At 50.3% G+C, this 49,053-nt stretch carries 50 protein-coding genes and 1 pseudogene; 39 read left to right on the plus strand and 12 right to left on the minus strand.

The window, feature by feature from the left end; translation table 11 throughout:
• Positions 1 to 166 precede the first annotated feature (166 nt).
• Positions 167 to 850 carry a haloacid dehalogenase type II gene (locus NR121_RS22440; protein WP_074729700.1) on the plus strand — a complete coding sequence of 228 codons (684 nt, stop codon included), beginning with the start codon at positions 167 to 169 and terminating at the stop codon, positions 848 to 850.
• Between the two features lie 20 nt (positions 851 to 870).
• Positions 871 to 1,929: a tartrate dehydrogenase gene (locus tag NR121_RS22445; RefSeq protein ID WP_062408396.1), complete on the plus strand. Its 1,059-nt coding sequence runs from the start codon at positions 871 to 873 to the stop codon at positions 1,927 to 1,929.
• Positions 1,930 to 1,979: 50 nt separating this feature from the next.
• Here NR121_RS22445 and NR121_RS22450 read toward each other — a convergent pair whose 3' ends face one another.
• Positions 1,980 to 2,855 carry a LysR family transcriptional regulator gene (locus tag NR121_RS22450; protein ID WP_174349951.1) on the minus strand — a complete coding sequence of 292 codons (876 nt, stop codon included), beginning with the start codon at positions 2,853 to 2,855 and terminating at the stop codon, positions 1,980 to 1,982.
• 126 nt (positions 2,856 to 2,981) lie between these two features.
• Here NR121_RS22450 and NR121_RS22455 point away from each other — a divergent pair, with 126 nt between their 5' ends.
• The 15 genes from NR121_RS22455 (at position 2,982) to NR121_RS22525 (ending at position 17,971) form a co-directional block, all read left to right on the plus strand.
• The gene (locus tag NR121_RS22455; protein WP_256831961.1) at positions 2,982 to 4,193 is read left to right on the plus strand and encodes an MFS transporter; all 1,212 of its coding nucleotides are present in this window, start codon (positions 2,982 to 2,984) and stop codon (positions 4,191 to 4,193) included.
• A 78-nt stretch (positions 4,194 to 4,271) separates the two neighbouring features.
• On the plus strand, positions 4,272 to 4,700 hold the full coding sequence (locus NR121_RS22460) for a GNAT family N-acetyltransferase (RefSeq protein WP_062408393.1): 429 nt from the start codon (positions 4,272 to 4,274) through the stop codon (positions 4,698 to 4,700).
• Between the two features lie 199 nt (positions 4,701 to 4,899).
• Positions 4,900 to 5,283: a hypothetical protein gene (locus NR121_RS22465; RefSeq protein ID WP_054820206.1), complete on the plus strand. Its 384-nt coding sequence runs from the start codon at positions 4,900 to 4,902 to the stop codon at positions 5,281 to 5,283.
• Between the two features lie 135 nt (positions 5,284 to 5,418).
• Positions 5,419 to 5,658: a YkuS family protein gene (locus tag NR121_RS22470; protein ID WP_054820207.1), complete on the plus strand. Its 240-nt coding sequence runs from the start codon at positions 5,419 to 5,421 to the stop codon at positions 5,656 to 5,658.
• Between the two features lie 256 nt (positions 5,659 to 5,914).
• Positions 5,915 to 6,793 carry a TetR/AcrR family transcriptional regulator gene (locus NR121_RS22475; RefSeq protein ID WP_062408391.1) on the plus strand — a complete coding sequence of 293 codons (879 nt, stop codon included), beginning with the start codon at positions 5,915 to 5,917 and terminating at the stop codon, positions 6,791 to 6,793.
• 49 nt (positions 6,794 to 6,842) lie between these two features.
• Entirely contained in the window at positions 6,843 to 8,420 is a 1,578-nt protein-coding gene (locus NR121_RS22480; RefSeq protein ID WP_062408390.1) for a DHA2 family efflux MFS transporter permease subunit, read from the plus strand.
• Between the two features lie 70 nt (positions 8,421 to 8,490).
• Positions 8,491 to 9,153: an HlyD family secretion protein gene (locus tag NR121_RS22485; protein WP_062408389.1), complete on the plus strand. Its 663-nt coding sequence runs from the start codon at positions 8,491 to 8,493 to the stop codon at positions 9,151 to 9,153.
• A gap of 1 nt (position 9,154) precedes the next feature.
• Positions 9,155 to 10,438: an efflux RND transporter periplasmic adaptor subunit gene (locus NR121_RS22490; RefSeq protein WP_256831962.1), complete on the plus strand. Its 1,284-nt coding sequence runs from the start codon at positions 9,155 to 9,157 to the stop codon at positions 10,436 to 10,438.
• 71 nt (positions 10,439 to 10,509) lie between these two features.
• Positions 10,510 to 10,815, plus strand: coding sequence for a hypothetical protein (locus NR121_RS22495; protein ID WP_256831963.1), 306 nt, complete (start codon positions 10,510 to 10,512; stop codon positions 10,813 to 10,815).
• Between the two features lie 199 nt (positions 10,816 to 11,014).
• Positions 11,015 to 12,601 carry a PucR family transcriptional regulator gene (locus NR121_RS22500; protein WP_256831964.1) on the plus strand — a complete coding sequence of 529 codons (1,587 nt, stop codon included), beginning with the start codon at positions 11,015 to 11,017 and terminating at the stop codon, positions 12,599 to 12,601.
• Between the two features lie 30 nt (positions 12,602 to 12,631).
• Positions 12,632 to 13,963, plus strand: coding sequence for a 5'-deoxyadenosine deaminase (locus NR121_RS22505; protein WP_256831965.1), 1,332 nt, complete (start codon positions 12,632 to 12,634; stop codon positions 13,961 to 13,963).
• Between the two features lie 22 nt (positions 13,964 to 13,985).
• Complete coding sequence (locus NR121_RS22510) at positions 13,986 to 14,192, plus strand: hypothetical protein (RefSeq protein ID WP_054820024.1); 207 nt, start codon at positions 13,986 to 13,988, stop codon at positions 14,190 to 14,192.
• Between the two features lie 40 nt (positions 14,193 to 14,232).
• The gene (locus NR121_RS22515; RefSeq protein WP_054820023.1) at positions 14,233 to 15,138 is read left to right on the plus strand and encodes an FAD binding domain-containing protein; all 906 of its coding nucleotides are present in this window, start codon (positions 14,233 to 14,235) and stop codon (positions 15,136 to 15,138) included.
• 26 nt (positions 15,139 to 15,164) lie between these two features.
• Positions 15,165 to 17,453: a xanthine dehydrogenase subunit D gene (pucD, locus tag NR121_RS22520; protein ID WP_256831966.1), complete on the plus strand. Its 2,289-nt coding sequence runs from the start codon at positions 15,165 to 15,167 to the stop codon at positions 17,451 to 17,453.
• A gap of 5 nt (positions 17,454 to 17,458) precedes the next feature.
• Positions 17,459 to 17,971, plus strand: a complete 513-nt coding sequence (locus NR121_RS22525) for a (2Fe-2S)-binding protein (protein ID WP_054820022.1) — start codon at positions 17,459 to 17,461, stop codon at positions 17,969 to 17,971.
• Positions 17,972 to 18,083: 112 nt separating this feature from the next.
• On the opposite strand, the pseudogene NR121_RS22530 reads toward NR121_RS22525, so the two are convergent.
• The 3 genes and pseudogenes from NR121_RS22530 to modA all read right to left on the minus strand — a co-directional run.
• Positions 18,084 to 18,302 (minus strand): annotated as a pseudogene (locus tag NR121_RS22530) (alcohol dehydrogenase catalytic domain-containing protein); the annotation flags it as partial.
• A gap of 133 nt (positions 18,303 to 18,435) precedes the next feature.
• Complete coding sequence (gene modB / locus NR121_RS22535) at positions 18,436 to 19,104, minus strand: molybdate ABC transporter permease subunit (protein WP_373864992.1); 669 nt, start codon at positions 19,102 to 19,104, stop codon at positions 18,436 to 18,438.
• A gap of 11 nt (positions 19,105 to 19,115) precedes the next feature.
• Positions 19,116 to 19,967, minus strand: a complete 852-nt coding sequence (gene modA, locus NR121_RS22540; protein WP_074729273.1) for a molybdate ABC transporter substrate-binding protein — start codon at positions 19,965 to 19,967, stop codon at positions 19,116 to 19,118.
• Positions 19,968 to 20,131: 164 nt separating this feature from the next.
• On the opposite strand from modA, the gene NR121_RS22545 reads away from it, so the two are divergent.
• From NR121_RS22545 to NR121_RS22605, 13 genes are all read left to right on the plus strand, one after another.
• Positions 20,132 to 21,082: a helix-turn-helix transcriptional regulator gene (locus NR121_RS22545; RefSeq protein WP_054820020.1), complete on the plus strand. Its 951-nt coding sequence runs from the start codon at positions 20,132 to 20,134 to the stop codon at positions 21,080 to 21,082.
• 372 nt (positions 21,083 to 21,454) lie between these two features.
• A complete protein-coding gene (locus NR121_RS22550; RefSeq protein ID WP_137671097.1) occupies positions 21,455 to 22,783 on the plus strand; it encodes an FAD-binding oxidoreductase in 1,329 nt (442 codons plus the stop codon).
• Between the two features lie 49 nt (positions 22,784 to 22,832).
• Positions 22,833 to 24,179 carry an amidohydrolase family protein gene (locus NR121_RS22555; protein WP_054820019.1) on the plus strand — a complete coding sequence of 449 codons (1,347 nt, stop codon included), beginning with the start codon at positions 22,833 to 22,835 and terminating at the stop codon, positions 24,177 to 24,179.
• Positions 24,180 to 24,206: 27 nt separating this feature from the next.
• Positions 24,207 to 25,256 (plus strand): ABC transporter substrate-binding protein, encoded by a 1,050-nt coding sequence (locus tag NR121_RS22560; protein WP_256831968.1) that lies wholly within the window; start codon positions 24,207 to 24,209, stop codon positions 25,254 to 25,256.
• A gap of 92 nt (positions 25,257 to 25,348) precedes the next feature.
• Entirely contained in the window at positions 25,349 to 26,884 is a 1,536-nt protein-coding gene (gene pucL / locus NR121_RS22565) for a factor-independent urate hydroxylase (protein ID WP_256831969.1), read from the plus strand.
• The gene (gene uraH, locus NR121_RS22570) at positions 26,881 to 27,249 is read left to right on the plus strand and encodes a hydroxyisourate hydrolase (protein ID WP_174349939.1); all 369 of its coding nucleotides are present in this window, start codon (positions 26,881 to 26,883) and stop codon (positions 27,247 to 27,249) included. Before pucL ends, uraH begins: the two co-directional genes overlap by 4 nt.
• A gap of 395 nt (positions 27,250 to 27,644) precedes the next feature.
• Positions 27,645 to 28,649 (plus strand): 2-oxoacid:acceptor oxidoreductase family protein, encoded by a 1,005-nt coding sequence (locus NR121_RS22575; RefSeq protein WP_062408374.1) that lies wholly within the window; start codon positions 27,645 to 27,647, stop codon positions 28,647 to 28,649.
• A gap of 34 nt (positions 28,650 to 28,683) precedes the next feature.
• Complete coding sequence (locus NR121_RS22580; protein WP_062408373.1) at positions 28,684 to 30,987, plus strand: thiamine pyrophosphate-dependent enzyme; 2,304 nt, start codon at positions 28,684 to 28,686, stop codon at positions 30,985 to 30,987.
• A gap of 76 nt (positions 30,988 to 31,063) precedes the next feature.
• Positions 31,064 to 31,360, plus strand: coding sequence for a hypothetical protein (locus tag NR121_RS22585; protein ID WP_054819830.1), 297 nt, complete (start codon positions 31,064 to 31,066; stop codon positions 31,358 to 31,360).
• Positions 31,360 to 31,908, plus strand: a complete 549-nt coding sequence (locus NR121_RS22590; RefSeq protein ID WP_254611206.1) for a hypothetical protein — start codon at positions 31,360 to 31,362, stop codon at positions 31,906 to 31,908. The genes NR121_RS22585 and NR121_RS22590 overlap by 1 nt, the downstream gene beginning before the upstream one ends.
• A gap of 100 nt (positions 31,909 to 32,008) precedes the next feature.
• On the plus strand, positions 32,009 to 32,698 hold the full coding sequence (locus tag NR121_RS22595; RefSeq protein ID WP_256831972.1) for a response regulator transcription factor: 690 nt from the start codon (positions 32,009 to 32,011) through the stop codon (positions 32,696 to 32,698).
• Positions 32,695 to 34,056 carry a sensor histidine kinase gene (locus NR121_RS22600; RefSeq protein ID WP_256831970.1) on the plus strand — a complete coding sequence of 454 codons (1,362 nt, stop codon included), beginning with the start codon at positions 32,695 to 32,697 and terminating at the stop codon, positions 34,054 to 34,056. Before NR121_RS22595 ends, NR121_RS22600 begins: the two co-directional genes overlap by 4 nt.
• Positions 34,057 to 34,222: 166 nt before the next feature.
• Positions 34,223 to 34,705 (plus strand): C40 family peptidase, encoded by a 483-nt coding sequence (locus tag NR121_RS22605; RefSeq protein ID WP_062408370.1) that lies wholly within the window; start codon positions 34,223 to 34,225, stop codon positions 34,703 to 34,705.
• Between the two features lie 54 nt (positions 34,706 to 34,759).
• Here the strand turns inward: NR121_RS22605 and NR121_RS22610 are convergent, their stop codons facing one another.
• Together NR121_RS22610 and NR121_RS22615 are read right to left on the minus strand one after the other, a co-directional pair.
• Positions 34,760 to 35,674 carry a DMT family transporter gene (locus NR121_RS22610; protein ID WP_054819833.1) on the minus strand — a complete coding sequence of 305 codons (915 nt, stop codon included), beginning with the start codon at positions 35,672 to 35,674 and terminating at the stop codon, positions 34,760 to 34,762.
• A complete protein-coding gene (locus tag NR121_RS22615) occupies positions 35,674 to 36,600 on the minus strand; it encodes a DMT family transporter (RefSeq protein ID WP_256831971.1) in 927 nt (308 codons plus the stop codon). Before NR121_RS22615 ends, NR121_RS22610 begins: the two co-directional genes overlap by 1 nt.
• A gap of 360 nt (positions 36,601 to 36,960) precedes the next feature.
• On the opposite strand from NR121_RS22615, the gene NR121_RS22620 reads away from it, so the two are divergent.
• From NR121_RS22620 to NR121_RS22630, 4 genes are all read left to right on the plus strand, one after another.
• Positions 36,961 to 37,173: a helix-turn-helix transcriptional regulator gene (locus tag NR121_RS22620; protein ID WP_054819834.1), complete on the plus strand. Its 213-nt coding sequence runs from the start codon at positions 36,961 to 36,963 to the stop codon at positions 37,171 to 37,173.
• Positions 37,174 to 37,186: 13 nt separating this feature from the next.
• Positions 37,187 to 37,321, plus strand: a complete 135-nt coding sequence (locus NR121_RS25410) for a helix-turn-helix domain-containing protein (RefSeq protein ID WP_256846972.1) — start codon at positions 37,187 to 37,189, stop codon at positions 37,319 to 37,321.
• A 207-nt stretch (positions 37,322 to 37,528) separates the two neighbouring features.
• The gene (locus NR121_RS22625) at positions 37,529 to 38,053 is read left to right on the plus strand and encodes a hypothetical protein (protein ID WP_062408366.1); all 525 of its coding nucleotides are present in this window, start codon (positions 37,529 to 37,531) and stop codon (positions 38,051 to 38,053) included.
• Between the two features lie 74 nt (positions 38,054 to 38,127).
• Positions 38,128 to 38,901: a (S)-benzoin forming benzil reductase gene (locus tag NR121_RS22630; protein ID WP_137671092.1), complete on the plus strand. Its 774-nt coding sequence runs from the start codon at positions 38,128 to 38,130 to the stop codon at positions 38,899 to 38,901.
• Here the strand turns inward: NR121_RS22630 and NR121_RS22635 are convergent.
• On the minus strand, positions 38,898 to 39,467 hold the full coding sequence (locus NR121_RS22635) for a hypothetical protein (protein ID WP_054819836.1): 570 nt from the start codon (positions 39,465 to 39,467) through the stop codon (positions 38,898 to 38,900). The genes NR121_RS22630 and NR121_RS22635 overlap by 4 nt on opposite strands.
• 103 nt (positions 39,468 to 39,570) lie before the next feature.
• On the opposite strand from NR121_RS22635, the gene NR121_RS22640 reads away from it, so the two are divergent.
• Positions 39,571 to 40,131 carry a hypothetical protein gene (locus NR121_RS22640; protein WP_054819837.1) on the plus strand — a complete coding sequence of 187 codons (561 nt, stop codon included), beginning with the start codon at positions 39,571 to 39,573 and terminating at the stop codon, positions 40,129 to 40,131.
• 70 nt (positions 40,132 to 40,201) lie between these two features.
• Here the strand turns inward: NR121_RS22640 and NR121_RS22645 are convergent, their stop codons facing one another.
• Entirely contained in the window at positions 40,202 to 40,459 is a 258-nt protein-coding gene (locus tag NR121_RS22645; protein WP_054819838.1) for a DUF2533 family protein, read from the minus strand.
• Positions 40,460 to 40,577: 118 nt separating this feature from the next.
• Here NR121_RS22645 and NR121_RS22650 point away from each other — a divergent pair, with 118 nt between their 5' ends.
• Positions 40,578 to 41,246 carry an NUDIX hydrolase gene (locus tag NR121_RS22650; protein ID WP_054819839.1) on the plus strand — a complete coding sequence of 223 codons (669 nt, stop codon included), beginning with the start codon at positions 40,578 to 40,580 and terminating at the stop codon, positions 41,244 to 41,246.
• Between the two features lie 193 nt (positions 41,247 to 41,439).
• Here the strand turns inward: NR121_RS22650 and NR121_RS22655 are convergent, their stop codons facing one another.
• A complete protein-coding gene (locus tag NR121_RS22655) occupies positions 41,440 to 42,309 on the minus strand; it encodes an aldose epimerase family protein (protein WP_054819840.1) in 870 nt (289 codons plus the stop codon).
• 193 nt (positions 42,310 to 42,502) lie between these two features.
• Here NR121_RS22655 and NR121_RS22660 point away from each other — a divergent pair, with 193 nt between their 5' ends.
• A complete protein-coding gene (locus tag NR121_RS22660; RefSeq protein ID WP_062408362.1) occupies positions 42,503 to 43,183 on the plus strand; it encodes an SOS response-associated peptidase in 681 nt (226 codons plus the stop codon).
• An 80-nt stretch (positions 43,184 to 43,263) separates the two neighbouring features.
• Here NR121_RS22660 and NR121_RS22665 read toward each other — a convergent pair whose 3' ends face one another.
• Positions 43,264 to 44,205: an aldo/keto reductase family protein gene (locus tag NR121_RS22665; RefSeq protein ID WP_074729257.1), complete on the minus strand. Its 942-nt coding sequence runs from the start codon at positions 44,203 to 44,205 to the stop codon at positions 43,264 to 43,266.
• 128 nt (positions 44,206 to 44,333) lie between these two features.
• A complete protein-coding gene (locus tag NR121_RS22670) occupies positions 44,334 to 44,525 on the minus strand; it encodes a hypothetical protein (RefSeq protein ID WP_054819842.1) in 192 nt (63 codons plus the stop codon).
• 187 nt (positions 44,526 to 44,712) lie between these two features.
• Here NR121_RS22670 and NR121_RS22675 point away from each other — a divergent pair, with 187 nt between their 5' ends.
• A complete protein-coding gene (locus tag NR121_RS22675) occupies positions 44,713 to 46,242 on the plus strand; it encodes a bifunctional ADP-dependent NAD(P)H-hydrate dehydratase/NAD(P)H-hydrate epimerase (protein ID WP_062408360.1) in 1,530 nt (509 codons plus the stop codon).
• A 201-nt stretch (positions 46,243 to 46,443) separates the two neighbouring features.
• Entirely contained in the window at positions 46,444 to 47,715 is a 1,272-nt protein-coding gene (locus tag NR121_RS22680) for a Stk1 family PASTA domain-containing Ser/Thr kinase (protein ID WP_174349931.1), read from the plus strand.
• 30 nt (positions 47,716 to 47,745) lie between these two features.
• On the opposite strand, the gene xerS is transcribed toward NR121_RS22680, so the two are convergent.
• Positions 47,746 to 48,831: a tyrosine recombinase XerS gene (gene xerS / locus NR121_RS22685; protein ID WP_054819846.1), complete on the minus strand. Its 1,086-nt coding sequence runs from the start codon at positions 48,829 to 48,831 to the stop codon at positions 47,746 to 47,748.
• Positions 48,832 to 49,053 lie beyond the last annotated feature (222 nt).

A 49,053-nucleotide genomic window follows, 5' to 3' on the forward strand; every position in this document is an offset into this window, starting at 1 on the left:
AAAATTTATAAAACAAATGTCTCAAATAACATGTATGTTATTCATGCCGCCGTAGAAAAAAAACACGATCCGATTCAAAAAAAGATTCATAAATCAAATCGGATCTGTTATACTATAATTGTTTACTGTCGACAGTCTGCATTTTTAGAGAGAGGAGGATAAATCAATGTCCTATCGGTTGATTTCTTTCGATGTATACTCGGCTTTGGCTAATATTGAAGGGAGTCTGATTCCCGAGCTCACAAAGGAAATTGGTTCAAATAAGCTTGATACGACGGCGTTTTTTCGGACGTGGCGTACCCGGCAGTGGGATTATTTATTGCTTAACAATTCGTTGGATACGGGATATTTAAGCTATGATACCATCACCCTCCGCGCATTGGACTACACGGCCAAGCGTTTCGGCATTCAGCTGGCCGATGAAGCGAGAGAACGATTGTTACTGGCTTGGACGAGACTGCGCCTTTGGCCGGAGGCGGCGGAGGTCCTGTCCGAAATCCAAAACAGAGGCTACGCCATCGCCATTTTGTCCAACGGAACGGAAGCGATGCTGCAAGCGCTTCAAGAGGAGATCGGCATTCATTTTGATTACATTTTTTCTTCCGATCAGGCCGAAGCATATAAACCAAGCCCCAAAATTTATCAGCTTCCGTTTACCCGTCTCGGATTGGATAGAAGGGAATTATTGCATGTTGCGGGCTCGTTGTTTGATGTGATGGGAGCCAAATCAGCGGGGCTTACCTGCGCCTGGTCCAACCGGCTGAATGATTATACGCTTGACCCCCGCTACAGCCCGGATTATGAAATGGCTGATTTAACGGGGCTGCTTCAAATGATAAGCCCCAAGTAGGGAACTGGAGGAGATAACACATGAACATATACGATATAGCGGTGATTCCAGGCGACGGCATCGGCAAGGAGGTTGTCCCCGCGTCGTTGGAAGTGTTAAACACGGTAGCGGAAGTTCACGGGGGCTTGAAATTTAATTTTACAAGCTATCCATGGAGCTGCGATTATTACTTGGAACACGGGAAAATGATGCCGGATAACGGGATTCAAATCCTGCAAAATTATACTGCCGTATTTCTCGGAGCGGTGGGGGATCCGCAGAGGGTTCCGGATCACGTGTCCCTTTGGGGGTTGTTGATCAAAATCCGCCGTGAATTCGAGCAGGTCATCAATATCCGCCCCGCCAAATATATAAAGGGAATTCAATCCCCCTTACACTCTCCGAACGATTTCGATCTGATCGTGGTGAGGGAAAACAGCGAGGGAGAATACAGTGAGATCGGCGGACGGATTCATAAAGGAGAGGACGAGGTAGCCATTCAAGGCGCCGTCTTTACCAGAAAAGGAACGGAACGGGCCATTCGGTACGGCTTCAAATTGGCTGAGCAAAGAAAAGGCCGTGTCACCAGCGCAACCAAATCCAATGGCATCGTGCATTCGATGCCGTTCTGGGACGACGTGTTTAACGAAGTAAGGAAGGATTATCCCGGCATCGAGACGTCATCCTGCCATATTGATGCCTTGGCGGCATTCTTTGTCACCCGCCCGCACACGTTCGATGTCATTGTCGCAAGCAATCTGTTCGGGGATATTCTCACCGATCTGGGAGCGGCCATCATGGGCAGCATCGGCATCGCGCCGGCAGCCAATATTAACATCAACGGGAAATATCCATCCATGTTCGAGCCCGTACACGGTTCCGCACCCGATATTGTCGGCAAGGGGATTGCTAACCCCATAGGTCAAATCTGGACGGCGAAGATGATGCTGGATCACTTGGGCGAAGTCGAGGCCGGACGCAAAATGCTTGAAGTTATGGAAAGCGTCATTCAGGATGGCATCAAAACTCCGGATATCGGGGGCACATCGTCGACGACCGAAGTGGTTCAGGAAATTTGCCGCCGGCTTAAGACATTGTAATCCGTAAAAAACAGAGGCACAGCTGGTGCTTCTGTTTTTATTTTTCGCCTTTATAACCACTGCTTGAGAAAGTTCATAAAGGTTTGGCATGCTTTCGATAAGTACGTATCCTTGTTCCATGAAGCCCCCAAATGCAGATATACCGGTGGATCGAGTGAGACGGGAACCAGAGATTGATCGTCGTGCTTAATGACCATACGCAAAAACAAAGTGATTCCAAAGCCCTCGGATACCAGGGATTTGATCAGGGACAATTGATTGGTTGAGAAGGTGATATTCGGTGGGCTCGCGGCATGTCGGCTTGCTTCCATAATCAATTCACGCTGGAGATAACCTTCTTTGAATAAAACCAGGGGCTCGCTCAAAATCTCCTGAAGGCGCAAGGACGAACGCTCCGCCAGAGGATGACCGGCCGGCAGACAAACCACCATTTCCTCTCTTAACAAAGGGATGACCTCGTGATGCTCCTGCTGGTGGTCGCCGAGAACACTAATTCCAATGTCCACCTCTTTACGATCCAACAGCTTTTGAACTTCCAGCGTTCCTGCTTCTACTACGCTGATGGTGAGAGCAGGATACTTCTTTTTAAATTCCTTAATGATCTGGGGAAAATAATAACTTCCAAACATGGAGGGGAGACCGATGCGGATTTCCCCTTTCTCGAGTCCTCTTAATTCCTCCATTTCTTTACGGGCTTCTTCTACACGGCTGAGAATGGCCCGGGCGTGAATAAGCAGCGCGCGGCCTTCCGGGGTTAGAGCCACCGCCTTTTCCGAACGGTCGAACAGGGTGAGCTGCAATTCCTCCTCCAGTTTATGAATCGATTTGCTGATCGCCGGCTGGGCAACCAGCAGCTTCTCGGCAGCTTTGGTAAAACTGCCGGAATTCGCAATCTCTACAAAATACTGCAGTTTTTTAAAATCCATCCATGGCTCTCCTTTGCGGAATACACTATTCCCAATAGTTATGGAAATGATGAAATTAATATATTTTATTAATAGTATGTCATCATGGTATCATCTGTAGACAGTCATGTAAAGGAGTTTTCGTTGATGAATTATGGTACAGGAGAATATTGGAGAGCTACGGCGGCGCTAAGCCTGGGGTCCTTCCTGGTATTTGCGATCGTTTATTTGACGCAGCCGCTGTTGCCCTTATTCGTTGTTGAATTTGGATTAAGCGAATTTATGTCAAGCTTATCGCTTTCGGTGGTGGTATTTTGTATCAGTGTGGCTTTGCTGATTTACGGGCCCGTATCCGATGCGGTTGGAAGAAAACCGATCATGGTCTGGTGCATGGCAGGAGGGGTCGTCTCCACGGTTCTGACGGCCTACGTCAGCGATTACTCGGTTCTCCTCATCCTGCGCGCCGTACAGGGCTTGTTTCTTGCAGGGCTTCCGGCTTTGGCGATGGCCTATATGAGTGAAGAATTTTCACCCAAAGCATTAAGTGTTTCCATGGGTCTTTATATCGCGGCGAACAGCCTTGGAGGAATGAGCGGAAGGATTTTGAGCGGAGTGATCGCAGAGCATTGGGGATGGCGCTCGTCCTTTGCCATGATAGGATTCTTGTCGGTGGCTTTATTTGTCGCGTTTGTGTTCTTGCTTCCCCGTTCCCGCAATTTTAAGCCTTCGCCTCTGCAATGGCGCAGTGCCGCGTTGGCTATGATCAATCATCTGAAAAACCCGACGCTGAGCATCGGAATGCTGATCGGAGGCCTGCATTTTTTGGTGTTTATCGGTTCGTTTAATTATCTTACTTTCCTGCTTAGCGAGGAGCCCTTTCATCTGAGTCCTTCCCAGCTGGGCATGCTCTTTCTGGCCTATGCGGCCGGCAGCCTGGGTTCCGCGGTGTCCGGAAGATTGTCCGACCGCTGGGGCAAAAGCCGCTGTATGATGGCAGGTATCCTGATCTTTGCCTCGGGTCTTCTGCTTACGCTTGTCGGTTGGCTTCCGGTAATCCTGATCGGCCTGGTTCTGCAGTGCTTCGGATTTTTCTTTTCCCATTCCGCCTCGGCAAGCTGGGTAAATTCCCGGGCGGCCTTTGCCAAAGCAAGCGCAGCCAGTCTGTACTTATTCTTTTATTATTTGGGCGGCGGCCTGGGAAGTTTTTATTTGGGCTGGTTTTGGCATCTAAACCGTTGGCCCGGAGTGGTCGGAGGCGGAATGCTGGTCTTTATCTTGACCTTCTTCCTGACCAGAAAGCTCTATGCGGAGGAAAGCCGAAGTCTGGTTCGGGTAAACGGGATGATCACAACGAAATAAAAATTGGACAACGCCGGAAACTATGATTTAATAGAAGAGTGCAATCCTTATTTTGAAACGGTAACGGAGTGACTTTCAATGCTAGTGGATATTAAACATAGGCTCGGCGAAAAAAATATACAGGAACTGCTCTCGTATTCGGTCTTTCCCGACTCCGGTTTGTTGGAAAAGGAACTGAACGCCTATGCGAAAGAGGACAGCCGCGAGCTGTATGGATATGAAGAGGATGGCCAAATGATTGGCCTTGTCGGGTTTATTGCGCATCCGAATGGGCTTCTGGAAGTGAAGCATCTCGCTGTTCATCCGGAATATCGCGGGCAAGGCTATGGCAGAGGACAAATATTGGAGCTGATCGAGCTCAAAAAACCGCGGGAAATTCAAGCGGAAACCGATGAAGAATCGGTGGAGTTCTATAGGAATATAGGTTTTTCCATCAGAAGTCTGGGGGAAAAATTCCCCGGCGTTGAACGATTTCAATGTGTGTATGAAGTGGAATCGGATGAGTGAACAAGATGCCGCTTAGAGTAAAAAATAGGGTTAATTCGCAGCTGCTCATTGCAGCTGTTTTTCTTTGGTCAGGATTGAACCGAATGGCGCTCGGTTACGCCTATATGAATAGAAACATTTAAAGTGAGGCGAAGCATATTGGACTGAGACAACGAACAACACTTCTTCCGGTCCTGGATTGATGATGGAAGACGGAAAGATGCAGCTGCCATTTTCCTCATCCGTGTTCTTTGACACCGAGGTAAAGGAGCTGTACCTGCACATAGGAACGGTACAAGTCTCAGAGAGAGAACCCAGCGGCAGCTTTGAGCTTTCAATGAATGGAACGTTCCCCTTAACGGTTCGATATAAGAATAAGGACATCGTCATTGAGAAGGCTCGATATCATGACGGGTATCTTCACTTGAAAGTGAAAAAAGGAGCCCCTCATCAAGACCGGCTGGAAAGCGTGTATTTCTTCATAAAAGAGTATAACGATCAAATTTCCCAAAACGATCAATTAATGGAGAAAGTGAACAGCAATTACAAGCGAAAGCAGCAGTCCATACCTGGATCTTTACATCCCTGCCTCCAAGCAGGATAAGTACACGATTTCTTTACAGCGCGTAAACGATCCGATTGTCATCAATAAAGATTATCCCATCTCCCTAAAATAGCTGGTATAAAAAAGGAAACTTCCCGGGCAAACTACATCATGGAAAAGGAGGGAAGAAAAGCCATGGCAAAAATTGCGGTTGAGAACAGCTTGGAGGATGTAAAGAATGCCCTGCAGCAAAACGGGCACGAGGTTGTTTCCATAGACAGCGGAAATTTGCAAAATTGCGATTGCTGCGTCATTTCCGGTCAGGATAAGAACGTGATGGGAATCAGTGAAACCGTTACTCAAGCGTCGGTGATTAACGCCCGAGGCATGACAGCCGATGAAATTGTACAAAGAGTAAACCAAAGCTTGAGCTAGATCGCCTATACCATTCCTTACGCCCGCTGCCAGCGGGTTTTTTTGTTTGGATAACTATTCGGGACCTAACGTTATCTATCAATTATTGAAAAATCAATGAACAAAGGCTTTAAACTGTAAACTTATGAGTTCAAAAGAGACTCTTTAGTATTGACGAGGAAAAAATGTCCAATGTATAATCAGTAAAAGATGTTTAAACTTTAGTGTTCACAATGAACTCATTAGTTCTTTGAGTGAATATCCAGGAGGTTGAAGCATGCCAAAGCGCCAAGAAATCATTGATGCAGCGAGCCGGTTATTTTCCGAGAAGGGGCTTGCAGCAACCACGGTAGATGAGATCGCCAAGGAAGCCGGTGTAGCCAAGGGCTCCTTTTATAAAATGTTCGAATCCAAGGATGTACTTCTCAGCGAAGTCTTGACTCAATTTATCGATTCCATGCAGGAAATGGCGGACTATGTCATTCTGCTGGCGGATATGACTGCAAAAGAAAAGATCGAGAAGCATTGTCAGCTCACACTGGAACATATTTTTGAGCAAAGGCATTTCTTCTTATCCGTGATCTCTCCCCATGATGTGAGCTCTGCAAGTCTAGTCAAAACGAATTCCTCCATCGTCATATTTGAAAAACAAATCATGCATTTAACGAAAAAAATGCTGCTGTCTGCCTATGGTGAAGAGATCGATCCCTTCGTTTGGGATATCGTATTAGCCTATCACTCCTTTATGCGGGAATATGCCTTTCAAATCATTCATACTCAACAAAACGCTATTCCAGTTGTATCCAAGCTGATTTCAAATATCCTCGATATCCTCATTCAGTATTTTCATGAAAGCCGTATCGAGCCCGTGATTACTTGTGAACTAAGAAAAAAAATAGAATTTGTTGAGTACAGTCCTGTGGATAAAGAGAACCAAATCTTGGAATTGTATAGGATGATAGAGAGCAAGGCAGCGTCTCTTAACATCGAACCTCAGTCTAAAAAGGAAGTGATAGAAGCGATTGCTTATCTGAAGGAAGAAGCGAATCGTAATCGTCCAAGAACCGTGATCAAGAAGTCATTACTAAATTATTTAAGAGAACATAAACCCTTATCGGAGTTGTGTAACCGTCTCGAAAGACTTCTTTTTGACTAAGAGAGGGCCCACTAACTTTACAAAATATGTAATATAAGAGGGGACATGTATGACTACCAATACATCTGAGCCATCGCCGGATAAGGAAAAGGGTGGCATCAAGCAGTGGATTGCTTTATTCTCCATTATTTTTGCAACGTTTCTCGAAATGTTGGACCATAGCGTAATCAATGTCGCTATACCCAAAATGACCAGCTTATTGAATTCAACAATAGATGATATGGAGTGGGTGGTTACCGGATATACTTTGGCTACAGCCGTGGTCATCCCGCTCGGAGGATTCTTGGCAGACCGCTTCGGTTATAAAAAAATACTTATGATTTCGGTTTCGGCTTTCATAATGACTTCAGCCATGTGCGGGATGGCGTGGAATGATACCAGCCTTATCGTATTTCGAGTCCTTCAGGGCTTAGGCGGAGGAATCATCATGCCGGTAGGCATGGCCATGCTTTATCAGATTATGGATCGCTCCAAGGTGCCTATCGCGATGGGGATTTGGGGGATCTCTGCCATGGCTGCTCCTTCCCTGGGGCCAACGATTGGAGGCTACGTCGTAGAGCATATGCATTGGAGCATCTTGTTTTATATTAATATTCCGATAGGCCTCTTATCCTTATTGATCGCTTTTTTTCTCATTAAAGAAACACCCAAACAATCGCATTTGAAATTTGATTTTCCGGGCATTATTCTCTCGAGTATCTTTTTTTGTTCATTGCTGCTGATCATCAAAAAGGGTGAAGCAGAGGGGTGGACATCCCTATACATCGTTACGCTCATATGGATATCGGTTTCCAGCTTCATGCTGCTGCTGTGGGTTGAGACGGGGAAGAAAGACCCGGTCATCAATTTACGATTATTTAAAAATAAGGATTTTACCGTCAGTATCCTTATCTCTTCCCTGGTGTTTATTGCGATTCAAGGAGGAGCGTATATCCTTCCGATATGGTACCAGAATGTCGGGGGGCTAACGCCGTCTCAAACGGGAGTACAGCTGATGCCTCAAGCCATTGCCACCGCCTTGATGATGCCGCTTGTCGGTGCGCTATCAAACCGGATTGGAGTCATTCCTTTTGGAGTAACTGGTCTGGCGCTATTAACCTTTGGTACTTACAAATTGCATTTTATTACGGGTGACATCTCCAACTATGAATTGAACGTATACCTTGTTATTCGAGGGCTGGGAATCGGTTTATGCATGATGCCCATTATTGCTGCGGGATTAAATACGATGTCTAACGAGCTGATGGGCAGCGCGTCTTCGCTCTCCAACATCCTGCGCAGTGTGTCATCCTCCTTTGGGATTGCTCTTTTGGGGACCTTTATGTCGCATCGGACAACACAATACGGAGCAGCGATAACGGAGCAGATATCAGAAACGTCGCCGGCATTTGCAGTATTCCAAGGCCATATTGTACATAACTATATGATGCTGGGGGCGGATACGGCTGCCTCGCAGGGCGGATTCCTTGGCGTACTGGGTCAAACGATTCAGAAAGAAGCGTTAGTACGGGGCTTCACGGATACGTTTTTTCTTCTTGTGATCTTGGGAGCGATTTGCATCCCTCTCGTATTTCTAATGAAAAACAAATCGTCCCGTGAAGGCGGGGATGACATCATGATTCACTAAGGTTGAGTTCACCCGAGCTTATTGACCATACAGAACCATATCTATCGTTTGAAATCTTGGGGGGAGAAACATGAAAAGAAAACTGATCTTAATATTGATCATTATCGTCATCATAGGTTCAGGGGCAGGCATTGGATCTTATTTTTGGTATCAATCTGTTCATTATGTGAAAACGGAAGATGCGCGATTAGCAGGAGAGATCTATCGTGTCATGCCTAAAATTTCAGGGAAGCTAAACACACTGACGATCAAACAAGGAGATACGGTTGTTGCGGATCAAATCGTAGGTCAGCAGGACATAACGAACTTATCCAGCACGTTACTGGATCAAGCATCACTTCGCTCTCCGGTTAGCGGTACGGTAATTCATACCTCGGCAAAACCGGGCGAGGTCGTCACACCGGGCCAATCCGTAGCGATGATTGTGGATAAAAAAGCACTTTATGTTTCCGCCAATATTGAAGAGACGGAAATCGAAAAGATCAAGCTCGGCCAATATGTTGAATTCTCCATTGATTCATTCCCGAGCCATACGCTTACTGGAAAAGTCTATGAGATCGGGAACGCCACGGCGTCAACGTTCTCTCTTCTTCCTACGACAAGCACAAGCGGTAATTTTACAAAGGTGACCCAGCGGATCGGGGTCAAAATATCGATAGACGATCAGCGAGGGTTGAACCTGTCTCCGGGCATGAGCGCTGAAGTGAAGATACATATTAAGGGGGAGAACTGAGATGAACAAAAGGTTTCGTACGATCACCATATTATCCGTTCTTGCCGCTTCGACGATGGTCTTTACAGGCTGCGGCACCGATCTGCCTGCTAATGCCTCCGAACAGCAGATTCCTTCGGTTAAGACGATTACATTGTCATCTGTCGAACGTGGACTCATCGGTAAGGTTGTTGTGAATGAAACGGTAGAGATCTATTCCAAGCAGCCTGGAAGAATCGCTTCCATTTTGGTAGAGGAAGGGGCAAAAGTGAAAAAAGGCGATTTGCTTGTGCAGCTGGAGACAAGCGAATTAGAAGTGCAGGTGAGAAAAGCCCAGGCCGGTCTCGATGCAGCACAAGCCCAGCTCGCTAATACGCTTGAGGGAGCCAGGCAAGAGGATATCCGTGCAGTCCAAGGTGCACTGGATGCTGCCCATGCTTTGGTTGATCAATCGAAAGCGGCTTTTGACCAAATTCAAATTACGTATAATCAAGCCAGAAACCATTATGATATGGGCAACATCACGAAGGATGAATTGGAGTTAGCGACAACCAACTATAAAACGGCAAAATCAGCCTACGATGCAGCGGTAGCCAATGCGAGGAGTGCCCAGGCGAAGCTGGACTTATTAAAGGCTGGAGCTGCGGCCAGTACGATAGACCAGCTTAGAGCCCAGGTTGCAGCTGCACAAGCGGATCTTGATTCGGCCAATTTAATGCTGAGGAATGCCTCTATTGTTTCTCCGATCGACGGTATTGTGGTGAAGAAATATGCAAAAGCCGGTGAGATGGCTTTCACCGCCATGCCTTCCGGTGCCTCCCTTCTGCAGCTGGTTAGTTTGGATCCTGCCAAAGTCGAGGTGAGTGTTCCGGAGTCAGAGGTGAACCAGATCAAGGAAGGGGACTCCATCGATATTCAAGTCGCGAGCTTACCGGATAAAAAATTTCAAGGAACGGTTTCCTTCGTTAGTCCGGTTTCCGATCCTAACAATAACACGTTTACGGTAAGGTTAACCGTCCCGAATCCGGAAAATCTTCTCCGCGCAGGTAACGTGGTTACAGTGAACTTTACCGCCGATGCTGCTAAACATGTAGAAATACCGAGAGACTCCATTATTGAAAAAGACGGAAAAAAACTTGTGTATAAGCTGGATGGAGATCAGGTCCGGGAGATCGCAGTTACAACTGAGGATAAAAATAAGGATTGGGTTTTTGTTGAAAACAGCTCCTTATTCCATCATGAAGACAAAATTGTGATCTCACCGCCGGCAAGCTTGTCCGATGGCACTAAAGTTGTGGTTGAATAGCAGCAATGAGAGCTATAACGGAAGAAAAAGGCAGAAATAACCGACATCAGACTTGACAGGAGGAAACCCAAGTGAAACACAAGCTGAAGAAAACCGTAGCATCTGTTGTAATTACCGCCTCGATGATAAGCACCGGTTACTCCGCTTTTGCGGCCGAGGCTTCAGAACCCGCCTTCAGCGCACAGACGGCCGTTACACTCGGAACGGCAACCGCTCCTTTCATCGGTTCGAACCGGATTGTAAACGGAGAAAACAACTTTACCTTCAGCGGCAATTCCGAGCAGTTTGGTTACCCGTTATCCGTTCGCATCTACGAAGTGTTTACCACAGAGACAGGTGCAGAAGGTAAACGTCTGCTTGGCGTATTCAAGCAATAATCCGACTTCAATTCCACACGAAATCCGACCTCGCGAGGGGCGGATTTTTTATTTATGTTATATTTAATAACATAAATTTATTGAATTTTGGTGCTTTGCTTAGTATAATGTTATATAATATAACATATATATATTCCGAATTCCGCAATGGATCCAGCCGCACGAATATCCGAGGTCATTTCCTGGGAGGGGAGTACCTATGCATCTTACCGTCGAAGAGGCGTTGTCGATTTTTCCTTTGTCTAAAGGAAGGCTGGTTGCAGGAAAAACCGGTACGTCAAGAATCGTGAAATCCGTCAATGTGATGGACGCCCCGGACATCACTGATTGGATAAAAGACGGCGAAATGTTGTTTACGACCGCATACCTCATTAAAGACGACATTGACGAGGGCATCCAACTGCTGCGCAAGCTGGACCAGCGGGGTTCCGCGGGGCTCGGGATCAAGCTGGGCCGGTTTTGGTCCGATGTTCCCGAACCCATCCTTGACGAGGCGGACCGTCTGGAATTTCCTCTCATAGAGCTTCCTTATCAATTCACGTTCTCCGATCAGATGAAGGGGTTATTTTACGCCGAATTGCAGCGCAATACCAAGGTGCTTCATTCGGTCCTCGAGAAGCAAAAAAAGCTTATGCAGTTCGCCCTCAAACCCGACCATCTCAGCAACTTTTTTCATGCGATTCTGGGGATTATCGGGTATCCGATGGCTGTGGTCGCTTCACGCGGTCATCTGGTCTTTAATTCAACCTCGATGAGTGAAGCGCAGCTTCTGCAGGGTTGGCCTTGGAAAGATCGCAGCCAATGGGTTTACTCGGAGAACGGCAGACATTTCCGTATTCCTTTGACGGATAAAGAAGAAGGTATCGGTTACGTGCTGTTTTATCCTACAGAACCTCAATTGATGAAGGTTGAGGAAGGTCTTTTTCACCAGGCGGCCGAAATCATCTCTTACCAAATGAGTTTCGTGTACAAAGAATTTGTCGATCATTCCGTGCAAAATGACCTCGGGTACTTATTGTCGCGCTATTTAAAAGGGAACGGCACCATTGAGGCGCTTACAGAAGGGGCGGAACGCCTTGGGATCAAGCTTTTCGAAGGATCGTATCAGTGTGTGCTGGCAGCGGTGCCGCCGGAGATCCCGGAAAGCGACCGCTCCAAATGGCTTCGCGACCTTCGCGAAGAGCTTAAATTCCATCCTGAGCTGAAAAACAAACAGGTGATCCATTTTCGCATAGGAGAGGGGGAGTTCTCGATTTTTTCCGCGGATTCATTTTCCGGGAACGGGACGCTCCCGGCCCTTCTTGCCAAAGGATTACAAGGCCTGCTCGGAGCGGCGGACGCCACACGCAGGCCCTGGCTGTCGGTGAGCGGCAGAAAATGCAAGCCGGAGTCTTTGCTGAAGGCGTTTCAGGAATGTCAGGACACGCAGCAGATTGCAGAACGTCTCGGAATTCGCGATCCGGTCATTCAATTCGAAACGGTGGAGCTTGCCTATTTATTTCAGCATGTGCCCGCCCGGAAAATGCAACTGTATTGCGATGAAGTGCTTCAAGCGCTGCTGGTCAAGGATCCCGAGTATGCGCGGGAGATGCTGCACACGCTCGAGGTCTTTATAGACAATGACGGGCAAATGAATGAAACCGCCAAGCAGCTTTACATTCATCGCAACACCGCGGCATATAGATTGGAGAAGATCGGCGAATTGTTGGGCGTCGATTATAAAAGCATAAGCGATTTGCTCCGGCTGAAGCTTGTGTTCGTCTTTCGGCAAATGCTGAATTCCTAAAGGCGTTACCCAGACGCAAGGAGGACATCCATGTCTAAACTGCTCATCAAGCAAGCTCAAATCATTACCATGAACAGTCAAGAAGAAGTATATTCCGGGGATGTTTGGATTGAGAATGACCGGATCGTTCATGCCGCACCTGATCTGAGCTCGTTGGAAAAGCAAGCCGATCATATCATTGCGGGAAAAGGGCGCGTGCTGCTGCCGGGATTTGTGCAAACGCACATTCATTTATGCCAGACGCTGTTCCGGGGGCGGGCCGATGACATGGAGCTGCTGGATTGGCTGAAGAAGAGAATTTGGCCTCTGGAGGCTGCGCATGACGAAGAATCGGTCTACTATTCGGCTTTGCTTGGCATTGGAGAGCTGATTCGCAGCGGAACAACCACCATTCTTGATATGGAGACGGTTCGCCATACGGATTTTGCTTTTCGCGCTATGGCAGAAAGCGGCATTCGCGCCGTAGCCGGCAAAGTCATGATGGATTGCGGCGCGGATGTGCCGTCCGCTTTACTTGAGCGGACGGATCAATCGATCCTGGAAAGCGTAGATCTGCTGCAGAAATGGAACGGAGCGGAAGGCGGACGGATTCGGTATGCGTTTTGCCCGCGTTTTGTCGTGTCCTGCACGGAGCGTCTGCTGACGGAAGTCAGGGATCTGTCGGAGCAGTACGACGTAAAGATCCATACTCATGCTTCTGAAAACAGAGGCGAGATTGAGCAGGTCGAGCGGGAGAGAGGCATGCGCAATGTCGTGTACCTCGATCATATCGGGCTGGCTACGCCCAGGCTGATATTGGCCCACTGCATCTGGCTCGATGAAGAAGAAAAGCGGATTATCCGCCAACGCGGCGTGAAAGTGACGCATTGTCCGGGCTCCAATCTGAAGCTGGCCTCCGGCATTGCGGATGTGCCGGATTTATTGTCTCAGCATACCCATGTCGGTCTGGGAGCGGACGGGGCCGCCTGCAATAATCATCTCGACATGTTTCAAGAAATGCGCCTTGCTGCGCTGATTCATAAAACGAATTGCGGACCGGCCGCTATGGGGGCGAAGAATGTGCTTCGGATGGCGACGATGGGCGGGGCGGAGGTGCTCGGGATGGAAGGCGAGATCGGCAGTATCGAGCCGGGGAAAAAAGCCGATCTGATCCTGTTGGATCTCAACGATTTTCATGCGTATCCATCGTATGATGCCGATCCGTATTCTCGTATCGTGTATTCGGCAACCCGAGGCGACGTGGATACGGTAATCATTGACGGAAAGATCGTGATGCAAGGAAAGCAGCTGCTTACCGTAGATAAGAAGGTGGTACTGCAAGAGGCCGATCGGTGTATCGAAAGGCTGCTGAAGCGGATATAGACGGATCATAAGGTGTGGTGACATGGAGATGCACGGATTGCTGGAGGTGTTGTTCCGAACCAGGCGAAAGACGGTGCTTGCCACGGTGATCGAAACCGAGGGACACGCTTGCCGTAAATCTGCTCCGGATCATTTGCATGATCCGGTCGGCTTGGATATCGGTAACGGCAGGTCCGGAAGAAATCACCGGCAGCATTGCGGCCGAATGGATTGCTCTAGGAAGATTTGAAATACCACGTACTCGATCTGAACATCGGGAGGGATTGGCCATGGCGATCGGCAACCGCATCCATCCTTCCGAACCGAGGGTTTGGCAGCCCTCCGGTTTGAAAGAAGCATGGGAATTGCGCCAAAATCTGCAGACGGAAAGCACTTTCGTATCCGGCGGATCGCTGTTAAGGACACAGTGGGAGTCCGGACAGACCGAGATGCCCATGCATTTGATCAGCTTGGAGGGCATATCCGAACTGCAAGGCTTGCGCGTACTGGAGAATAGAGGAGATGGAGTCAAGCTCAGAATTGGCAGTTTGGTTCGGTTGGCAGCGTGCGGAAAACAAGCGGAATCCCGGCTGCTCGCTGAAGCGTGCAGGTTGATTGCTGCACCTTCCGTGCGGAATATAGGAACGCTGGGAGGCAACGTGGCTTCCGGTATCGGTGATGCCATTCCTGCGTTATTAGTTAACGACGCCATCCTGAGTTGGTTTAACGGCAAGGGAATTGTAGCGGAACGGCTGGAAGCCTGGTTGGCCGGACGGCGGAAAGGTAAGGCCGGAGAGGACAAACGCATCTTGGCGGAGATTGTCCTGCAGCCCGTGCCGGTTAAGGGAAGCGATACTGGCGTCATGGAATTTTATCATAAAGCTGCGCGGCGGGAGGCCTTTGCTCCTTCTCTTGTTACGGTTGCCGGCACGGGGATTTTGCAACAAGACGGAAGCTTGTCTGAATTAAAGTTAGCTGCAGGAGGAGGCTCTTCTACGGCCTGTCGTCTGCCGTACACGGAAGCGCTGCTGACAGGACGGCCTCTCACGGAATCGCTTCTGAAACAAGCGCATGATTTAGTGAAATCGGAATGGAGCGGCTTCGCCGATCCGTTCGCTGCTGCGGAATACCGGCGGACAGCCGCAGCCAATCTGATCGTGTCGGAGCTGTGGAAGCAGATGACGGCCAAACGTTAAATCCGAATTGCCGGGGAGGGAATGACGTGCTGTTGAACAAACCAAATGCGGGAACACGCTGGAAGATCCGGCCGGACGGAGCGGATAAGGTGACGGGAAAATGCATATATTTGACGGATATGCATAGGCCGGGGATGCTTTACGGCAAAATATTGCGAAGCCGGCACGCTCATGCCCGGGTGCTTTTCATTCGAACGGAGGAAGCCGAACGGCTTCCAGGCGTTCATGCGGTTATTACGTACAGAGACGTTCCCGGCATGAACCGTTTTGGAATAGCCATCCCTGATCAGCCTGTGCTTTGTGAGGATCGGGTCCGATATATAGGGGATGCTTTGGCTGCCGTAGCAGCCGACAGCCTCGAGATTGCGGAGCAGGCGCTGCGGATGATCGAAGTGGGTTATGAACCTTTACCGGTGCTGGATAATCCTGAAGCCGCACTGCGTCCGGATGCTCCGAAGCTTCATCCGTCAGGCAACGTTCTGCACCGAACCTCATATCGGCGCGGTGAAGTATCGGACGCATTCGCCCGCTGTGCGCATGTGGTGGAACATACTTATTACACGCCGAGACAAATGCATACGTACATGGAAACGGAAGGCGGATTATTCGTTCCTGAGGAGGACGGAAGATTGACGGTGTACGCACCGACGCAGCACGGTTATAAGGACCGGATGCAGCTGTCGAGAATTTTGGCGATGCCGGAATCCGGGATTCGGGTCGTTTCCAGTCCGATCGGAGGATCATTTGGCGGGAAGGATGAGCTTAACATTCAGCCGTTCGGAGCGCTGCTCGCATTAAAGAGCGGCCGGCCTGTCAAGATTCATCAGGAGCGCTTCGAGTCCGTTCGTGCAGGGTTGAAGCGTCATCCGATGAAGATTACCATGCGCACCGGCGTGGACGGCGAAGGCCGGTTGGCAGCTCATCAGGTGCGAATGATCGCGGACACCGGCGCCTATGCGACTCTAGGACCGGCCGTACTGAATTTCGCCACCGAGCATACCATGGGACCTTACCGTATTCCCAACGTTGACGTGGAAGGGGTGTCCGTTTATACGAACAACGGGATATCCGGAGAATTTCGGGGCTTCGGTGGAAATCAGGTGATTTATGCGCTGGAGGGTCAGATGGACCGGCTTGCCGAAAAGCTGGGGATGGACCCTTGGGAGCTGCGCCGGATCAATCTCCGCAAGGCGGACGATCCTGGTCCGATGGAACAGAAGATCGTAGCGACTGAAGGAGCCGGCCAAGTATGGGCCTCGGTCGAACAAAGCGACGTTTGGCGCAGAAGAAAAGCAAACGCGAAGGATGATCGGGTGCCCTGGATTCGACGGGGAGTAGGCGCAGCCATCGCCATGCATGGATCGGGGCTCGGTTTTGGTTTGCCGGATTTCGGAGGAGGCAGGCTATCGTTGAATTCGGAAGGGAAAATCGAGGCCGCCTTCGGCTACGAGGAATTCGGGCAGGGGCTGCTGGGAACGCTGGAGATCATGCTGACGGAACATTTCGGCTGTCTTGCGGAGGATTTGTCGCTTGTTATCGGAGATACGGGTCGTGTGCCGCACAGCGGTTCCAGCACTGCATCCCGCACAACCACGATGATGTGGCTGGCTCTGCAAAAAATGAAGCCGGTCTTTATCGGCAAGCTGCTGTCGGAGGCATCGGCCATATTGGACATTCATCCCTCAGAGCTGGAAACAGGACCAGGAGGCATATGGAGAAGGCAGGCGCTTGGAAGCGAGTCGGACCGCCATTCGCCCGTCATAACTTACAGGGAGTTGGCCGAAAAGGCAGCGAAACCGATCGAGACATTAAGTCAAATTCATTTTCCGACAACGCCTGACGCCGTCATGGGCGGCCATTTCCTTTACACTTACGCCGGTGCCGCTGTCGAAGTGGAGGTTAATACGCTGACAGGCCGTGTCCGGATCGTCGATCAGTATCATGCGGTTGCAGCGGGACCGGTTGTGAATCCCATGGGCTATGCGGGACAGATTGAGGGCGGGAGCAGCATGGCCATTGGATTTACGCTAATGGAGGATGCGGTTATGTCATCGGGACATTATATCACCCGGAATTTGGATACGTACTTGATTCCGACCGTATACGATATGCCCGGGCGCTTTGGCCTGGATGCCATTGAAGAGCTTCCGGAAGACGATCCCTATGGACCTCGGGGAATAGGAGAAATAGGAACGGTGGCTCTGGCCCCGGCGATTATTTCTGCCGTTCGGCAGGCCGTCGGTGTGTGGGTGGAGAAGCTGCCGATCTCTCCGGAGCAGCTCATTGGAAACGCCGATTTCTTGAATGGAGCGTGAAGCGGATGATTGTAGATGCCAATGCCGGAGCATGGAGCTGCACGATCAACGGGAAGCCTGTCGTCCTGGAGCATATGCCTCCCACGAGAAAATTGCTCGACATTCTCCGGGATGAACTGCGCCTGACGGGGACGAAAATGGCCTGCGGAATCGGACGATGCGGAGCTTGTATGGTGCTTTTGGACGGTAAACCGGTCAACAGCTGTTTGTTGATGGCCTATCAATGCGCAGGCAGAGAGCTGGTGACTATTGAAGGGCTGCAAGGACCGGAACGCGATCCGGTGCAGCAGGCGTTTCTGGAGGAAGGCGCTTTTCAATGCGGCTACTGCACCTCGGGTATGCTGATGTCCGTCAAGGGGCTCTTAAAAGCGAATCCTTGCCCGAATCGTTCGGAAATTGAAGAATCCCTGTCGGGCAATTTATGTCGTTGTACCGGCTATGGACCGATCATTCGGGCGGTAGAAAAGCTGTCCGAACTTAACAGGCAAGGTGCGAGGAATGTGGACCGTGAAGTATAAGCATGGGCATAGTGCGAAGAAATGTTACGGTTTGTCCTTTGGGTCAGACATTATGGCGTATGGCGTAATGGACGGAGCTGCCTTGGAAGGCAGCCCTGTTGATTTTTGGCTATTCATAGAAGGTTTCGCATGCATAGGGCCTGCCCGTGCGACAACTGGTGCAAGCCCCGCAGGAAGCAAAAGATAATACAACGTGATCTCCCGGCTGTACGCTGGATACGCCATTGCCTACGCTTTCCACAATATCCGAGCCCTCATGGCCTAATACGGCGGGAAGCGGAACAGGATAATACTGATCTCGAACAATCAGGTCGGTGTGACAAATTCCCGCTCATTCGCTAACATAGACACCATCCTCCATGATTTCAAATGGCAACGTTTTCTTGCAATTGAAATATATCACAGGATGTTTGAAAGGAAATGATTTCAGCGTATTTGGAATGAAATATTTAACATCGCGATGATCATTTTTTTGAAATGCGACCGGTAAACAGCAGCATAATAAAGGAAATGAGAATAATAGCACCTGTCCAGGCCCACGCCATCGCCGTATTGCCCGCATCGACCGCAACATAAATCGCAGTAGGGATGGTTTGGGTTTTGCCGGGAATATTCCCGGCAATCATCAAGGTTGCCCCGAATTCGCCGAGGCCCCGCGCGAAGCCGAGGATATAGGCGGTGACTAATGAACGAAAGGTTAATGGAAGTGTGATGTACCTGAACACTTGCCATTCGCTTGCTCCGATGGAACGCCCCGCATCCTCCAAATCCCGGTCGACGGAAGCATAGCCTGTCTTCATCGTTTGATAGACGAGCGGAAAAGCTACCACGATCGAAGCGACCACGGCTGCCCACCAGGAAAAGACGACCGGCGCATCGAACAACCATTCGAAGAAACGTCCGATCCAGCTTTTTCGGCCAAGCATAACCAAGAGCAAAAAACCGACTACGGTTGGCGGAAGGACAAGCGGCAGCATAAATGCCGTTTCGAGAAGCGTCTTTCCTTTAAACGATCGCCGGGACATCCACCAGGCAGCACCCACACCTAATACAGCAACCACTATACTGGATAGCATGGCCACTTGCAGTGATAATCCTATCGGGGACCAATATTCGTTCCAACTCCAACTCATGCCCATCACGATCACTTCGGTATGGAAAATCCGTATTTGACGAATACATCCAGCGCTTCTTTCGATTGCAGGTATGTAAATAAATCTTCAGCTTCTTTACTATACTTCGTCGCTTTGACAATTCCTATCGGATACTCGACGGGAGTGTAGGTAGTCGGATCGACGGCAAAAGCGATGGTGACCTGCTTTGAAGTCAAAGCGTCCGTTTTATATACAAATCCGGCTTCGGCGTTCCCGGTTTCCACATATTGAAGCACTTGTCGCACGTCTTTTCCTTGTACGGTTTTGGACTGCAGCGTATCCCACAGTTTGGCGTTAGTAAGCGCTTCTTTGGCATAGTTTCCGGCCGGGACGCTTTCCGGAATGCCGATCGCCACATGTTTTACTTCCGCTTTCGCTAAATCCGCTATACTTTTAACCTCCGTTTTCCCATCTGCCGGAGTGACGACGACCAGTTCGTTGTTCAACAAATTCTTTTGTTTATTCGTATCGATCAGCTGTTTGTCAACGAGCGCCTGCATGTTCTTGGGCGCAGCGGAAAGGAACAAATCTGCCGGAGCCCCTTGCTCAATCTGCTGTTGTAAAGCCCCGGATGCGCCGAAGTTAAAGTTCAATTTGATATTTGTATTCTTGGTTTCGTAAGCCTTCTGGATTTCCTTGAGCGCATCGGTCAGGCTTGCTGCCGCAGAAACGGTCAATTCCACAGTTTCCACAGACTGCTGACCGGTTTGGTTCGAATTCGGGGCCTGTGCACTGTCACCGGCGTTAGCGGCCGGTTTTTGCTCCGTTCCGCAGCCTGCAAACGCAAACATTATTACAGAGATAAATAATAAGATCATATTTCTTTTAACATTTCCAAACATTATTTCGCCTCCTAAATTATAATTAGATATAATATAACATAAATAATTATATTGTATATAGAGTTTTTACATTGTAAACCTGTATAAGAATCTTTTTATGTCCGGATGTGATAAAATAAAGTCGGACGAATGAGCGGCAATGACAATGAGCAGGGAGGATTAGGATGTCTAACGAACAATCCTACACGACCGAGGAAATCGCTAAGCTATTGAAGATATCCAAACTCACGGTATACGATCTGATAAAAAAAGGGGAGCTGCCCTCTTACCGGGTTGGCAAGCAGATGCGGGTGGATGCGGCCGACCTCGAAGCGTATAAGCAAAGAAGCAAAAGCATCAAGGCCGCCGAAAAGCCGGCACTGGCTGAAGTTTCTGCAAGACCCGCGCTATCGGCTTCCCATAACGGAACGCGCGCTGTCGTTATCACCGGGCAGGACATCAGCCTGGATATTCTGGCCAAGCATATAGAGAGGAATATCCCCGGCGTACGGCCATTGCGTGCCTATGTCGGAAGCCTCGACAGCCTGATTTCCATGTACCGGGGCGAATCGGACATCGTCAGTACGCATCTGTTGGATGGCGATACGGGAGAGTATAATCTCCCCTATATCCGTAAATTGCTCGTCGGCTCGTCCTATCTGGTGGTGAATTTGCTTTCGCGATGGGCCGGATTTTATGTCCAGCAGGGCAATCCGCACAATCTCGGCAGTTGGAGCGATCTAAAGCGGCCGGGCTTACGGCTCATCAATCGTGAAAAGGGTTCGGGAGCACGTGTTCTGCTTGACGAACAGCTTCGTCTTCACGGCATTCCGCCGGACCGGCTCAACGGGTATCATAAAGAGGAATCCAATCATTTAGGGGTAGCCGGAAAAGTGGCTTCCGGGGAGGCGGATGTCGGCATAGGAATCGAAAAAGCCGCTTCCATTGTCGGCAATGTCCAGTTTATCCCCTTAATTCAAGAACGGTACGATCTCGTTATGATGAAAAAGCCTGAGAATCGGGAATGGATCGAATCCTTCATTTACATTTTGCAGTCCGATGCATTTCAGAATGAACTGCGCACCATTCACGGGTACGACTTGTCTTTGACGGGTCGAATCCTGCTCGAAACATAAGCGAATAAGCTGATATAATGAACCAATCAATGGAAGCCGGGTTTTCCGCAATAAGGAAAATCCGGCTTATTTTATTGAAACTAAGTCTTTTGACCTCTAAATATGGCATATATATGTAATTATATATAACATATGATTATGGTATGACGCACAAAACTGCACTATAATGTTATGTGTTATTACAAAAACACTCATATTCTATTTACCATCCATAACCCATCTAATACAATAACAACAAATGGAGGTGCTGAGCGAGAAAGAGATATCGGTAAAGCCACGCTGATGGTACCGCACGACGAATGAAATCAGTGAACGGGTACGGGTCGTATCAGGCGCATGAAAACATTGAAGCCGAGAGGAGCGAATCAGAGCATGGCTGTCGAATGGGAGAAAGAAATGATCGGTTTGCTTGGGGAAGCGCGTCTGTTGCTCGATACGGAGTCCAAAGAACGTTTGTCCAAGGACTATTATTGGTATTCGCCGGTGCTCGAACGTCAGTTGAAGGAAAAAATCGCCGACGGCATCGTCATCCCGAAGGATGAGCGCGAGGTATCGGCGGTATTGTCCTTTGCCTACCGGCACCGCATACCGGTTACAGTTCGAGGGGCGGGCACTGGCAATTACGGCCAGGCGGTTCCTCTGGAAGGCGGTATTGTGATGGATATGAGTCAGCTGGATGAAATCCTGGAAGTTGGCGACGGATACGTCCGCGTACAATGCGGTGTACGACTCGGCTCGCTGGAGAAGCATCTGAGGGAGAGGGGACAGGAACTGCGCATCTATCCAAGCACCTTCATGAAGGCGACGGTCGGCGGATTTGTCTGCGGCGGTTCCGGCGGCATCGGCTCGATCACATGGGGCAACCTGTGGGACGGCAACGTACTGGAGGCGGGCGTTTATACAATGGAAGAAGTTCCAAGACGGTTGGTTGTCCAAGGACAGGACCTGTATCCATACATTCACAACTATGGAACGACGGGGATCGTCACGGAGCTTACCATCGCATCGGCCCCGAAAACGGAGTGGATGCAGACCGTTATTCATTTTAACGATATAGCGTCGGCGGTGCAGTTCGGCGAAGCGCTTGCCAAAGAAGAAGCGATTCCCAAACGTTTAATCAGCCCGATGGAGTGGCCGATTCCCGCGTATTTTGTACCGCTCAAAAAAGTATTGGAACCCGGGGCGGCGGCCGTGTTTCTGGAAATCGCCAACGGCACGCTGACGGCTGTTTCCGGGCTGGCCCAAAGCATGGGCGGGCGCGTCGGGCATATCATCGAAGCGGAGCAGTACCGCAAGACAATCGGTCTTTCCGATTTTACTTGGAATCATACGACGCTTTGGGCGCTGAAGATGGATCCGGCGATCACTTATCTTCAGGCCGGCTTTGCAGCCGACCGTTATTTGGAGCAAATCCGGCTGATAAAAGATGAATTCGGCGACGAGGTGCTGCTGCATTTTGAATGGGTGAAGAACGGAGGCCGGTTAAGCCTGGCATCGCTTCCCCTTATCAGATTTAAAAGCGAAGAGAGATTATATGAAATCATCCGTTTTTTTGAGGCCAACGGCGTGAACATTTTTGATCCCCATACTTGGGTGCTCGACAGCGGGGGACGCGGTGAAGTGGGAGCCATGCAGCGGAAAAAACGCGAGAACGACCCCCTGGGATTGCTGAATCCCGGAAAAATTGTTTATGAACCGTAAGCGGAAAGGAGGAGATCATCGAAAATAAGGGAACAGAGAGGAGCGGCGAATGAATTCATCCGAACTTCATTTGATTAACGCACGGCTTCCGTTGCTGGATGAAAACGGCCTGTATGAATTGAAAGCTTCGGACGGAAGCTGGACTTCGATTGCTTTGCAGCAGCAGGGAACGATTCCTTGCGCGGACCCTTTCCTGCCTATGGATGAATGGTTCTCGAAACCGTTTAACGCCGGATCGGACTGTGCGCTGGATTTGCAGGGCAGGGTGCTGATTCCGGGCATGGTGGATGCCCATATGCATCTGGATAAGGCCTATTCCCTCGCCAAAGTAGGCAATCGTTCCGGAACGCTTCACGAGGCGATAACGAATTACAGGGCCGCCGTTCAGAGCTTTACCAAAGAAGAGCTTAAGAACCGCATCCGTAAAGCGGCTTTGCGGGCTCTTTCTTTCGGCACTACAGCGCTTCGCAGTCATCTGGATTTTCCTGTCAAGGCAGGACGGGAGACCGCTTTTCGAGCTGTGCATGCCGCGCTTGAAGTCAAAGAGGAGCTGCAGGGTGTGCTGCAGATGCAATTTGTCCCGATGTGTCCTTACGACAAGCTGACCAAAGAGGAAATGGAAATGATCGAAGAAGCGTTAAAGCTGGGCATGGACGGGGTCGGCGGAGCGCCGCACCTCTCGATGACACCGGAGGAGGATATGGATCTTATCTTTGCGCTGGCTGCAAAATACGGAAAACCCGTCGATCTTCATGCGGATGAAAGCGATGACCCGACTATTCAAACGATCGCTTATATTGCGGAGAAAACGATAGAGTACGGTTATCAAGGGCGGGTAACGGTAGGCCATTTATGCTCCCTGTCCGCGATAGATCAGGCACGTGCCGGGCAGTTGATTGAGCGGATGGCAGATGCGAGGCTTGGCGCCGTTACGCTTCCGGCAGTCAACCTGTACCTGCAGGGACGCGGAGATCAAGGATTAATCCGCCGGGGAACGACGCGGGTGAAGGAGCTGCTGAATGCCGGTATTGCGTTGGCGGCGGCCTCCGACAACATCCAGGATCCGTTCCATCCTTTCGGCAAGGGGGATTTACTGCAAATCGCCTTGATCACCGGCTATGCCGCACATCTGGGCAGCCCTGCGGATCAGCTTGCGCTTTTGCGGATGGTTACCGAAACCCCCGCTTCCATTCTGGGGCTTGGAGCATACGGGATCTTCGCCGGAGCCTCCGCCGATTTTGTTGTTCTGGATGCGCGGTCCGCTCATGAGCTGCTGACGGAACAGCCTTCCGGACGCGCCGTTTACCGGGGCGGAAGATGGGTGTATGCTTCAGCGCAAACAGAGACTTGGGGATCGAATGTACTCGATCGATTGGCTTCATTAATTCAAGGGTAAACGATATGAATGATGGGGGGTATATATATGAAAAAATGGAATTTATCATGGTCCAAACGCCCGGTTACTGCCGTATTCGCCGGTTTGCTTATTGCCGGTGCCGTACTTAGCGGCTGCGGCGCCCAATCGGAAACGCAGCCGGCTTCGGCCGATCCGAAACCAGGAGCCCCGTCCGATGCAGAAAAGCAGCCGGTTGCCGTTACCCAGGTGACGAACTGGTTTGCCCAATCGGAGCACGGCGGCAATTACACGGCCCTAATCAAAGGCTTCTATAAAGAGGCAGGTTTGGACATGACGATCCAATCCGGAGGTCCGGGCATCTCGGCAACGCAGATTGTCGCTTCCGGGAAAGCGCAGTTCGGCATGGGGCAGGCCGATGAAGTGCTGTTTGCAAGAGAAAATGGCCTCCCTCTGGTCGCGATTCTGGGAACCTTCCAGAAAAATCCCCAGGGGATCATGGTGCACAAAGATCGGAACATCAAAAGCATGGAGCAGCTGAACGGCCGCAAAGTTTATGTCGGCAGCGGCGTCGCTTATTGGGAATACATGAAAAAGGCGTTCCATCTCGATAAAGTTCAGGAGTTGAAATATACGGGGCAATTGGCCAACTTTGTGAACGATAAAGAATCCGCCACACAGGTATATGTGACCTCCGAGCCTTTTGCAATGAAGCAGGAGGGGGTTGAAGTGGAAGTGCTGCTGAACGCGGACTTCGGCTATGCGCCTTACGGCAACATCATGTATACCACCGAAAGCTTTATGAAAGAAAACCCCGAGGCGGTGAAGGCCTTCGTCGAAGCGACGGTGAAAGGGTGGAATTACTACAAAGACCATTATACGGAAATCAACCCGTTCATCCAGGAGAAAAATCCGGACACTCCGCTGGAAAAATTGGAATACAGCGCGACGGCGCTGCAGCCTCTCGTCTTTGAAGGAGATGCCGCCACTCACGGTGTAGGCTACATGTCCATGGAACGTTGGGAAACGCTGAACAAGCAGTTGGCCGATCTGGGGCTTCTGAAGTCGCCGTTCGATGTTAGCAAAGTCTTTACTACCGAATTTTTGCCTAAAAAGTAAGTCGTGCATGTACCTTTTCATCTAAAAGAAGGAAATTCGGAAGGCCGTAATGGAGCAGTTGAGATTCGACAGTGGAAGCAGGTGTCGGTGACATGAAAATTAGGCTGAACGCACTGAACAGCATGGAGAAACACGCGTTCGTCGAGACGATCGGATGGGTGTTTGAGCACTCCCCGTGGATAGCGGAGACAGTCTATGCCGCACGTCCGTTCTCCAGCGTGAAGCACCTGCACGATGCGATGCTGGAGGCTGTACGTTCCGCCAGTCCGAAGGAACGACTTGCGCTGCTGCGGGCTCACCCGGATTTGGCGGGTAAGCTGAGTATGAGCGAAACGTCAGTGAAGGAGCAGCAAGGGGCAGGGTTAACCGGCTTGACAGAAGCTGAGTATGCGGAGTTTTCCTCATGCAACGAAGCATATGTAGGCAAGTTCGGATTTCCTTTTATTATGGCCGTTCGAGGACATAACAAGCATTCGATCCTGGCAGCTATGCAAGCCCGTCTCAAGGGCACGACACAAGAAGAATACGAAATCGCATGGAGAGAGGTAAGCAAAATCGCCCTCTTTCGCTTAAACGATCGGATCGAAGAGGATACCGTCTCATGTTCCGGAAAGGGGAATGCGAATATGATGATAAAACCGAACGAAACCGGACGCACCATGTATTACGGGAAAGGAGAGGTGCTGGTTTACCGTACCTTTGCCAAACCGCTCCAGGCGATCAGGCGGATTCCGGAGTCCGGTTTTATCGGCAGCGATAACGTCATCTTTGCGCTCAATGTGAACATTGCGGTGCAAGGCGATGCGTTTCTGCCTTCATTCACGGAAGGGGATAATTCACTCGTCGTTGCCACCGATTCGATGAAAAATCTGATCCTCCGCCATGCGGCAGATTACGATGGCTGTACGGTTGAAGGCTTCCTGCTGCATATTAGCCGTATCTTTTTATCGAAATATCCCCAGATGACTACCATTCGAATCCGTGCGGATCGGATTCCCTTCGAGACGCTGCCCGTGCCGGGGCCTCAAGGAGATCTTATTGAAAGCGGATTGGTGTACCGGCGTTCGCACAACGATCATTCCTCGGCGGCTTTGACCGTAGAACGCTCGGGTGAAGGGATTGTGGTGACCGGCCATCAGTGCGGTGTCTCCGACCTTCAGTTGATTAAAGTGAAAGGGAGTTCGTTTGCCGGTTTTGTCCGGGATGAATATACGACCTTGCCGGAATCGCATGACCGGCCTCTGTTCATTTGGCTCAACATCGGGTGGAAGTACGGGAAGGTTGAGGATGTCATCTCGCCGGGAGAAGAAAGCTATGTCGCTTCAGAGCAAATTCGCGATATTGCGCATACCGTTTTCCACGAACAAAACAGTCCGTCGATCCAGCATCTAATTTATCATATCGGACTTCGGATCTTGTCCCGGTTTCCACAGCTGTCGGAGGTTCGCTTCGAATCAAACAACCGCACGTGGGAAACGGTCGTCGAAGAAATCTCCGGCTCGGAAGGACGCGTATACACGGAACCGAGGCCGCCTTACGGCTTCCAGGGCTTCACGATGACACAAGCCGATTTGACAGAGGCGCACGTCGGGACGGCAGCGGGCGAACAGAAGGGAGTTACAGCGTGAAGGGCGGATGCTTGACGACGCATGTGCTGGATATTTCTTCCGGACGTCCGGCCGGGGGCATGAAGCTGGAGCTATGGCGGATAACAGCAAACGGAACCAAAGAGCGGATACGTAAGATCATGACCAATACCGACGGCCGCCCGGACGCACCGCTGCTTGAAGGCGAAGAGTTGACCGCAGGAAAGTATGAGCTTGTTTTTGCCGTGGGGGATTATTTCGTTGACCTGGGCACTGCGGCATTCGATGCCGGCGAGCCGTTTCTGGGCGAGGTGCCGATCCGCTTCGGTGTTCAAGATCCCGATAAGCATTATCACGTGCCGCTGCTGGTCGCGCCAGGCGGATACAGCACGTATCGCGGCAGTTGATGAATGATAAGCCTGAAGAAAAGTTTAAAAATAAACGCCCGACCAAAGCTGCGAACGGTTGGGCGTTATTACGTTTTGGCATAGGTCCCGATCGCATAAGAATGACCATCTTTGTAATGTTTTATAACAGAGTTATGCTGTTTCATAACAGATAGTTTCATATAAAACCTCATTTTCAGCTCATTTTCATAAAAAATGGGACGAATTGCTCTGTAACCAATAAAACCGGCGGTTCATAATTGTAATATATGGAAATTTTGTTGGTGTTCATGTTAGATTTTCTTCAAAAAACGCTTACAAAATTGCCGGAAACTCTATGCGAGAAGAATAGAAACTGATATACTGTTTTCGTAGGAATTGTAAACCTTTTCAATTTTACGAGGGGAGTTGAACTCATGAGGGTTCTACCGAAAACGAACGAACTCGGCTTCTTTGAAATTCGGCTCGAATCCATCGGCGGTCTGGGTGCGAATCTGGCGGGCAAGATGCTGGCAGAAGCAGGCGTTGTTGGAAGCGGTTTTAACGGCGTCAGTTTTTCTTCTTACGGTTCCGAGAAAAAAGGATCGCCAGTTAAAGCGCATATTCGTTTTTGCGATATGGAGACGAACATTCGCGACACCACGCCGGTTGAACGTCCGCACGTAGTAGGTGTGTTTCATGAAAATTTATCCAAAACCGTGAATGTGGTCAGCGGCATTTATCAAGACAGCGTGGTTTTGGTCAATTCCTCCAAGACTCCCGAAGCATTGAAGGAGAAAATGAAGCTGATCGGCGGTACGGTTGCCGTGGTCGATGCCACCGGCATTGCGCTGGAGGAGAAAAACCGCGTTAACATGGCGATGCTGGGCGGCTTGTTCCGGCTCTGCGAATTCCTTGATTTCGAGCATATGAAGGGGATTATTCGCAAATCCCTAGAGAAAAAATACCCTGGCGCGGTGGAGCCGGCTCTTAGAACATTCCAGCGCGGCTACGACGAGGTGCAGTTTCAAACCTTCGCATTGCCGGAAGGGACGGAAATGCCGAAGCCTACGCGTTGGGATATCCCGGTGCTGGGCTATGCCACGCAATCGATCGGCGGAATGGTCACCAATCCCGGCAACAGTATTTTGAAGGATCTGAGTATTTCCCGGAACGGAATGATGCCTCATTTTGACGAGGACAAATGCATTCACTGTGCGGCCTGCGATACCGCCTGTCCCGACTTTTGCTTCGTCTGGGACGAACTGCCCGACAAGAAGGGCCGTCCGCAAATGTTCCTTCAAGGCATTGATTACCAATACTGCAAAGGCTGTCTGAAGTGCGTTGTTGCCTGTCCGACGGAAGCGCTCTCGGCGAATCGCGAGACGGATGGCTACGCTGAAGCGCATCGCGTTCCGCATCGTTTCGTCTTGGCGAACTGACAAGCTTACGATAAACAGGGAGAGGTGAAAGCATATGGCAATTGAAATCAATAAAGAGGTCAGCCAAGGAACGGTAGAGCAGCGGATGGTATATGAGTCCGGTAACGAAATGGCCGCTTATGCCGCTCACCAGATCAACTATCATGTGATGGGGTACTTTCCCATTTCCCCGTCCACCGAAGTAGCGCAATTCCTTGACTTGATGAAGGCTAACGGCCAGCATGACATCAAACTCATTCCGGCAGACGGAGAGCATGGGTCCGCAGGGATTTGTTACGGGGCCTCCACCGCAGGCGGACGCGTATTCAATGCAACCAGCGCTAACGGCTATCTATACATGCTGGAGCAGATGCCGGTTCAATCCGGAACGCGTTTTCCGATGGTGATGAATCTGGTTTGCCGTTCCGTATCGGGACCCTTGAACATACACGGCGACCATTCCGATTTGTACTACGCGCTGAATACCGGCTGGCCGATCCTGATGTGCCGCGATCCGCAAGCCGTTTACGATATGAATATCATGGCAATCAAGCTGGCGGAAGATCCGGATGTCCGTCTTCCGGTTATCGTAGCCTCTGACGGTTACTTTACTTCTCACCAGAAGCGCCGCGTACAAACCTTCGCACATAAGAGCGATGTTCATGCCTTTATCGGGGAGCAGCCGAAGCAGTTCCCGCACGTGCTTGACCGGAATAATCCGATTACCGTCGGGCCTTACATGAACGAGCCGGACTACATCAATAACTGTTACCAGCAATCCGAGGCGATGTACAGAGCAGGAGAGGTATTCGACCGTATCCGAAAAGAATACAGAATCTTGACGGGCCGCGATTACCCGATCCTCGACCTTTACCGGATGGAAGACGCGGAAGTGGCCGTGTTCCTGATGAACTCGTCGTCGGAAATTATTAAAGACGTTGTCGACCAGCTGCGCGCCCAAGGCATCAAAGCGGGGTCGATTGCACCGAACATGATTCGCCCGTTCCCGCAGAAGCAAATAGCAGAGGCGCTTAAAAACGTCAAAGCCGTGACGGTCGGCGACCGCGCCGATTCCTACGGAGCTTACGGCGGCAATATGTCGCTGGAGATCAGGGCGGCGCTTTTCACGCACGGCAACCGCGATACGATGGTCATCAGCCGTATATACGGACTCGGCGGCAAAGATTTCTATGCCGAAGACGGCCATGCGTTCTTCGAGCTCGCCATCGAGGCGGTGAAGAAGGGCCGTGTCGACGTGCCGTTCGATTATTACGGACATACGCCCGGCGATCCTAACAACAAGCCCAGACGTGTTCTTGAGCCGATGAAGTATGAGGATCTCAAAACGGGCCTGATTACCGTCAACAAAGACGAAGAAACGGGACAGCTCAAAGTCAAAGTGCCTCCGATCCGTCAGCTGACGAAAAAGCCCAAGCGTCTTGCTCCCGGCCATGGGGCCTGTCCGGGATGCGGTATTTTCTCCGGTCTCGAACTGTTTTTCAAAGGGATTGAAGGCGATATCGTAGCCTTGTTCCATACGGGCTGCGCGATGGTTGTTACGACAGGATATCCTTATTCCTCCCACAAAGCGACGTATATCCACAACCTGTTCCAGAGCGGTGCGGCAACGCTGTCCGGCGTGGTGGAAATGTTCTGGGAGCGTAAACGCCGCGGCGAGCTGGAGTATTTGAACCTTCCGGACGATTTCACATTCGTTATGATCACCGGGGACGGCGGTATGGATATCGGGATGGGACCTGCGATCGGCGCCGCGCTGCGCAATCATAAAATGATCATTCTTGAATACGATAATGAAGGATACATGAATACGGGAGCTCAGCTGTCCTACTCGACACCACTGGGACATCGGACGTCTACGTCCAATGTCGGCAAGCATCAAGGAGGCAAGCTGTTCCACCATAAGGATACTCCGCAAATTATGGCGGCGACCAATATTCCTTATGTATTTACCGGTTCGGAAGCCAATCCGCAGGATCTGCTGAAGAAAGCGGCTAAGGCGCAATATTATGCACAGAATGAAGGATTGGTGTACGGCAAAATCCTGATCACCTGTCCGCTCAACTGGCTGTCTGAGGAACAAATCGGTCAAACGCTGATCGATCAGGCCGTGAATTCCTGTTTCTTCCCTCTCTACGAAGTAGAGAACGGAGTGACAACGATTACGTACAACCCGGAAGAGAAAAACAAGCGGATTCCGGTTGGCGAGTGGCTCAAAAATATGGGCAAAACGAAGCACCTGACCAAGCCTGAATACGCCGAAGCGCTTCAATCGTTCGAGAACGAAGTGGAACGCCGCTGGAGCCGTCTGAAGGCGAAGCACGAAAATCCTTACTTGTAAGGCACATGCTCAGGGCGCAAACTCTTCATTGAGCTTGCGCTTTTCTTTTTATCCCATAAATATGGAGGGATGTCCGTTGCTATATGTCCTTCGGCATACCCAATCCGGCGAGATTGCAGCCTGCATTCAAAAAAACAACTATGATCTGGATTATTACGGCGCCAAGCATTGGGATGACGAGAGCGCGGCAGAACGGGAAAAGGATGATTTCTTATCCATGATCGGCCGTGACGATCTTGACTTGTGGCAGCTTCTGCCTGTTAACGAAGGCCGGTTAAAGCTTTTTAATGTAAAGCTGAAAAATGATCCTTCCCGCAGGCTTTGTTTAGATCCGCAAGGGAATATGACCGTCCATTCCGCATGGGATGCCTAATGATGACGCAAAGAACGGGGAATAAAAAACTGATGAATACGAATCTTTTTGATTTATTTGAAGCCGCAGCTACGGAGACTGAACTGAACACCTTTCAGGACACCATTCGAAAGGGCGGATTTACGTCATTTCGGCTGTTTATCGATGGATTTCGCGAACGGTTGAAGCGTTGCGAGGATAACGACATGGCGAACATGCGCCGTCTGGTAACATTGGCCAAGAAGCTTTTTCCGCAGCCGCAGCTATTCAGTCCCGCTTGGGCGCAGATTTGGGATGAATATGAGCTTATCGTCACCTATAAGCAAACGGTTCTTGAAACCGTCCCGGCAGATCAACGGGATGGAGAATGGCAGATTATTCTCGATAATCCCTATACCAACTCGGATTTAATCTGTTATCCCGGCCTGTCGTTCCTGGAAGGCGCTTATATGTTTGCTTATTTTCGAACGGATTTGAAAAATAACGAATATATTCGCCTGCAAAAAATTCAGCATGTCATCATGGCTTTCGGCAGTGAACGGGCCGAATCCGCAGGAAAAGAGCAATGACCGCTAAGAGGCGGATCATTGCTCTTTTTTTGCCGGAGCGGAATAAAGAATGAACTGCTTGGACATGATGAAACCAAACGACGAGAACAATGGAGAACGTATGGCCGATTCCATTCTTATTATTGAAGATGATGAGCATATATCGCGGGTATTGAGACTGGAGTTGGAGCATGAGGGATACCGGGTCGGTACCGCATTTGATGGCAAGGAAGGAGTAAAACTGGCTTTGGAAGACTCCTGGAGCCTCATCCTGCTGGATGTGATGCTTCCCGAGTGGAACGGGCTGGAGGTGCTGCGACGGATCCGTCAGGCGGATCAGAGCGTTCCCGTTATTTTGTTGACGGCCAGAGACGCCACACCGGATGTTGTCAGCGGTTTTGAACAAGGCGCGAATGATTATGTCACCAAACCGTTCGCCATCGAAGAACTGCTTGCCCGAATCCGCAATCTCATTCAGATGACAAGTCATCCCAAGCCTTCGGGCAATGTGCTGGAAGTCGATGATTTGCAGGTGGACCTGGCGGCGCGTAAGGTCACGCGTGGCGGCAACGCCATTGAGCTTACCCCCAAGGAATTTGATCTTCTTCAATATTTGATCGAGCACAAAGGATATGTAGTCAGCCGGGAGCAAATCTTGTCCGATGTCTGGGGATATGATTTTGTCGGGGATACGAACATTGTAGACGTATATATCCGCTATCTGCGCCAAAAAATCGATAAAGGCTACCAGCCTAAGCTGATTCGAACAGCGCGAGGCATCGGATACGAATTGACGGTGCCTGAGCCATGAGTCTCCGCACAAGATTGATTTTGATGACCGGAGCCTGGATACTGCTGATCGTGCTGTTTTTTAATTACTTTATTTATTTTTATATTCTGAAGAAAATCACAGATGCCGAGGTGGAGCTTCTTTGGAACAAGGCGCAAATCATTCTCCGCAATCCTGAAATAAAAATTCCGGAAAATTGGTCGAATCCACATCTTCTCAAAGAGTTTCAAGACCCCGATTCACTTATTCGGATTATCACTCCAACCGGTGCCATCGCTGCCCAAAGCGTTTCCAACGAACAGCTGGCAACCCATCCGCCGGTTTATCGGACTGATTACCATTTTACCGTTGAAAACGGCCTTGACCAGTTGTTGTTCATACAAGTACCTATTATAGAGAATGGCGTTCAAATCGGGCTGCTGGAATTGGGAAAGGCGCTCGACGTCTTGGGAGATTTTATGGAAATCTTGGCTACCGGGCTCATGGTGACCACGGTTAGCGTCCTCCTGTTTTCATTGGTAGGAGGGGTATTTTACACCCGGGTCATCATACGGCCGATCCGGAAGCTGCTCGAGACGATGAACACCGTCCGCAGTAAGGGCCAGTTCATTCAACTAAGCTCACAATTTACAACAAAAAATGACGAGCTTGGAAGACTGGGCAAAACCTTCAACCAAATGATCCTTAGTCTGCAGGAAAACGACCTGAAGCAAAAACAATTCGTTTCCGATGCCTCCCATGAACTGAGAACGCCGCTGACCGTCATTGAAAGCTATACGTCTTTGCTTCGGCGGTGGGGAGGAGAAGATCCGACCCTTCGTCAAGAAGCGTTGGACGCCATTCATTCGGAAACCGTCCGTCTGAAAGGTCTGATCGACTCTCTGCTGCATATGGCGGAGATCGAACGTCAACCCGAGATCCGGCTGCGCAATATCAATTTGAAGCCTTTGATTGATGCGACAGCCGAACAGCTGAGCCTTGCGTTCAAGCGGGAGATTAGGGTGGAATCCGCCTCCAAGGAGCTTTATTGTATGGCAGACGAGGAAAAAATCAAGCAGCTGCTGATTATTCTTCTGGATAATGCGATTAAATACAGTAAAAAGCCTGTAACGATCGTGTGTAAAGAAGAAGCCAATACGGTTATATTGCAAGTGAAGGACGAGGGGATCGGGGTTCCGCGGCGGGAGCTTGGTCAGCTGTTCGAGCGTTTTTACCGAGTGGATAAAGCGCGAGGACGGGGCACGGGAGGATCGGGCCTCGGACTTGCGATCGCCAAACGGATCGTAGAACAGAACCAGGGTACGATCCGGCTGGACAGCGACGAAGGGAAGGGGATGACCGTTACCATAACTCTGCTAAAGAAGGAAAAGGAAGCGTAATAATCTGAGCAGACCATGAGAGAATTCTCATTGAATTCTAATAATCAAGCCTAAAGCCAGTCATAGCAAGGAATCGCCTAACTTTGGGAAAATATCCCTGGTTTTCATCTGTGCTATAGTAGGTTATGGCCAAGCAGCCACAACTTACTCAAGGAGGACGTTACAGATGAACAACCTGATGGGAAAACGCTGGGGACGTCTTATGATGTCAGTCAGCTTAAGCGCTGCGCTGCTTACGACCGGTATATTGGCTGGACCTGTAAATACCGTTGAAGCTGTATCCGCATCGAAAGCACAGAGCATTATTTCCACAAGCCAAAAATATCTGGGTACGCCTTACGAGTTTGGTGCAAAGATGGGCCAAACCCGAACTTTTGACTGCTCTTCCTTTGTGAAGACCGTGTTTGCAAAGCATGGAATTACGCTCCCGCGTACTTCCAAAGCCCAATCCAAGGTCGGCAAGTATGTGCCGAAAAGCCAGTTGAAGCCAGGCGATCTCGTCTTCTTCTATAAACCGATCCACCACGTCGGAATTTACATTGGCAATGGTAAATTTATACACACATATGGCAAGCCCGGAGTGACGATCTCCGATCTGAATAGTGGTTGGTGGAAGAAAAATTACACGACCGCGCGTCGCGTTTCTTAATCGGAAACGACTGAAACCTCCTTTTGTCTGCGGACAAAGGAGGCTTTCATTTGTTTAATTGACTTGAGAATGAAGCAATTCAGGGGAGTTCTGCTTTTCATTCGAAAGAAGAAACAGCCAAACGCCCAACAGCAGCAGGACTCCCGCGGCCGCCTGCAGCCAGGTGACAGTTTCGCCCAGCAGCAGATAAGCAAGAACGGTAGCTCCGAGCGGCTCGCCGAGTACGCTCATCGATACGGATTCCGGACGCATAAACTTGAGCAGCCAATTAAACAGATAATGGCCGAACAAGGTGGGGACGACAGCCATCAGCAGGAAAATTCCCCATTCCTTCGCATCGTAGTCCGTAAAGCTAAATCCAAGTCCCAGATTGTAGACGGCAAGAACCGCTGCAGCAAAGGCAAACACGAAGAAGCTGTAGAGAAAAGCGGGAACCCGGTTCAACAGGCTTTTGCCCATAAGCATATGTATGGCGACGGCGATGGTGCCGAGAAGTGAAAGCAGATCTCCAAGCAGCGCCGGCCCGGTGAGTCCCCAATCACCGTAGCCGATCAGGATGGCTCCGGTGATTGCGATCAGCATGCTGATCACTGCAAACGTGTTGGTCCGCTGCTTCAAAAAGAGGCAGGCTCCGATCAGGACGAAAACCGGCTCCAGGGCGAGAATGGCCGTGGAGCTTGCTACCGTTGTCAGCTTAAGCGAGCCCATCCACAATAAAAAGTGCAGCCCAAGCGCAAGCCCCGATAAAGCCAACCCCAACCAATCCCGAATCGAGATTCGGCGAATCTCTTCACGATATTTCCATAAGAAAGGAAGCATGAGCAGAGTAGTTAGGACGAGCCGGTACATAGCGGTGACGGATACCGGCGCGTTCGACCACCGCACGAATATAGACGAAAAAGAAATAGCCACGATACCGATGAGCAGCAGCAGCGGTAAAGCCATAGGTACATTCGGTTTGGCATTCATCAGGCTGTAATCTCCATTCGTTTAGACGACGGTTTTAACCGACGGTTCATAAAGTACACACCGGTAATAATCAATACGGCTCCGATCAGATGGTACGCACGAATCGATTCTCCGGCGAAAAACGTAGCAAAGATCGCACTGAACAGCGGAATCAGGTTCAAAAAGCCGGAGCAGCGCGACGGACCAAACATGGCGATCGCCGCATTCCATGCCGTAAAGGATAACAGGGAAGGAAAAATACCGATAAATACCACGCCGGAGACAAGCCCGGCCGTCCACTCGATCTCGGAACCGCGGATCATCCATTCTGCAACCGAGCTAGGAACAAGGACGATCAATGCCATCACCAGCGTGGCCACGAACAAAGCATGCACAGGCAGCTCGCCTGCAAACTTTTTCATGCCTACGGAGTAGAGCGCCCAACAACCTATGGCAGCCAGCATCCACAAATCGCCGCGGTTAAAAGAGAGGCCTGCGATCGCCGACCAACTGCCGCGCGAAATGATCCAGATTACGCCGAACAGGGAGAGCAGAATCGCGGGAAGCACGCTCCAGTTAATTCGTTCCTTCAGCATGAACAACGAAATGACGACGATCATCATAGGCGTCGCCGCATTCATCAGCGATGCATTAATGGAGCCTGTGTATTGTACGGCAATATAGGTTAATGTATTGAACCCGGCAATACCTGTGAGCGAAAGGAACAGCGTCATCCGCCATTTTTGCATAATCTGCTTGCGGTATCTCCAGCATTCCGCCCCCCAGAACGGGAGGATCACGAGCAGGGCCAAGATCCACCGCATTAGCGCCAGCAAAAAAGGAGGAACCTCGGTTACGAGCGTTTTGCCTACAACAAAATTACCGCCCCAAAAGCAAGTCGCGATGATAAGCAGTATGTATGGCGATTTCCACAAGGTTTTCACCATTCGAAGTTCAGCTCCTTTCTCAGACGACGATCCTTTTTCAGAAAAACGTTTTTCTATTATATCACCATTCAGCTCATTCTCACTAGCACTTCCTTCTATAAATATGAAAAGATCGATCCTAAATTTAAGCAAAAACGAAAAATGCCACCATAATCAGGCGGCATTAGAAGATGAATAACATTAAATATTAAAATCCAAAGTCAATTGTCTTGCCCGTTTCAGCGTATGTCTTAATATTGCTCAATATCATGGGCCAATGTGATTTGGTGTCTTCATAGCTCCGTCGGCTTTCAGAATGTATTTGGCCTAAACAGCAAACCGTTAGAAGAGGAAATCCTTGAGCGTAATGATGCGCAGTGAATGGTAAATCTCGTGGAATCGTTTATATTCGAGCGGCTGCCTGAGCCGGATCCGAACGTTGGGCTGGTCAATGACATTGTGAGCGCGATTCGGGAGGACCGAACCCTGATCAAAGTGGAAGATGCGGTGCGGCAAACCGGTCTGCATAAACGAACGCTCCAACGATTATTTGATCGGTATGTGGGGGTAAGCCCGGCGCTATCGGCTGCATGATGCTGCGGAGCGGATGGAACAAGGCGACCCTCCGGATTGGCTTGAACTGTCCTCGGAATTAGGCTATTACGATCAATCGCATTTTATCCGTGTTTTTAAATCGATTGTAGGTACGTCGCCTCAGAATTACATCCGTAATCATGAATAGAAGCTGCTTCCGAACTCCCGCTGGTGCAGCACGACAACACCGAAAACAACAGGTTCATCCATGACAAATCGCTAAGCCCCGCGCCTTCCATTATGAAGCACGGGGCTTTATGGGATTCATCCTCATTGGACTTTTCCAACTATTTATGATATCACATTAAGGAGGGGACAAGAACGTACGGATGCATACAGAAAGGGGGAATGCAGCATGTCCCGACGCTTTGTCATCGAAGCGGTCCTGGTAGCCATTTACGGCGAGTTAATGGTACCGTCTCGGCCGGTGGAATATTTAATCCCATACTCAAGTATATTGGAGCTATATGAAATGAAAGACAGCAAGGAGCCGGTGATGCCGGAGGCGGATGACGATGCGCATGTGAAAGAGAAAATCGGAGAGCTGATTGCCTTTTTTGACGATCCGTTTAATAAGAAAAAGCTCGAACGCGCGCTTCAGGCGCCTTGGCGCAGCAGTCCGCCGATTCCGGTGAACGAGCGGGTGACCTTTATCGTCGTTCACTCGATTGAGAATGCGCAGTATGGCGAGGCCCTGGATCCGATCGAAACGGAGATTGTTCTTACTTCTTTGCGTGAAAAGGCACCCGTGCTGACGGATCAAATTGAGCTGATGGAAAAAATCATTCAAGCCGAAATTCCGGTACAGGTTTACGATGTGTACGACTTCGAATTCGCAGTGGAAGACGGGATTACGGCGGACGATTGGATGAAGCCGTAACGGTTATTGCCAGCATCCCCGAAAAGGGGATTTTTTGTGTTTCTATACTTAAGGAAAGGAAAGATCAAGCCGCCATGCAATTGTATATCATTACCGGCACCACTTCCGGACTTGGGGAAGCGCTGGCTAAACGTTTGTTAGCCTCCGGTCGTTCGGTGATATCGGTCTCCCGGACGCTTAATGAGTCATTGACCGAATATGCCAAAGAAAAGGGGGCTATTCTGACAGAGTATCTTTGTGATTTAAGGGAGACGCCAAACCTTGTGCCGTTCATGGAACGGATCATGGGCATGATCGATGTATCGCAGCTTTCCAGCGTCACCTTGGTAAACAATGCAGGGGTACTGAATCCGATCATGCCGCTGGAACAAGCCGGATCAGAGGAGCTGACGGACCATCTGCATATCAATCTGCTGGCTCCGATGCTGCTGACTTCGGCGTTTATCCGGGCGACAGGCTCCTGGCCGGTTACCGTTTCCAAAACCGTGGTAAACATCTCTTCCGGTGCGGGGAAAAAACCGTATTCCGGCTGGAGTGCCTATTGTACGGCCAAAGCGGGGATCGATATGATGACGCGGTGCGCGGGACAAGAGCAAGGGGACGGCCCAGGTGCGGTAAAGCTGGTTTCCATAGCGCCGGGCGTTGTCGAGACCAGAATGCAGGAACAAATTCGCAAGACTGCCCCCCAACGTTTTCCGGAAGTGGGCCGTTTCATCGGGTTGAAAGCATCCGGGAAATTATATTTGCCGGATGAAGCTGCCGAGCGGATTATATCCATACTGGATAAAGGAGGCTTTGGCCAGGGGGACGTGATTGATGTCCGCAACTATTCCGGTCCGGCGCGTTAATTCACGCCGGTGCGCTGTGCTGCGACATCATCCACCACCTTCTTCACATTCGGGACCGTTAATCCCATGAAGTGTTGAAATCCGCCTTCCTGTAAGGAAATCAGTTTACCGTCCCGTACCGGGTACAGGCCCTGCCATGGGCCGATAAGCGAATATAGGTTCGTACCGGGCACCTTTTGCAGAAAACATAGGTATTCCCCTTCAGCCAACGGTCCGGTGTAAGTAAGATTCAATGGATCCGATGGCTTCGGCAGCGGCTCAACGCCGTCTGTCAGCACGGAGACCGAAGGCTGTGCCGGGCCTTTGAGGGTTTGCAGCACGCGCAGCGGCTGGACATAATTGACCAGCTGGCCCGATCCTATCGGGACACCGGTAGGATAGGAAGCCGTACGGGTGCCGAAGCGGCCGAATACGATCACGTCTGCGGAACGGATCAGCTCCTGGTATGAACCGACCTTTTTGTGGGGCAACCGCAGCTTGCTCAAATCCGGTTGCGCGGCAGACGGAAAGGCAGGCCAAATGAGCAGGATGCATGCGGTAATGAACAGGGATGCTATGCGTTTCAAGCAAAATCTCTCCTTTGAGGACAGGATAGGAACGATTCTAGTTTCAACAGAATGCAGCTATTTATTCCATAAAAGCCGGAAAAAAAGAGAGGTGCTTACGGTTTTGTTTGATCCAACCATATACGATAATTTGAAGGTTGTATTGGAAGGCCATTTATACGATCTGGACGCCGAAGGAAAGATCAGGGTCGTCGGAAGAGAAGATTTGGTCGATTTGGCGAAGATGGGGCGAACATTTCGGATGAAATTTGTACTGCAGTGCGGCAGAGACGGCTTTATGACAACCATTGCACTACATAGCGGATTAACGGATTTTGCCGGGGAGCTGCGCGGACTTCATGCAGCGGGGGAGCGCCCGGGAGCCGGGCTGGAGCTTCAACTGGATATGCCGGCCGAGCTCTCGGAGCACTTGCGGGACATCCATGAATATGTATCGAGCTTGTGGGGGCAGGGATGGCTCATTCGATATGAGCGGCTGGAAGAGCTGTTTCCGCCATCTCTTGAATCCGACAGCAAGGTCCTTCATGGCAGCTATCGGATCAAGCTCACCTCAGCAAGCAAAATTGACGAGAGTCACATGGACGACATGGGGGCTCTTCTTGAACATTTGCTTCAATTCTCGATGGATATGAATGAAATGTATGAACGGGGCGGATGGCCCTGATCATCAACATATCGCTAAACGCGGATACCCAATTACGTACTCGCCCCCGGCGTTATGTTTCCGGTATATTTTAGCCTTTGCGCTTCACGAATTCACGTACCATTTCTTCGGTCACGAAGATCCGGGTAGGGGAGATCCCTTTTTGAGCATGGCTGTTAATAAGGGCCGTTACCGCGTTGATCGGCTCTACGCTGAAAGGCAGACCTGCGGCACACTGCGCAACCGCTTGTTCAATGGCGCGTTCCCGCTCATTCTCCAGCTCGATAAACCGCTCAAGGTGGGCATGCTGCTTCCGGGTATGGTTGGTAATGGCTTCATGGACGTTCATTGATCATTGCAGCTCCTTCTATCATTACGTTATAATCGTTTTCATCTTACTATAGGATAAAGCGTCATGGCAATCCTCTGTCCAGGCGCCGCATCAGACGGAAAGGGAACGAACCGATATGAACGCAAACAAGTCCGGTGAACGTTTGGATATTTTTGATGAAACGATGAATCTTATTGGAACGGCAACACGTGCGGAAGCACACGCCAAAGGCTTATGGCATCAAACCTTCCAGTGCTGGATATGGGACGATGCGGAAGGGGAGGGGGCATTGTTGTTTCAAGAACGGCATCCGGATAAAGAGACGTTTCCGGGCTTGCTCGATATTTCATGCGCGGGACATTTGCTCGCCGGAGAAAGGGTGGAGGATGGTGTCCGTGAGCTCGAAGAGGAGCTCGGTTTAAGCGTACCGTTTGAAAAGCTGTTTTCGTGCGGTATTTTCCCGGAGGAAGACCGCATTTCCGAAAAGCTCATAGACCGTGAGTTTTGTCATGTATTTCTTTACCCGTGCAGCCGGCCTTTGACGGACTACCGCCTGCAGGAGGAGGAAGTCACGGGCTTGTATCGTATTCGTCTTGCCGACGTACGCCAGCTGGCATCGGAACCGGACTTTGAGGCAACCGTTCAAGGCGTGTCGCCTGACCCGCGGAAGAGGGGCCGGATGCAATCCGTGGAACGAACGGTTAGCCGGAAAGATTTCGTACCGCACCCGGAAGCTTATTACAAATTGCTGCTGCAGGCCATTGAGAAGCACCGGCAGGAAATTTCCCCGGAGGCCGGGAAATAAACAAGGATTCATTTCCCGGGCAAGCGCACGAGTCGATAAATAATTTCAAATTATCTGATATTTTCGACAAAACCGCGTTAGTTAGCCTCGAATCCTATCTAATCCTTGACTAAACGGGCGGCAGAGGGGAGGCGGGAGCCTGCCTAAGCCGGCATGCGTCATGCGGATGACCACCCCAACCTGCCCCTGTTAATCACTGATTGCGTTCAATGGTCAGGAAGGTTTTGTGGGTTCCCCTCGGAGGAACGAGAACCAGCTCCTGCTTCCGATTCAGCTCATCCGTCTTGGCCATCCAGGGCTCAACGCAGACGAAATCTTTGCCGGCCACGGACCACAAGACCACATACTTAAAGTCGTCTCCATAGGTCATGCGGATGCGGCGATCCTCCGTCGGGCTGAACGTAATTTCCCGCTTTTGGGGATTCAAGAATACGACAGATTCCGGCAGCCGGTCCAAATCGATCGCTTTTCCCTCATAGGACTTCTCCGTTCCGTCATTATAATCATAGTAACGGCTCGCGTCGGTTTCGTAAGCAATGGCTTTGCGGGTGGCCGCAAAGTACGGATGAAAGCCGGGATACATCGGCATAGCTTCGTCCGATTCGTTACGGTATTCCTGCTCAATTGTTAATTTTCCGTTTTTTAACCGGTACGTGAACCTCAGCTCAAAATCAAAAGGATACGAATCCCGCGTGCTTTCGCTGCTTTTTAACGTCAAAGTGATAGCGGCGCCGTCTTGCGTGCTCGTCTGCTCGATCTGCCAGGGATGGGTGCGCGCCACCCCGTGATTTTTCATCGTATACCGCTTTCCATTCCATTCATAAGCACCATCCGTAAGCTGTCCGGAAATGGGAAACAGCACCGGAATCCCGCCGCGAATATTGGCGTTCGGGTCGTCGAAGGTCGCTTTGTCCAAATACAGAAGCTCTTCGCCGTTGGTTCCGTAGCTGATTACGATCCCGCCCCGCTCAGGGGCGATCTTAAACCACGAACGGGTGTTCGTTTCGATTAATTCATAGATGGGGTAAGTATCCGTATAGGTACGGATTTCGTAAACAGACATCGCTGTTCCTCCTCTCAAATGACGCAGTGTATTTTACCCTTTATTTAATTTGCCCAAATTCATCCATTTATTCTGTCATGAACGGGGCTCAACTCGGATTGAAGCGTTGAACTCGCCAACCCGTTGCGGCCGCGCCGCATAATTTTCTTATACATGAAGATACTGGAACTAAAACCCATAAGAGGTGTTCTTCATGTGCCATCGTTTCCTATTAACTACAGACCTTTCGGAGCTGTCGCATCGTTTTCAAATAGGTCAAGTGATGTTTCCCTATCAACCGCGCTTCCGCAACGTACCGACTCAACCTGTTTCCGTCATTATCGCCGAGCGGGAGGGGCGGAAGCTGGAGGAGCACCGCTGGGGACTCGTCCCGTTCTGGGCCAAGGATGCCGTTAACGCCGACAGTGCCGTGATTCACGAGAAGCCGGCCTACCGCAAAATGTTTTCCAACCAGCGCTGCGTCATTCCAGGCAACGGTTTTTATGTATGGAAGCGGAAAGGGAAAGCCAGGCAGCCGGTCCGGATTGAAATGAACGACAAACGTGCGTTCGGCATGGCCGGATTGTATGAAGTTTGGAAAGACGCCCGGGGAGGCGAGTATCGTACGTGCACGGTCATCACTTCGGTATCGAACCGGCTCGTTTATGAATACGACGAACGGATGCCCGCCATTTTAAATGAGCGTGATATCGATGCATGGCTTGATCCCGCTATGAACGGAGAGCCGGACTATCTGCAAAGTCTGCTCAAGCCTTATGCACCCGATGACATGCAGGCTTACCTTGAACCGACTCGAAGCCTTCCGGGCGATGAAGGGGCGGAGGAGTTGCTTGAAGAGCCTCCGGCCAAATACGCCATGATGATCAAGAAATAACATGCGGACTTGTAAAAACCAGCCTTATCGGCCGGAATATGCTAACCGGTTCAGTAAGGCTGGTTTCCTGACGGACATTCCTAATCCTGCAAAATGGTTTCTATCCGATCAAGCACATCCTGCGTAAGCACGACATCGGAAGCGCCGCAATTCTCCACGACTTGCTCCGGACGGCTCGCTCCGACCAGAGCGCTCGCCACGTTGTCCTGCCTGAGGATCCAGGCCAAAGCCAGCTGTGAAACCTTGATGCCAAGCTCGGCGGCAACAGATTCCAGCTGCTCCACTTTCAGCAGCTGATTTTCTTGAATGCGGCCTTCCTCCCAGCCTTTGCTTGCTGCACGGCTGTCTGCGGGGATCGCCTGGCCCCGACGATATTTACCTGTGAGCAGTCCTTGTGCAAGAGGGGAGAAGACCACTTGACTGATCCCTTTTTCCAGGCCTGTAGGGATGATTTCTTTTTCGATATAACGGTTAAACATGTTGTATACCGGTTGATTGACGATGATTCGGTCAAGTAAATATTTATCTGCTATACCGAGCGCTTCGACCATTTGCGCCGCAGTCCATTCACTGACGCCCACATAGAGCACTTTTCCTTGGGTCACCAGATCGTCCAGCGCTCGCAGCGTTTCTTCCAGCGGCGTTTCCGGGTCGTACCGGTGGCAGTAGTAAAGGTCAACATAATCGACACCGAGGCGCTTCAAGCTGGCATGGCACTGTTCTATCACATGTTTGCGCGACAAGCCGCGGTCATTCGGTCCTTCACCCATGGGCCAGAACACTTTGGTGGCCAGCACATACGATTCCCGGGGGTACGCTTTGAGGACTCGTCCCACTACTTTCTCTGCTTCGCCGCGTTCATATACATTGGCCGTATCGAAGAAGTTTATGCCCAAATCGTAGGCTTGCTCGATGGAACGGACCGCTTTTTCATTTTCCACGTATCCTCCGTACGTCATCCAGCTGCCCAAACTGATTTCGCTCACTTTCAATCCGCTTCTACCCAATTTCCGATACTTCATTCTTCGTACCTCCTGACCGCATATTTTTTATAACAATGCCATTATATACGAACGAAATGAAGATGATAAGTAGTGAAATAGGTGTGTATAAGTTACTTTCGGGTAAGTAGGACGGTAAATCCGGTGATTCACATGTGATAGCTTCCGACCGGCTTGTTCAATACCCATTCGAGCAGCATGATTTGATCCTCAAGATGATTCAGCTCGGATTGGAGCGCCGGCTTGGCGTCATCCGCTGCAGCCTGGAGACGGCTTTGAAGGGACTTCCTTTGCATAACAAACTCATTCAGCTTTCTCCTGATTTGATCTTCTGTTCTCATCGCATGTCCCACCTTGGTTCATCATGTTTTACAAGCTCCATGGTAGCAGATGGAGTGAACGGATGGAAGAAGGAATCAATTAGTTTACATATTATTTATTATGTAAACTATATAAGGGCCGAATGCGGCGGTTTCCACGGTGTGTTATAATTGCAGAGATAAGCTGCGATAAGGAGCGATTCACCCCATGCATATCGTTACCTCGGAAGAAATGAGACGGATTGACCGTTATGCCATCGATCACATCGGAATGCCTGCCATGGTTCTTATGGAAAACGCGGGCCGGGCGGTGTCGGAAGAGGTCATTTCCTTTTTGGAAGGACGTCCCGGACGCATCGCCATCCTTACAGGTAAGGGCAACAACGGCGGGGACGGGATCGTCGCAGGCCGCCATTTGAGCGAAGCAGGTTATCAGGTGCACCTCATCTATGCCGAATCTCCGGACCGGTTTCAAGGAGAAGCGGCGCTTCAAAGTCAAATTGCACACAAATGGGGGCTGCCCCATTATATATATAGCGAGCAAGAACGAATAAACTGGGAATTATATGACGCGGTGGTCGACGCCCTTCTCGGAACAGGAAGCAGGGGAGCGCCCCGCGGCGTTTACGCCAAGCTGATAGAGGAAGTCAACCGATCCGGACGCCCGGTGATCTCGATCGATATTCCAAGCGGTCTTGACGCAGATACGGGGCAAATCCACACGCCATGCATACGTGCCGATCGTACGGTCGCTCTGGCGTTTACCAAACGCGGGTTAGAGCAGTATCCCGGCGTCCGCCAGGCGGGCACCGTGATTGTACGATCCATCGGAATTCCGCAGGGAATAGCGGATCGGATGAACGTTAATACCTATCTTATACAGGAGCCGCTTCTATCGGCAAAGCTCGCTTTAAACGAGTATCGGCACCGGCAGTCCGATACACATAAAGGAACTTTCGGTCATGTGCTGGTAGCCGCAGGCAGCCGGGCAATGGCCGGTGCAGGACTGCTGTCCGCCAAAGCGGCGCTGCGCAGCGGCGCAGGACTTGTTTCGTGGGCGCTTCCGATGAGTATGGTGGAGCCGCTGCTCGGCCATCTCCCTGAAGTCATGCTTCAGGGGGTTGCGGATGAACAGCATGGGGATTGGAGGGCCGCCGATCCCAAGGAGCTTATTGCGATGGCACAAAAAAAGAACGCGATGCTGTTCGGTCCGGGCACAGGACGGTTTGCGCAGGATGACCGGTTTGTGCGCAGGATTTGGGAGGAAACGGCATGCCCGCTCGTGATTGATGCGGATGGATTGAATATGATCGCGGCGGCGGCCGATTTTGATTCATGGAGCCGGAGGAAATCCCCGGTTGTGCTTACGCCGCATCCCGGAGAAATGGCAAGGCTATGCGGACGATCCGTCCCGGAAGTCCAGCAGGACCGTATTTCTTGCGCGAGAAACTATGCGGTTCAGTACCATGTTACTCTCGTGCTTAAAGGAGCCCGGACCGTCGTAGCGACGCCGGACGGCACAGTCTACGTAAACCCTACCGGCAATGCGGGTATGGCCACAGGCGGCTCTGGCGACGTGCTTGCAGGGCTGATCAGCGGCTTGCTGGCGCAAGGATATACAGCTGCCCAGGCCTCGGCTCTGGGTGTTTACTTGCATGGAGCTGCGGGAGATCGTGCGGTGCAAAGACGCTGTCATTCGGCGTCGTTAATTGCCGGCGACATTGTCGAAAATTTATAGTTTCAATCATTAATTAATCTAAAAATAAACCATATAAATCATTTATGACATTAATTAATAAGTGATAATCATGAGCATACCTCTGAAAATCGGCATTTTATCCGAATGATTATAAGAACAGTTTTTGATTGATCGAAACCCGTTCGATGAAGAACCATTCGTGTTTTTAACTGAAATATTATTTTTTTGCAGGAGGTTTTCATGGAGAAACGCATCAACCGACGTTACGAGCTTCTGAAGCCGATCGTTCCGATGCGGAGCGGTATCTTATACAGCGGAAATGACTTGTCCTTAAATAGAGAAATCATCATTTTTGTCGTGGAAAGCCGGGGGGAAAAGCATAAACAGGCATATCTTCAGCTGCTCCAACAAGTGGCCATGTTCAACGACAGCCGGTTTCTTCATATTCTCGACGTAGGTATTGAGAACCAGCGTATTTTTGCAGCGCTAAAAACGTTTGCCGGCAAACCGCTGATCCAAGGTTTGAAGCATCATTCCTTTTCCACCCGCGAGATCATCGCTATGGTATTTGAGCTTGGTAAAGGATTACAGGATGCGATGGAGCACGGGATTTCCGGTTTCTCCGTCCTTTCGAGCAATATATGGATCGGCGACGACGGACAACTGCAAATGATCAACTATTGGGAAAAAGGGGAGCCTGCGGAGCGGGGGGTTCAGGGCTTGGCCGGGCTGCTCTATCAGCTGATGACCCGTTCCGAAACGCTGCCGGATTCGCTGCAAGCTGCCGAGCATTCGCTGCGCTCCGCGCTCAAAGACATGCCGGAGAGCTACCGTGAAATGTTCATGATGACCTGGAGAAGAGCATGGAACGGTCAAAATACGCTGTCTTCCTTTATTCTTAGCTTGCAGAATGCAGCGCAGGAGCCTTGGACTAAACAAACGCAGCCGATGGAAGAGTCGTTCCCGAATGAATATGAAGAACCCGACGACATGGAGGAAGACGAAGAACAAGAGCCGCGCCAAAGAGGTTTTTTGTGGCGCGCAAGCGCCAAGCTGATGATTGGAGCCGCAGTGGCAGGATTCTCCATACTGTTCCTCATTTTTCTATTCGGCCTGGGCGGACCGGATAAACAGGATCCTACGATTGCGGGTCAATCGAATCAAAGGGATGCTGCATTAAATACGTCTCCGGCTCCTACCGAATCTGAACCTGAGCCAGAGCATGAGCGGGAAAAGTCAACGCAGACAGAGGATGAGCAGGAAACGTCGGCGGAACCTCCCGAGGCAGCGCAAGAGCCGCCTTCCTCCGACGGTCCTGTATTTGTGCCTAACCTTATCGGTCTTACTAAACAACAAGCGGAGAAGCAGGCTCTGGCTTCAGGTCTTCGATACCAATTCTTCATAGAGCCGAATGAGAGTCCTGCCGAAACGGTGTTTAAGCAGGACTTGGAGCCCGGTCGCAAAGTGAATAAAGGGGAGCGCATCACCTTTTGGGTCAGCAGAGGCAATTAACGGTTTAATCCACTCATACAGTGCCGGAGATTAAGCGCCGTCGGGCCTTTTATCGATGGCTTCGGCCATCGTTTTGTCTGTCAAATGCGCATAAATTTGAGTCGTTTCGGGGGATGCATGGCCGAGCTGCTCCTGTGTCTTGTATAAATCATTGCGCAAATAGTAATCCGTCGCAAAGGAATGGCGCAGCTTGTGCACGGACAAATACGGTTTCCCGAAACGTTTGGCATATTTAATCACCATTTCCTGAATGGCGCGCTTCGTCATTCGTTCGCCTTCTTTTTTGCCGTTCGCCACGGCAAGGAAGAGGGCTTTTTCGCGTTTCGGCGCTTTGTACTGCGTCTGGCGCAGTTCCATGTACTTTGTGAGATCGTCGATCGCTTCCTGACGGAAATAAACCGGCGTTTTGAACGTATCGTCATTTTTCCCTTTGCGGTAAACATAGGTCAGCTTTTTTTTCAGGTCGATGTCGTCCACATTCAGATTGACCACTTCGGATACCCGCAGTCCGGAATTCAGAATTAAACTGATGATGCACGCATCGCGGATTTTGTTCAATTCGTAAAAATAGAGAGCCTGCTTGTTTTTGGCGACATCCTGTCCGTATCCTTGCTGGACATACCTGATAAATTCCGCGATTTCCGCCTCCTGAAGCAGCTTGCCTTCGAGTTTAGCCGCGGAATCCTTCGGCTTGTGCGTCCGCTTGATTTCCACCTTCGCCATGACATTCCGTTTCAATAAAGGATAGAAATTCTCATCCTCCGCAATTTGACTCAAATAATGAAAAAGTGAACGGAGAGAAGAAAGCTTGCGGGAAATGGTTGTTTTTCCGTTGGCATTCTCTTTACGGGAGGACAGAAACATTTTGAAATTATCGATACTGTCCATATGGAGCCTTTCCAAATCTTCAATCGGAATCTCCCGAATAGATGAAGCAGAAGTAAGTCCCTCCGCCATCAGCCAGGAAAAAAACGTCTCATAGTCCCGTACATATTCCAGCAGCGAGGATGGTGAAAGGTCAGGCAATTTATAGTTAATAAATTTTTCCACATACCACGGCATCAAGGGTACCTTTTTGTCCAGCTCGTTGCGGTCTTTGATTTTAATGATATTCATGAAGCGTCTCACCTCTGGCAGCGGGTTATTATGGTTTACATAATGATTATTATGTAAACAAAATTCATATTCTTACTTGTCCTATTATCATAACATCAAGGGGAGAGGGGTTCAAAGCAATCCGACTTAGTGCCGATGAGTCATTCCTTCGCTGCTAAGTGCTAAGATAGGGCTTGCTGAACAAGATTAGTTCCATCTACACCCAACGCAAGTCTCTAAACC

This window comes from Paenibacillus sp. Pae15 (assembly GCF_024519685.1).
GTDB lineage: Bacteria > Bacillota > Bacilli > Paenibacillales > NBRC-103111 > Paenibacillus_G > Paenibacillus_G naphthalenovorans.

Bases quoted from the DNA above. Each gene is read 5' to 3' on its own strand.
- NR121_RS22460 (WP_062408393.1), top strand. From the start codon at position 4,272: ATGCTAGTGGATATTAAACATAGGCTCGGCGAAAAAAATATACAGGAA.
- modB (WP_373864992.1), bottom strand. From the start codon at position 19,104: ATGAGTTGGAGTTGGAACGAATATTGGTCCCCGATAGGATTATCACTG.
- NR121_RS22610 (WP_054819833.1), bottom strand. From the start codon at position 35,674: ATGAATGCCAAACCGAATGTACCTATGGCTTTACCGCTGCTGCTGCTC.
- NR121_RS22595 (WP_256831972.1), top strand. From the start codon at position 32,009: ATGGCCGATTCCATTCTTATTATTGAAGATGATGAGCATATATCGCGG.
- NR121_RS25410 (WP_256846972.1), top strand. From the start codon at position 37,187: ATGGAACAAGGCGACCCTCCGGATTGGCTTGAACTGTCCTCGGAATTA.
- NR121_RS22440 (WP_074729700.1), top strand. From the start codon at position 167: ATGTCCTATCGGTTGATTTCTTTCGATGTATACTCGGCTTTGGCTAAT.
- NR121_RS22630 (WP_137671092.1), top strand. From the start codon at position 38,128: ATGCAATTGTATATCATTACCGGCACCACTTCCGGACTTGGGGAAGCG.
- NR121_RS22580 (WP_062408373.1), top strand. From the start codon at position 28,684: ATGGCAATTGAAATCAATAAAGAGGTCAGCCAAGGAACGGTAGAGCAG.
- NR121_RS22675 (WP_062408360.1), top strand. From the start codon at position 44,713: ATGCATATCGTTACCTCGGAAGAAATGAGACGGATTGACCGTTATGCC.
- NR121_RS22550 (WP_137671097.1), top strand. From the start codon at position 21,455: ATGGCTGTCGAATGGGAGAAAGAAATGATCGGTTTGCTTGGGGAAGCG.
- NR121_RS22475 (WP_062408391.1), top strand. From the start codon at position 5,915: ATGCCAAAGCGCCAAGAAATCATTGATGCAGCGAGCCGGTTATTTTCC.
- NR121_RS22655 (WP_054819840.1), bottom strand. From the start codon at position 42,309: ATGTCTGTTTACGAAATCCGTACCTATACGGATACTTACCCCATCTAT.
- NR121_RS22490 (WP_256831962.1), top strand. From the start codon at position 9,155: ATGAACAAAAGGTTTCGTACGATCACCATATTATCCGTTCTTGCCGCT.
- NR121_RS22575 (WP_062408374.1), top strand. From the start codon at position 27,645: ATGAGGGTTCTACCGAAAACGAACGAACTCGGCTTCTTTGAAATTCGG.
- NR121_RS22625 (WP_062408366.1), top strand. From the start codon at position 37,529: ATGTCCCGACGCTTTGTCATCGAAGCGGTCCTGGTAGCCATTTACGGC.
- NR121_RS22480 (WP_062408390.1), top strand. From the start codon at position 6,843: ATGACTACCAATACATCTGAGCCATCGCCGGATAAGGAAAAGGGTGGC.
- NR121_RS22445 (WP_062408396.1), top strand. From the start codon at position 871: ATGAACATATACGATATAGCGGTGATTCCAGGCGACGGCATCGGCAAG.
- NR121_RS22500 (WP_256831964.1), top strand. From the start codon at position 11,015: ATGCATCTTACCGTCGAAGAGGCGTTGTCGATTTTTCCTTTGTCTAAA.
- NR121_RS22555 (WP_054820019.1), top strand. From the start codon at position 22,833: ATGAATTCATCCGAACTTCATTTGATTAACGCACGGCTTCCGTTGCTG.
- xerS (WP_054819846.1), bottom strand. From the start codon at position 48,831: ATGAATATCATTAAAATCAAAGACCGCAACGAGCTGGACAAAAAGGTA.
- NR121_RS22455 (WP_256831961.1), top strand. From the start codon at position 2,982: ATGAATTATGGTACAGGAGAATATTGGAGAGCTACGGCGGCGCTAAGC.
- NR121_RS22560 (WP_256831968.1), top strand. From the start codon at position 24,207: ATGAAAAAATGGAATTTATCATGGTCCAAACGCCCGGTTACTGCCGTA.
- NR121_RS22450 (WP_174349951.1), bottom strand. From the start codon at position 2,855: ATGGATTTTAAAAAACTGCAGTATTTTGTAGAGATTGCGAATTCCGGC.
- NR121_RS22660 (WP_062408362.1), top strand. From the start codon at position 42,503: ATGTGCCATCGTTTCCTATTAACTACAGACCTTTCGGAGCTGTCGCAT.
- NR121_RS22525 (WP_054820022.1), top strand. From the start codon at position 17,459: ATGATTGTAGATGCCAATGCCGGAGCATGGAGCTGCACGATCAACGGG.
- NR121_RS22465 (WP_054820206.1), top strand. From the start codon at position 4,900: ATGCAGCTGCCATTTTCCTCATCCGTGTTCTTTGACACCGAGGTAAAG.
- NR121_RS22665 (WP_074729257.1), bottom strand. From the start codon at position 44,205: ATGAAGTATCGGAAATTGGGTAGAAGCGGATTGAAAGTGAGCGAAATC.
- NR121_RS22485 (WP_062408389.1), top strand. From the start codon at position 8,491: ATGAAAAGAAAACTGATCTTAATATTGATCATTATCGTCATCATAGGT.
- NR121_RS22545 (WP_054820020.1), top strand. From the start codon at position 20,132: ATGTCTAACGAACAATCCTACACGACCGAGGAAATCGCTAAGCTATTG.
- NR121_RS22650 (WP_054819839.1), top strand. From the start codon at position 40,578: ATGAACGCAAACAAGTCCGGTGAACGTTTGGATATTTTTGATGAAACG.
- NR121_RS22670 (WP_054819842.1), bottom strand. From the start codon at position 44,525: ATGAGAACAGAAGATCAAATCAGGAGAAAGCTGAATGAGTTTGTTATG.
- NR121_RS22680 (WP_174349931.1), top strand. From the start codon at position 46,444: ATGGAGAAACGCATCAACCGACGTTACGAGCTTCTGAAGCCGATCGTT.
- NR121_RS22600 (WP_256831970.1), top strand. From the start codon at position 32,695: ATGAGTCTCCGCACAAGATTGATTTTGATGACCGGAGCCTGGATACTG.
- modA (WP_074729273.1), bottom strand. From the start codon at position 19,967: ATGTTTGGAAATGTTAAAAGAAATATGATCTTATTATTTATCTCTGTA.
- NR121_RS22505 (WP_256831965.1), top strand. From the start codon at position 12,632: ATGTCTAAACTGCTCATCAAGCAAGCTCAAATCATTACCATGAACAGT.
- NR121_RS22605 (WP_062408370.1), top strand. From the start codon at position 34,223: ATGAACAACCTGATGGGAAAACGCTGGGGACGTCTTATGATGTCAGTC.
- NR121_RS22470 (WP_054820207.1), top strand. From the start codon at position 5,419: ATGGCAAAAATTGCGGTTGAGAACAGCTTGGAGGATGTAAAGAATGCC.
- pucL (WP_256831969.1), top strand. From the start codon at position 25,349: ATGAAAATTAGGCTGAACGCACTGAACAGCATGGAGAAACACGCGTTC.
- NR121_RS22510 (WP_054820024.1), top strand. From the start codon at position 13,986: ATGGAGATGCACGGATTGCTGGAGGTGTTGTTCCGAACCAGGCGAAAG.
- NR121_RS22620 (WP_054819834.1), top strand. From the start codon at position 36,961: ATGGTAAATCTCGTGGAATCGTTTATATTCGAGCGGCTGCCTGAGCCG.
- NR121_RS22590 (WP_254611206.1), top strand. From the start codon at position 31,360: ATGATGACGCAAAGAACGGGGAATAAAAAACTGATGAATACGAATCTT.
- NR121_RS22615 (WP_256831971.1), bottom strand. From the start codon at position 36,600: ATGGTGAAAACCTTGTGGAAATCGCCATACATACTGCTTATCATCGCG.
- NR121_RS22645 (WP_054819838.1), bottom strand. From the start codon at position 40,459: ATGAACGTCCATGAAGCCATTACCAACCATACCCGGAAGCAGCATGCC.
- NR121_RS22515 (WP_054820023.1), top strand. From the start codon at position 14,233: ATGGCGATCGGCAACCGCATCCATCCTTCCGAACCGAGGGTTTGGCAG.